The organism is Alkalicoccus chagannorensis DSM 18086 (assembly GCF_000429725.1).
Lineage (GTDB): Bacteria > Bacillota > Bacilli > Bacillales > Salisediminibacteriaceae > Alkalicoccus > Alkalicoccus chagannorensis.
This window is the reverse complement of record NZ_AUCK01000008.1, coordinates 1-57,671: the sequence shown is the minus strand read 5'-3', so window position 1 is coordinate 57,671 and position 57,671 is coordinate 1. Positions and strand designations below refer to the sequence as shown.

Below are 57,671 nucleotides of genomic sequence, written 5' to 3'. Positions count from 1 at the left end.
GCTGAACGATCCCGTTTTCGTCGTAGGCACTCGACCCGACAGCGTCTTTGGAGGCAGGCACGCCGAACAGAATCAGCGACTCGATCCCTTTATCCACAGCATCCTGTACTTCTTCGTCCACACGGTCCAGCGACCACTGATAGACTCCCGGCATGGAGGCGACCGGATTTTGAATATCGGTACCATCCATGACGAAAATCGGGTAGATAAAATCTTCCTTGTGCAGTTTTGTTTCCCGCACCATCCTTCTCATCGATGGCGTCGTCCGAAGACGGCGGTGCCGATCAAACGATAAAGACACATCATCACCTGCTTTGTACATATTGGTCAATCATTGCTTCCATGGTATACGTTGAAGGAACAAATGGTGTTCGCCCTGTATAGCGGGCCAGTGCTTCTGCGGTGACAGGCCCGATACAGAGAAAATCAAGCTGTGCCGGCGGCGACGGCATCATTTCAAAACAAGCGAGGACAGCGGATGGACTCATGAGACAAATGCCTGCAGCTGTCTGTGCATACGCAGTCAGTGCCCTCCGGCTGCTCGTTTCAGCAACGGTGTCGTACAGCTCGGCACTATCCACCTGAAAGCCGGCGCGGGCGAGCTCGTTTTCGAGCACCGGACCGGCGATGCGGCTTTTCGGATAAAAAAGCCGTCGACGACGTGGGACTGCAGCCGACACGGCCGATGCAAACGGCCCTGCACGGTACTCTTCCGGTGTGAACAGCACACGGAAGCCAGCGGTAGAAGCCGCGGCGGCTGTTTTGGCCCCGACACAGGCAGTATCCCAATGCCTGCTCTCTGTCATCGAGGAGAACGCCTTTACCGCGTTGACGCTTGTAAAAAGAATCAGTGCGTCCGCATCCGGTAACGGTTTCTCCGGCTTGAAGAAGACCGTCCTCGTCACAGGAACATCCACGCTTTCAAATCCAGCTGCTTCAATACAGCGGCGGAGGCTCTCCTGCTGATGGACTGCCCGGGTATTGATTAGAGATTCCATGGCTCCTGCTTCTCCAGGTCCTCTTTCACCTGATCCAGTACTTCTTTCGCACCCTGCTGCAGCATTTTTTCAGCTGCTTCACGCCCGATCTTTTCCGGATCGTGGCCGGTCCGCGTTTCTTTAAATACCTGCTTGCCGTCCGGCGATGCTACAAGCGCGGTCAGCGTCACCTGATCATCTTCTTCCAGAACCGCATGCCCTGCTATCGGCACGGAACAACCGCCTTCTACCGCGTGCAGAAAGGCCCGTTCCGCTTTCGTCGTACGGGATGTAGTCCGATCTTCGATCTCTGCGAGAAGCTCCAGCAGTTCCGTATCATCCTCTCTGCACTCGATTCCGAGAGCGCCCTGGCCGACAGCCGGCAGGCAGGAAACCGGATCAAGAAACTCCGACACAATCGAAGGATCCCATCCGACACGTTTCAAGCCGGACGCCGCGAGAATGATGGCATCATATCCTTCTTCCCGGCATTTCCGCAGTCGCGTTTCAATGTTTCCGCGGATCCACTGAATCTTCAGATCCGGACGCTGAATGAGTACCTGTGCGGCTCGGCGCAGACTGCTCGTTCCAACGACGGCTCCTGCAGGCAGCTCATCAAGTTTTTCCCCCGTATTGGAGATAAACGCATCCCGTGGATCTTCCCGCTCGGGAACCGCGCCGACCGTCAGTCCGTCTGCTATTTCCGAGGGCAGGTCTTTCAAGCTGTGTACAGCCATATCGATTTCTTTATCGAACATCGCCTGCTCAATCTCTTTGACGAAGAGACCTTTCCCTCCGACTTTGGACAGCGTCACATCGAGGATTTTATCTCCTTTTGTTACAATTTCTTTGATTTCAAACGTAAACGGCAGATCCAGCGCTTCCAGCTGTTCAATGACCCATCGTGTCTGGGTCATAGCCAGGTTGCTGCGCCGGCTGCCGATGACAATATTCCGCATAGTAACCTCCTTGATAGTTCCTCTTGCTTCCGCCCACTATTGTAACATGACACGCCTGCTGGTGCCCCTTACCAGATGTGGAAATCGGAGAATTCGCTGGAAAGGAAATAGTTGATCAGCAGCAGCAGGAAGGCAGCCGTATTTAAAAGCGATACGCTGTAACCTCTCATGCCGGCCACCCGGTACTGGACGAGATAGGCACCGTAAACGAGCAGAACAAGAAAGGAGCTGAGCACCTTCAAATCAAACCACGGAACGCCGCCCGTCGTCATCGCAGCCCAGACCATCCCGAGAATCAGGCCGGTGAACAGCAGCGGTGTGCCCATCAGGACCGCATAGTAGGAATAGCGTTCGAGGCTCGAGAGGGAGCCGAATTTCTCCATCCAGCGCCCCCACACTTTTTTCTTCAACAGCTTATGGTGAATCACGTAGAGGAGAGCGAAGACGAAAGAGATCGTAAACGCCCCATAAGACAGCATCAGCAGTCCTACGTGAACGACGAGAAATTCCGTAATCAGCACGTCGGCCAGTCGGCTGGACACTTCTTCGGCAGGCATCATCAGGCTGATCGAGAGCAGGATAAAGCCGATTGTGTTGACCAGAAGCATGAATATGTTCATGCGTACGCGCGCGTTCAGGATCAGCGAGATGGATACTAAAATCCACACATAGACAAACATACCTTCGAACGCTGTCATGATAGGCAGACGCTCCAAGGTTACAAATCGATAAATAAAGAGAAAGAGCTGCACAATCCAGACAATAGAAAGCAACCAGAAGGCCATACGATTGACCTTCTGGTTCGGCTGCATAAAATCAACGAAGTACCCGAGGACACTCAGGGAGTAGCTGACGAGGAGAAAAAAGTACAGGACACTCATGAGAGGAAGGTCCGGACGAGGGCTTCTTTCTTTTCAGCCAGTCTGGTTCTGCGCTCCTGAATGCTCCATTCTCTCTCCTGCTTGTTGATACGGATATCATGTGTGAGCGGGGATTCCCCCTCTTCAATATGATCTTCCAGAGCGAATACTTTCGTCATATACTGCAGCAGTTCGTCTGCATTATCTTCCTGCGGCACTTCTTTGAGTGCTGTTATTGGATCACGCAGCATTTGATTGATGATGCTCTTCATATGCTTGCGGATCACTTTCTTCTCCCGTTCGGACAGGCTGGAAAGCTTTCTCTCGAGGCTCTCCATCGTCTGCTCCTGCACCGTCGAAGCTTTAGAGCGAAGCGCTGTAATCACCGGCACAACTCCGAGCGTATCGAGCCAGTGACTGAACGCAACAAGCTCTTCTTCGATCATCAGCTCGATTTTCTCCGCTTCTTCTTTTCGTTCCTCCAGATTTGCGTTCACGATGCCCTGCAGATCGTCAATGTCATAGAGATAGACGTTATCGAGTTCTGCAAGCTCTGGATCGAGATCACGGGGAACCGCGATATCAACAAGGAACAGCGGACGTCCGCGCCGTTTTTTCAGCAGGTCCTTCACTTCGTTCTTCCGGATCACATAATCGTTTGAGCCGGTGGAGCTGATCAGAATATCTGTCGACTGAAGGGATTCGTTCATGCGGTCCATCCCCTCTGCTCTCCCGGTGAAGCGCTGGGCCAGCTCTTGTGCTTTTTCTTTCGTCCGGTTCATGACCGTAATGTCGGTAACCCCGCTGGAGGAAAGGTGCTTCGCCGTCAGTTCGCTCATTTTGCCGGCGCCCATCACGAGGACTTTTTTATCATCAAAGCCGTCGAAAATACGGCGTCCGAGTTCCACAGCCGCGTAGCTGACAGAGACGGCATTTTCGCCGATTTTCGTCTCCGAGTGCGCTCGTTTCGCCGTTGTTACCGCCTGCTTGAATAAATGATTGAATACGGTACCGGTCGTTCCGGCCTCTCTTGCTGTATCAAAGCTCTGGCGGATCTGCCCAAGAATCTGTGTTTCACCGAGAATCATGGAATCAAGTCCGCTGGCTACCCGGAAAAGATGTTCGATCGCGTGTTCATCTTCTCTGATTTGAAGATGATGACTGAAGTTCTCTTTCGGTTCTTCAAACCATTCCTGCAGGAAAAGCTTCGTATAGTAACGGCCGGTATGCACCTGATCCGCGACAACGTAGAGTTCTGTTCTATTGCATGTGGATACAATGACACACTCCAGAATGCTTTTCGACTGCCGCAGCTGCTCCAGCGCTGGTGTCAGATCATCCTGAAATGTGAATTTTTCTCGTATTTCTACAGGCGTTGATTTATAATTCAAACTGGTTACTAGTACATGCATGCTGCGGTTCCACCCCCCTGAATCGACATCCATTTATTTTGTCTACTCTGTTATACTCATAGAAGTACTGCTTTCTTAACCATCTTTATAGATTATAACACTTTTAAATAAGGTCGTCACATGATCTGCCGACGCTTTTTTGAAAGAATTGTGACCGATACGGAAAGGAATGATATGTATGAAATCCGGATATGCGCTTCCGGGCGCGGTGCTTTTTGTCATCGGTGTCTACTTTATCACAGAACAGTATAACATCCTTATACCCTATGCAGATATCATTGTAACATGGCCGTCCATCTTTGCGGGCATCGGGTTCATTTTTATGTGGCAGGGCTTTTCCAACAAAGATGACCAGAAAATGTTTACCGGCACGCTGCTGACCGGCCTCGGTATATTGTTTCACGGGGTACATACCCTCGGACTCTGGTCCTACCAGTGGCCTTACTTTACTCTTGTGATCGGCGCTGCCTTTCTGACCAAATACCGGGTGCAGCGCCGTGATGGACTGCTCGCAGGCATCGTGCTGATGGCTGTGAGCGGAGCTGCTTTATTCCAGTCGGAACTTGCCCCGGCATTCCGCATCATACCAGATCCGGTGATGGCCTACTGGCCGGTGCTCTTCGTGCTTGTCGGGATGTACCTGCTGTTCATCAGCAGAAAATAAAGGTTCTCATTCACATGTTAGGCTGATTAGGCTCAGGAATGCTCAAACGATCTTCAAATGGCGGACCTATGATTCTCTTTGAAAAGAAAAAACAAAAACGAACCCTTTTCAGGAGGGAAGGGCGGCGACGTCAGAGGGATCAAGCGCAGTCCGAACATCCTCCTCGCAACGCGAGGAGAGTGGAGGGCAAGCCCCTTGGCAAGCGTCCGCCTGAAACGGAAGAAAAGATGCTACGGAAATGAACCTCTACCCCAACATTTATTTTAGAACCAAAACAAACCTTAAGAAGGCCCTCACCATGTTTTGGTGAGGGCCTTCAGCATCAGGCAGGTTGATTGGTCCACTGACGTTTTCTACACTCGTGCGACGTCACAAAACCGGAGGCATCCTCCTGCCGCAGCGGCAGCAGGGGGGAAGATCCGGGATTAGTCGAACAGAGCCTCTTTCACCGCTCCCCAGGCCTTATCACGGCCGAGGGATGTTTCCGATGAAAAGAGAATGAGGGTATCTTCTTCTCCAGGTTCAAGCGTCTCCCGGATTCGTTTCGCATACGATTGATGCTTCCCTTTTGGGACCTTGTCCATCTTCGTGGCGATCAGAATAACGGGAATTTCAAAGTGCTTCAGCCAGTTGTACATCATCACGTCATCTTCGGTCGGCTGATGCCTGCCGTCGACAAGCTGTATAACGGATTTCAGCTGTTCCCGTTCCTGAAAATACGCTTCCATCACTCTTCCCCATGCTTCACGTTCCTTTTTCGACACTTTGGCATATCCGTAGCCTGGAACGTCTACGAAATGAAACCGGTCATTGATCCAGTAGTAGTTCAGAGTCTGGGTTTTTCCGGGCGAGCCGGAAGTACGGGCGAGCCCTTTTCGTCCCAGCATGTTATTGATAAAAGAAGACTTCCCTACGTTGGATCGTCCGGACAAAGCGACTTCCGGAAAGGGGCCTTTCGGAAACTGCTCCGGCTGTGCTGCACTGATTGTCAGTTCAGCTGCTGTAATTTTCATATTTTTTCCTCCACTGCAAGCGCATGCTCCAGCACTTCATCCAGATGAGAGACCGGGATGAAAGTCAGTTCCCTGCGGACGCTGTCCGGTACATCTTCCAGATCCTTCTCATTATCTTTAGGAATAATAATGTGCGTTAAGCCGGCGCGGTGTGCGCTCATTGATTTTTCTTTCAGGCCGCCGATCGGCAGCACTCGTCCCCGGAGCGTAATTTCGCCGGTCATGCCGACTTCTTTCCGCACCGGCTGGTTCGTCAGTGCCGATATAAGAGCCGTTGCCATCGTAATCCCTGCGGAAGGGCCGTCTTTCGGCGTCGCTCCTTCAGGAACATGAATGTGAATATCATATTTGGAAGTGAAATCGGCATCCACGTTCAATTCGTCCGCTTTCGTCCGGATATAGCTGAAGGCCGCCTGGGCAGATTCTTTCATGACATCACCGAGCTTCCCGGTGAGCGTCAGCTTCCCTTCTCCGGGGGCAAGCGCCACTTCGATATTCAACGTGTCGCCGCCTGCTGCGGTATAGGCAAGTCCAGTTGCAGCACCGATCTGGTTTTCCAGTTCCGCTTTGCCGTGTCTGAATCGTTTGCTGCCGAGCATGTCTTCCAGCGTTTTTGCGGTGACGACAACCCGCTTCTTCTCTCCGGATACGATCGATTTCGCTGCTTTCCGGCAGACAGATGCCAGCTCGCGTTCCAGGTTACGGACCCCGGCTTCCCTCGTGTAATGGCGGATGAGGTGAATTAACGCTTCATCTCTTACCTGCAGCGAGTTTTTGGACAGTCCATGGTCTTCCACCTGCTTCGGAAGAAGGTACCCTTTGGCGATTTCCACCTTTTCCACCTCGGTATATCCCGGGATGTGGATGACCTCCATGCGGTCTTTCAACGCCGGCGGGATCGCTCCGATATTATTTGCTGTAGTGACAAACATAACCTGGGACAGATCATACGGTTCCTCGATGAAGTGATCACTGAACGTATGGTTCTGCTCGGGATCCAGCACCTCCAGCAGGGCAGCGGATGGATCGCCGCGGAAATCGTTTGCCATTTTATCGATTTCATCCAGCAGGAAGACCGGATTCGTGGATTCTGCTTTTTTCATACCCTGAATGATTCTTCCCGGCATGGCGCCGACATACGTTCGGCGGTGTCCGCGGATTTCCGCCTCGTCACGGACACCCCCGAGGGAGATCCTGACGAAATGGCGTCCAAGGGAGCGGGAAATGGACTTTGCGAGTGACGTCTTCCCGACTCCGGGCGGTCCGGATAAACAGAGTATAGGGCCTTTCAGTTTTTCTGTCAGCTGCTGGACCGCGAGATATTCCAGCACCCGCTCTTTCACTTTTTCCAGCCCGTAATGATCTTCATCCAGAATTTTCTCGGACCGTTTGATATCGAGAACGTCTTCTGTGCTTGTTGTCCATGGAATCTGCGTCAACCACTCGATGTAGTTTCGAATGACAGAGCTTTCTGCAGCGTTCGCCGGCATACGCTCATAGCGCTTCAGTTCCTTCAGTGCTTTCTCTTCGACCGAATCAGGCATCGCGGAATCCTCAATTTTTTCGCGGAGCTCTTCGGATTCACTCTCTTTGCCTTCCCGTTCGCCCAGTTCTTTTTGGATCGCCTTCATTTGTTCACGAAGATAGTATTCCTTCTGGGTTTTCTCCATCGATTTTTTCACGCGCTGCCCAATCTTTTTCTCCAGTCCGAGCACTTCCCGTTCGTTCGAGAGAATGCGGAGCATCAGCTTGAGACGTTCTTCCAGATCGAGCGTCTCCAGCACTTCCTGCTTCTGCACGATTTTAAGCGGCAGGTGCGAAGCAATAATGTCTGCCAGACGGCCGGGTTCGACGATGTCCGACACGGACGCGAACGTTTCCTGTGTGATTTTTTTGGAAATTTGAGTGTACTGCTCAAACTGCTCGAGCACGTTTCGCATAAGCGCCTGTTCCTGCACGGATGCTTCCTGCCGTTCGTCGATCGTTTTGATATGAACAGCAGTATACTCATCTTTCTCTTCCAGCGACTGCACCCGTCCTCGATCCAGTCCTTCTACGAGGACTCGAATCGTTCCGTTCGGCAGTTTCAGCATCTGTTTTACTTTCGCTGTCGTTCCAACCGTATATAAATCCTGTGTATCCGGCTCTTCTGTGCCCACTTCTTTCTGTGTCAGCAGAAAAATGAGATTGTCTTCGACCATGGCCTGTTCCAGACCACTGACCGACTTCTTTCGGCCGACATCCAGATGAAGCACCATAGTCGGATAGACCAGGAGCCCCCGCAGCGGCAGAAGCGGCATGGTCTGCTCTTTACTCTTTGTCATCACCGGCACCTCCGTTATCTCGTTACGTTCCTTACCGTTCTATACCCTGACAGCCGCCGGAGGAAAAGTTTCTTTTCCCTCCGGCGTTTTCTGGTCAGGACAAAAAAAGTGCACCGTTCGGCGCGGCGCTCCTGGAAGGAACGATATCCGCGCCGGTGGTGCACTCTGATCTGCATTTGGTTTATGCGCTTTCTTTCGGCTCCTGAGGAATCTCCGCGCCATCTTCATCGATGAGTGTCGGTGCTTTGCTGTCACGAACGGTTGCGTCCGTGATGACACATTTCACGATATCATCTCTCGACGGAAGATCGTACATCACATCGAGCATGAGTGATTCGATGATGGATCGGAGTCCACGTGCTCCCGTTTTTCGTTCGATCGCCAGCCGTGCGACTTCCCGGAGCGCTTCGTCTGTAAATTCCAGCTCCACATCATCGAGCTCCAGAAGCTTCTTGTACTGCTTGACGAGTGCGTTTTTCGGTGCAGTCAGAATTTCCACAAGCGCTTCTTCATCCAGGTACTCCAGGGAAGCGATGACCGGCATACGCCCGATAAACTCAGGGATCAGGCCGTATCGGAGAAGGTCTTCCGGTAGAATTTTAGACAGGTACTGGTCTTCTTCCAGACCTGCATTCTCCTGTTCTGAACCGAAACCGATGACTTTCTTACCTAGACGGCGCTTGATGATCTGATCGATTCCGTCAAACGCACCACCAATAACAAACAGCACGTTGGTTGTATCAATCTGGATGAATTCCTGATGAGGATGCTTACGTCCACCCTGCGGCGGTACACTTGCCGTTGTTCCTTCGAGAATTTTCAGCAGTGCCTGCTGTACCCCTTCACCGGATACGTCCCGGGTGATCGATGGGTTCTCTGACTTACGTGCAACCTTATCAATCTCATCGATGTAAATGATGCCGCGTTCCGCTTTTTCTACGTCGTAATCTGCTGCCTGAATCAGCTTGAGCAGAATGTTTTCCACGTCTTCACCGACATAGCCGGCTTCCGTCAGCGACGTAGCATCGGCGATCGCGAATGGGACGTTCAGAATTCTTGCCAGCGTCTGAGCAAGCAGGGTTTTCCCGCTTCCGGTAGGACCGATCAGGCAGATGTTACTCTTCGCGAGCTCGACCTCATCGTTTTTGCCGGAAGAGGCATTAATACGCTTATAATGGTTATAAACGGCTACAGACAGCGTTTTCTTCGCTTTATCCTGACCGATAACATATTCATTGAGAATGTCACGGATTTCCTGCGGCTTCGGAATATCTTCCAGTTCTACTTCTTCTTCCGAGCCCAGTTCCTCTTCGACAATTTCGGTGCAGAGTTCGATGCATTCGTCACAGATATAGACACCGGGACCTGCCACCAGCTTACGTACCTGATCCTGTGTTTTTCCGCAGAACGAACACTTCAGCTGGCCTTTTTCTTCATTGAACTTGAACATAATTGTTCACCCCTCTTAATAAGTATTGAAACATACGACAGAGATTACGCCAACTCTTCCGCATCTATTCAGGAAGGCTTCGTTACAAGCAGCCTCCTCTCAACAGGAGTGAAGCAACGATCGGGCCTTTATCAGCTGTTCAATACGTTGATTGTACCATAGTTTTGAATTTCGTCCTATTTATACGATATGGACGGCACTTGAACCATTCCAAGCGTAGCGGAGAAACCTGCTGCCTGTCAAACAATTGCGTTTCCCCGATTCTGCCCGGCGCAGATGGATTATGTATGCAGAAACAAGGCACGTAGTTACGCGCCTTGCTTCATCAAAATTATTCGGATGCCTGGACAGCTTTGCTGTTGTCCACGAGGAAGTCGATCGCTTTACGAACTTGAAGATCGCCTTTGAGCATGTCCGTTCCGCCCTGCATGGCAAGGAGCTGACGAATTTCATCAACGGGGCGCTGGTACATTTCCGCCATGTTCTCCAGCTCTTTCTCCACGTCTTCTTCCGATGCTTCGAGGTTCTCCGCTGTAGCAATCGCTTCGAGCGTCATGTTCATGCGCACGCGCTTTTCAGCGTCTTCGCGGAACTGCTCTTTCATGCCTTCTTCGTCTGTCTGTGCAAACTGATAGTACATGTCAAGAGACATTCCCTGAGACTGCAGGCGCTGATCGAATTCCTGAAGCATGCGGTCCACTTCGCTGTCGATCATTGCTTGAGGAAGATCGATGGACGTGTTCTCTGTTGCTTTTTCAACGAGAGCGTCTTTCGTTTCCATCTCAGCCTGCTGCTTTTTATCGTTTTCAAGCTTTTCTCTCACGCCTTTTTTCAGGTCGTCAAACGATTCGTAGGACTCATCCACATCTTTTGCAAACTCATCGTCAAGTTCCGGAAGTTCCTTCCGCTTGATTTCGTGGATGGTTACTTTGAACGTAGCAGCTTTTCCTGCGAGGTCTTCCGAGTGGTACTCTTCCGGGAAGGTTACTTCCACTTCGGTTTCCTGACCGGCTTTTTTGCCTGTCAGCTGCTCTTCAAATCCTGGGATGAACTGTCCAGAGCCGATTTCCAGGGAGTAGTTCTCTGCCTGGCCGCCTTCGAATGCTTCCCCGTCCACGAAACCTTCAAAGTCCATAACGACCGTGTCGCCTTCGGCTGCTTCGCCGTCTTCCACTGCCGTCAGCTCCGCGTGCTCTTCCTGCAGACGCTTCACATCTTCATCTACTTCCTCTTCCGTCACTTCCGTTTCCTTCTTCTCCACTTCCAGGCCTTTGTACTCGCCCAGTTCCACTTCCGGCTTGACTGTGACAGTCGCCTTGAATGTCAGTGGTTCGTTTTTCGCCATGTCATCAATGTCGATATCCGGACGGTCGACCGGATCGATCCCGGCTTCGTCGACTGCTTCGGAGTATGCTTCCGGAAGAAGAATGTCCAGTGCATCCTGGTATAGTGCTTCTACACCAAAACGCTGTTCAAAAATGGGACGAGGTACCTTCCCTTTACGGAATCCTGGTACGTTCACGTCTTTCACCACTTTTTGGAATGCCTGATCCAGCGCGGCATTGACTCTTTTTGCATCTACTTCTACGGTAAGGACGCCTGTGTTTCCGTCCTGCTTTTCCCAATTTACTGCCATAGGATTTATTCCCTCCAACATCAAGTTCATCGTTTTCTGTTCTCTAAACAACCATTATATTATAACATAGGTTGTGCGCTTTTCAATGTTTTCTCTTTGATTCTTCCTCTATCTTTCTCTAGTTATGTATTACTCCATCATCGGTGCTTCCTGCTCGATTTTTTCGAGCATCGCTTCCGCCTCTTCTACTTCCTGCTCGTCTGCGGCTGCCCCTTCACGATCCTCTTCGAGTGTGCTGTACATCAGCCTTCTTCCAGTCCGGTAAAGAGCTTCGGCCCATACGTCCGGCTTCAGCGGCTTGGGCTCTTTCGGGTAGAGCGCAAAGAGGAAGTGCCACCATACGTCTTCAATCAGCTGCTGCAGGGAGGGATCGCTGTATGTAAAGTCCTTTTTCAGCAGTTCGAGCACCTCATAGCCGAACTCTTTATGGCCGAGGTCCATGTTCTCCGACACTGTTACCGGCCAGCATTCCTGGAACTTGCACACTTCAAATTGTTCGAAGCATTCCAGTTCGCGTAAAATCTCCAGCATGTAACTTTTCAGTACCGGATGCTGTTCATTATCTTTCAGAAAGCTGCGGTACACTTTCTTTACTTCTTTCTGATCATACTGCTTCAGCTGCTGCATGGCTCCGAGCTGCTGCGGCGGTCTGCCTTGTTCGAGGCGCTCCTCCAGTTCTTTCGGTGGAAAGGCACTCGTCATCTTCTGCCCCGGGTGGGTCGTGGTCATTTCACGGGCAAAATGAAGCAGTTCATAGAAATGTTCCGCTTTGTCTGCCGGCAGCCGGTCTTCTTCCATCACACCTTCCAGCATCGTCGTGACTTCTTCGTAATCTCCGAGCTGGACGAGAATGGATATGTACACCTGCATCACTTCATAATAATCGCCGATGCCTTCCTCCAGCATCGATCGGCAGTGCTTTTTCGCTTCCTCCAGATTTTCCAGCTCCACGTGGGCGAGCACAATTCCGTAGCGTGCCTGGGCGTGTTCGGGTTCTATGGAGATAATCTGCTCGAAATACGTGACTGCCTGCTCCGGCTCTTTTTCTTTGAGAGCACGCATCCCTTTGTCCGCCAGCCGGTGCGTAAGGCCGGGAAAATGGACAATATTATCTTGATCTTCTTTTCTAGTCATTTCTTCCCTCCTCTCCTGCCTAAGTCCTACGTTCAGTGTATCAATGTAAGGCCGAAAAAACAATCAATCGAGATGCGGCCTCTTCTCCCTTTTCCGTACAAGGATCACAGCGGGAACATCCTCCGCTGCGCGCTTCTCTAGTTTATGCAGCCATCCACGAGTGGTTGGACCGCTTTTTGTATTATACCCTTTTTCAGCCCAGGACGAACCTGGGGTATCTGCATCAGCTTGAAACGATGAGTGATTCAATGAAAAAACCTCCTGCAGGGCAGGAGGTGGAATGTAAATGGATGGCGTCCCAGGCAGGACTCGAACCTGCGACCCACAGCTTAGAAGGCTGTTGCTCTATCCAGCTGAGCTACTGGGACGTGCACGGATCAGCAGGCTGTTCTGCTGTCAGCGACAATATCCAATATAAACAATTGCGGGGCCGCTGTCAACCTTCGAGCTGAAAAGTTTTTGACAGTTCTTCCGCTTCTCTTCCATCCATCTTGTAAAATCTCACGTGCAGACTGCTTCCGTTCTTTTCCGCAAGGACGTACGTTCCTTCCGGATACTGACGGGGGAGACGCATGCTGCCAGGGTTGATGAGCACCGTGCCGTCACTCTGGACAGCTGTCGGCGTGTGCGTGTGACCGAAGCAGACGAGATCGGCCTGTTCTTCGTCGGCTTTATACAGCAGGTTCATCGAGGTTGTTTTTACACTGAGCAGATGTCCGTGTGCTGCAAACACACGGAGTCCTTCTACGGTCTCTGAAATTTCATTCGGGAGATGATGGTCCATGTCGCAGTTGCCGCGGACAGTCTGTACATCCTGCAGCGCAGCGGAGGCAGCAGACAGCTCGGAATCGCCACAGTGGAAGATGCCGTCTACTTCTGACCGGTGGCGTTCCACCACCTCTTTCACTTCCTGATCCCAGCCGTGGCTGTCACTCATAATCAACAGTTTCATTCGTCCGCCTCCTTCCAGTTGGTCCAGACGTTGGATAATTTCTTCAATGCATCCGCCCGGTGGCTGATGTCGTTTTTTTCATCCCGTTCCAATTCCGCCATCACCTTGTTCCGATCCGGTAAATAGAAGAGGGGGTCATAGCCGAATCCTTCTGTCCCCCGCAGGCTTTGAGCAATTTCTCCTTCCACCGTACCTCGGACAAGAATGGTGTCCTCTCCGGGGAAGGACAGGGCGAGGACGCAGACGAACCTAGCGCGCCGGTCTTCTATCCCGCTCATTTTTTCCAGAAGCAGGGCATTGTTGGCGCTGTCCTCTTTTTGTTCTCCGGCAAAACGTGCAGAGTAAACGCCAGGAGCGCCGTCCAGCGCGTCGACTTCCAGGCCGGAATCGTCGGCCAGAACAGGGATGTCGAACTTCCGCCCGATTTCCTCCGCCTTTTTCGCTGCATTTTCTTCAAACGTCGTGCCGTCTTCAACGACATCCACCTCTTCCGGCAGGTCAGACAGAGATTTTACCGTAAACCCTTTCGGTTCAAAGAATGCTTTAAACTCTTTCATTTTTCCGGCATTGTTCGAAGCAATGAAGAGATCACGTGGCATGTGTCTCCTCCTTTTCCGCTGGAATGGTTGAGCCGAAGTCACCGAGAAGTTCCTTCTGCAGCTCAAACAGTTCGTCGATGCCGGACTCCGCTGCATCAAGCATGTCGTTCATCTGGTGGCGGTTGAAGGTCGCTTCTTCCCCGGTACCCTGTACTTCCACAAGGCGGCCGCCGCTTTTCATGACGACGTTCATGTCGACATCCGCCTGCGAGTCTTCCTTGTAATCGAGGTCCAGCAGCGTTTCGCCGCTGCTGTTCATACCGACGGAAATCGCAGCCAGATAGCCAGTGAGCGGGTTCTCTTTTAATGCTCCGTTTTTCATGAGTTTTTCGACCGCCAGACCAACAGCAAGAAAGGCGCCGGTGACCGCAGCCGTCCTGGTTCCTCCATCGGCTTGAATGACATCACAGTCCACCCAGATCGTTCGTTCTCCAAGCGTATCGAGCTGGACAACGGAGCGGAGGGCCCGGCCAATCAGCCGCTGGATCTCCATTGTTCTTCCGGCTACTTTCCCTTTCGAGGATTCCCGGATGTTCCGCTGTTCGGTTGCTCTCGGGAGCATCGCGTATTCCGCTGTGATCCAGCCTGTACCTTTGCCGCGCAGGAAAGGAGGTACTTTGTTTTCTACACTCGCAGAACAAATGACTTTCGTATCGCCGAAGGAAATAAGCACAGATCCTTCCGGATGTTTAATATAATGAGGAATGACTTCTACATTCCGTTTCTTTAATGCTGGACGATCGTTGGTCCGCATGCTGACACGCTCCTTTTATCTATCGATCCTTCTCACGTTCTATTACCTCTACTATCATACGTGCTGCGCTCGTTTTTTTCAACGGGCCTGCAGCGGGAATTCCGCAATGCAGCATCCAGGTAACAGCGCACCGCTGCTTTTCCTGCTTTTGGTCGGAACGGCGTGCGGAAGCGCTGCAAGCTTTTTGAGGGAAGAAAACGTGCTTTGTTTCTTCCCGAGCAGCGCATGGAGCCGCCGTCACACTGTATGAGAACTTTTACATTCCTATATTCTAAACAAACCTCCTCCTTCCCGGTAAGGGGAAAGAGGAGGTTCCGTCGCGAAAAACGCGAATGGTATGTGCTGATAAGGATAGCAGCGGATTACAAGTATCCTGCTGCGATGGGGGTTTCAAGTGTCACGTGTTCTACAGGGGATTCTTTCTCCAGCCATTCATCCGCTGTAAGGCTGAAAGCTTCGGCGCTTCCCGTGGTGAAGAAGCGGTGCTTCGGTCTGCGGTCTCCGCTGTACAGCATTTCCTGAAAGTACAGCAGTGAACTGACTTCCCGGGCCGTTTCCTCGCCGGAAGAAATAACCTTGACGCTGTCGCCCATCGTTTTCCGGATGACTGGTGCGAGGATCGGATAATGCGTACAGCCGAGAATCAGGCAGTCGATATCATACGCCATCATCGGAGCCAGGACCTCTTCAACGACGTCCGCTGCTTCGGCGAAGTCGGTCCTGCCGGATTCCACGAGCGGAACGAAAGGTGGACAGGCAAGGCTTACCACCCTTACGTCGCTGTTGATATCCGTAAGCTCCCGATGGTAGGCGCCGCTGTAGATGGTTCCTTCCGTCCCGATCACCCCGATATGTTCATTCCTCGTCGCCTTCAGCGCTGCCACAGCACCTGGATGGATAACTCCGATGATAGGAATTGGAAGCATCATCTTCGCTTCCTCCAGCACCACCGCGGTAGCTGTATTGCAGGCGATGACAAGCATTTTAATGTCTTTTTTCATTAAGTAATGGATCATTTCCCATGTATACTGACGCACTTCCGATTCGGGACGGGGCCCGTACGGACAACGTTTCGTGTCCCCTACGTATAAAATTTCTTCTTTCGGCAGCTGCCGGATCAGCTCGGAAGCAACGGTCAGTCCGCCCACCCCGGAATCAATGACGCCAATCGGTCTTCTTGCTTTGTCTTCGCCCTGCATATGCATCCTCTTTCTCTTTGGTGATCAGTCTCTGCTGTCGGTCGATGTCCCTGCCGGAATCGGCCCCGGCAGCGGAGACCGCCGCGGGCATCTGCGCTCGATGGCCCGCGGCAGGAAGGGAACGTCCCACGTCCCGGTATGAAGCTTCTCTTAAAACGATTTCCACGTCTCCGCATCCCGTTTCATTTCATCGAACAGCTGGCTCAGGCTCTGCTCCAGGAAATCGACGTTCTCACCGGAGAAATCATCCAGGACATGCTGCAGGTACACCTGACGCTGCTGAATCACTTCCTGGATGATCGTCCTGCCTTTGTCCAGCAGCTGAATCCTTACGACACGCCGGTCATTCGTGTCTTTTACCCGTTCCACAAGTTCGTTCTTTTCCATGCGGTCGATAAGGTCTGTCGTCGTACTGCAGGCGAGGTACATTTTGTTCGACAGCTCCCCGATTGTCATATCCCCGTACTCATGGAGCCATTGAAGGGCGACAAACTGCGGCGGCGTAATCGGAAATTCGTTTAAGATCTCACGGCCTTTCTGCTTGATGATGTCGGCAATCATCCGCAGCGATTTTTCAATAGCTGCCACCTGCTCCGGATTCGTTGTTACAACTTCAGACTTTTCAGCCATGATAGACTCCCCTTTCGATTCTTCAGCAATTACTACTATTGTCATCTTTTTTTATGTGAATATCAAGGCTGTACTGACAAAAAGTGCGCGAATTTTCAATCATATCCCTATCCATTGTCCTGCAGCATGATAGACGACAGCATCATAAAAAAGTTACAAAACAGCTCCACATCAGCGGCCGGGGCTCATTATAGGAAAATCCGGAGACAGCATGGGAACCGCCTCCGGATGGTGGAGAAAATAGATTATTTTTTTATGAAACGTTCCTGGACCAGCTCCTGTACTTCTGTGCTCGTTCGCAGCTGGAGCGCTTCTTCAGCTGCAGAAGCTGCCTCTTCTTTCGAGAGGCCGAGCAGCTGTGTACGCGCCGGCAGGATGGATGTCGCACTCATACTGAACTCGTCCAGTCCCAGGCCGAGCAGCAGTGGAATCGCCGTTTCATCGCCTGCCATTTCCCCGCACATGCCGGCCCATTTGCCTTTCGCATGTGCTGCATCAATCACCATCTTCACGAGATTCAGGATTGCAGGACTGTACGGCTGATACAGGTACGAGACCCGTTCGTTCATCCGGTCCGCTGCCATCGTGTACTGAATCAGGTCGTTGGTGCCGATGCTGAAGAAATCGACTTCTTCCGCAAACTGCGGTGCCATGACGGCTGTGGATGGGATCTCCACCATGATGCCGACTTCGAGCTCTTCTGCAGCAGCTGTACCTTCTTGTTTCAGCTTCTCCCGCTCGTCATCAAGAAGCGCCTTCGCCTGTCGGAATTCTTCCAGTGTCGCGATCATCGGAAACATGATTTTCAAGTTGCCAAAGGCGCCGGCACGAAGAAGGGCACGCAGCTGCGTCCGGAACATGTCTTCCATCTCCAGACAGAGGCGGATGGCACGGAAGCCGAGAAAAGGATTCATCTCATTCGGAAGGTCGAGGTAAGGAAGTTCCTTATCTCCCCCGATATCCAGCGTGCGAATCACGACCGGACGGCCGTTCATGCCTTCAGCAACCGCCTTATATGCTTTGAACTGTTCTTCTTCGGTAGGAAGCTCGTTTCGTCCCATGTAGAGAAACTCGGTGCGGTACAGACCAACACCTTCGGCTCCGTTTTCTTTCACCCCGTCGAGATCCTCAGGAGTCCCGATATTCGCAGCAAGCTCCACATGATGACCATCGGCAGAGACAGAGGGCTCGTCTTTCAGCTTCGCCCATTCTGCTTTCTTTTCTTCAAACTCTTCCTGCTTACGCCGGTAGGTCTGAAGTTCTTCCTCCGTCGGGTTAATGATAACGGTGCCGTCGATGCCATCAACAATCACCATCCCGTGCTGCTTGGTGCTGCTGGTTACTTCTTTCGTCCCGACGACGGCAGGGATCTCCAGCGAACGTGCCATAATAGCGGAATGGGAAGTTCTGCCGCCGATGTTCGTCACAAAGCCTTTCACGTACGTCTTATTCAGCTGCGCGGTATCTGATGGGGTCAGGTCCTCCCCGACGATGATAACTTCCTCATCCAGCTCTGCCAGTGAAACAATCGGCTTCCCAAGCAGATGGGAGAGGACACGTTTGGATACATCCCGGATATCCGCCGCGCGTTCTTTCATGTAGGCATTATCCATGCTCTCAAAGATCATGATGAATTCATCTGCTTTTTCATTCAGAGCGAAAGAGGCATTGATCTCATCGTCCTGTACTTTCTGTTTCACCGCATCGACGAATTCAGGATCACTCAGCACGAGCAGATGCGCGGAAAAGATCTCTGCATGCTCTTCTCCGAGGTCGTTCATCGTCTTCTCTTTGATCTGCTCCAGCTCCGCGCGCGACTTTTCCAGCGCTGCATCAAGAGACTGCAGCTCCTTTTTCACGTCGACGCCGGTCTTTTTCTCCACGGTTAAATCGGGTTCTTCGTAGCGGAAAGCCTTCGCAATAGCAATCCCGGCCGAAGCCCCGATGCCTGTGAGCTTTCTGCTCATTACTCAGACAGCCCCTGCTTCATGACTTCGTCGAGCGCAGAGATCGCTTCCTGTTCGTCCGGACCTTCCGCCTTGATGGTTACTTCCGCTCCCTGGCTGACACCGAGGGACATGACGCCCATGATGGACTTCAGGTTGACGGACTTCCCGTTATATTCAAGCGTTACTTCTGATTCAAACTGCCCCGCTTTGTTGACCAGCTGCGTAGCCGGACGTGCGTGGATTCCTGTCTCTGCGGTAATTTTGTACTGTTGTTCTGCCATGATCAAACACTCCTTTAATGGATTTGCTTCTTTTTTCATCATTCGAATTCACAATCAGAGAAACACGTTCATATGTTTTTCATCATACAAGTGAACGCTTCCAGGCGCAAGTTATACACAAAAAAAAGCATGAGCAGTACAGAGGGTAGACGACTCCGGTCCAACCTGCTGCATTACTCATGCCTGATCGTGTCAGTTACACGTAATGTGTATATTCAGTTCGTTCCTGCGGCAGATAAAAGGTGAAGCACAAGCTGGTTGTAACTTCTAGCTTCCGCTTTGGAACCGCCTGCCTTTTCGAGCATACGAATGATGTTACGTGAAATAGTATAGCATGAAGGATGAGATTCTTTCAACAACGAATCGATCTGCCGGTCCACCTCTTCCGTTCGATGCGCAACCGGCGTTTCAGCGAGCATCCGGATGTACTGGACGAGCTGCTGGAAAGCAGGATGCTGCCGGTCAAACGTGACGCCGAGCTTCTCTTCGGCATAGTGAACACACCGGGTAGTCAAATCCGGTTCGTGGCGGTCGGGGTGACGGACCGCACTCTGAATATGGAGGGTGATAAACCCGATTTCGGCATCCGGCAGGCGCAGGCCCGTCCGGCGATAAATAAAATCCACCACTTCTTCTGCAACGGCATACGTATCATAGTAGAGCCATTTCGTCTCTGTGAGAAACGGATTCTGAATCTCGGTTTCGTCCCGCGTGCGCTGCAATGCCAGAACGAGATGCTGGGTCAAAGCGAAATGGACCCGTTCATTGAGCTGTCTTCCAATCGCTTCATGAATCGTCGTCAGCGCTTCATGAATCATGAGCATCGTCTCTTCCGGTTCCTGCTGGGTCAAGCGGTAATACTGCTCCCGTTCCTGCTCATTGACGAGCGCATACACTTTATCGTAGCTGCTTGAATCGAATACTTGTCCCTGCCTGCGTCCGAACCCGATTCCTTTGCCGATAAAGACTGCTTCGCCCCCATCTTCCTTTTTACAGATGACAACGTTGTTATTCACTGCTTTCATCACCGTGTATGTGTCGTTCATAATACGCTCCTCCCGTTCTTCCCTATCATAAAGTGAGTCCCGGGAGGATGCAAGGAGATGACAGCGGCTTAAGCCTGCAGCTTCGCGCTGACAGCATCGGACCAGGGATGCGATTGTCCTGTCTGTTTATGAATCTGGACAATCCGCCCTCTGCCCGTCATGCAGAGCTCCTGCTTTTCATTCGTGACCATATAGTGAACGTCGATGGAGGTCCGGCCGACAGAGGCTGTCTTGACTCCGATGGTCAGTGCTTCTCCAAACGTCACCTGCCTGTGATAGTCACACTGCAGGTCTCCGGTCACGATAATCGACTCCCCTTCCATCCAGTCCTGCATCAGGCCGAGGGATTGAAAGTAGTTGATTCTCGCCTGCTCAAAATAAACAAAGGCAACCGTATTATTCACGTGACCGAACGCATCCGTTTCTGAAAAGCGCACGCGTGCATGATCAAAAAACGTGAATCCTTCCTGCCACTCGGCAGGGTTCTGTATGTAGGCCGGCATTCCCATTGTATCGACTCCTCCTCTAAAATGAATGACTATTCATTACTTGATGATAGAGAAGCCTGTCCTCCCGGAGGAGAACAGGCTCACTCGCTTACGCAGTGTTATCGGAACCAAAGAAGTTCTTGAACGACTGCAGTGTTGTCGCACGGTTGAGTGCTGCGATTGAGGTTGTCAGCGGAATTTCCTTCGGGCACGCCTCAACACAGTTCTGAGAGTTCCCGCAGTTTGCAATACCGCCGTCGCCTTCCATCAGCGTTTCAAGACGTTCCGCTTTGTGCATCGCCCCTGTCGGATGGGCGTTAAAGAGACGCACCTGGGACAGAGCTGCCGGCCCGATGAAATCGGACTTGTCGTTTACGTTCGGGCAGGCCTGCAGGCAGACACCGCAGGACATGCACTTGGAGAGCTCGTACGCCCACTGGCGCTTCGCTTCCGGCATTCTCGGTCCTGGTCCAAGGTCGTGCGTGCCGTCGATCGGCACCCAGGCCTTGACCCGCTTCAGCGAGTCGAACATGCGGCTGCGATCGACAGTCAGATCACGCATAACCGGGAACGTATTCATCGGCTCGAGGCGGATCGGCTGTTCCAGCTTATCAATCAGCGCCGTACAGGACTGTCTCGGTTTACCGTTGATGACCATAGAACAGGCACCGCAGACTTCTTCCAGACAGCTTGCATCCCAAGCGACCGGCGTCGTGTTGTTCCCTTCGGCATCCACCGGGTTACGGCGGATTTCCATCAGTGCGGAAATGACGTTCATGTTGCTTCGATAAGGAATCGAAAACTTCTGCTCGTAGGAAGAACTATCCGGATCTTCCTGACGTACGATGATCATTTCGATTGTCTGGTCGCTCATGCCTTTTCACCAGCTTTCTTGGTAGAGGTATAGTCGCGTTTCCGTGGAGGAATCAGCGAAACGTCTACATCTTCGTATTCAAATTCGGGATCTTTCGATACCGGATTGTATTTTGCTTTCGTTGTTTTCAGGAAGTCTTCGTCGTTACGTTCCGGAAACTCCGGCTTGTAATGAGCGCCGCGGCTCTCATTTCGGTTGTAGGCGCCGAGCGTTAGAACCCGCGCCAGGTTGAGCATCGACTTCAACTGACGGACAAACATCGCACTCTGGTTTGTCCATTTCGCCGTGTCAGCCAGATTGATCTTCTCATAGCGCTCCAGCAGTTCCTTGATCTTATCATCCGTCTCCCGAAGTTTCTTGTTGTCCCGGACAACCGTCACGTTCTCTGTCATCCACTGACCAAGCTCCTGGTGAATCTGGAAGGCATTCTCTTCCCCGTTCATGCTGAGAATGTTCTCAAAGGACTCCTGATCCTCCTGTACCTGCTTATCAAAAATATCACTGGGCATATCTTCCGCAGACTTTTCCAGTCCGAGCACGTAGTCCACCGCGTTCGGTCCGGCAACCATGCCGCCATAGATAGAAGAGAGCAGCGAGTTTGCTCCGAGGCGGTTCGCACCATGGATGGAGTAATCTACTTCTCCGGCTGCGAACAGTCCAGGAATGTTGGTCATCTGATCGTAGTCGACCCAGAGACCGCCCATGGAATAGTGCACGGCAGGGAAGATTTTCATTGGTACTTTACGCGGATCATCGCCCATGAACTTCTCATAGATCTCCATGATGCCGCCGAGTTTGATGTCGAGTTCTTTTGGATCCTTATGGGAGAGGTCCAGATACACCATGTTCTCCCCGTTGATGCCGCGCTTCAGGTCGACACAGACGTGGAAAATTTCACGTGTGGCGATATCCCGTGGGACGAGGTTGCCGTATGCAGGATACTTCTCTTCCAGGAAGTACCACGGCTTGCCGTTCTCATCATACGTCCATACTCGACCGCCTTCTCCGCGGGCCGACTCACTCATCAGTCGCAGCTTGTCATCTCCCGGGATAGCCGTTGGGTGAATCTGAATGAATTCCCCGTTCGCGTAGTAAACACCCTGCTCATAGACGGCCGCTGCAGCATAGCCGGTATTGATCATGGAGTTCGTCGACTTCCCGAAGACGATACCAGGTCCTCCCGTCGCCATGATGACGGCATCCGAGCGGAAAGATTCAATTTCCGAGGAATTCAGGTTTTGCGCGGTAATCCCGCGGCAGGCGTTGTCTTCATCCAGAACAGCATGCAGAAACTCCCAGCCTTCGTATTTCGTTACGAGACCGTTCGTCTCATGACGCCGAACCTGCTCATCCAGTGCGTAAAGCAGCTGCTGGCCGGTCGTTGCTCCGGCATAGGCAGTACGGTGGTGCTGTGTTCCACCGAAACGCCGCAGAGACAGAAGTCCTTCCGGCGTCCGGTTGAACATCACGCCCATACGGTCGAGCAGATGGATAATGCCTGGTGCGGCATCCGCCATGGCCTTTACGGGCGGCTGGTTGGCAAGAAAGTCTCCGCCATAGACAGAGTCGTCAAAATGCTCCCAGGTAGAGTCCCCTTCCCCCATTGTGTTCAGGGCACCATTGATGCCGCCCTGGGCACAGACAGAGTGGGAACGTTTAACGGGTACAATGGAGAAAAGTTTTACGTGCTTCCCTTTTTCTGCTGCTTTGATTGTTGCCATCAGGCCGGCCAGGCCGCCTCCGACAACAATAATATCTCCTTTACTCATGCGATCGACACTCCTTCGTATGCTACACGCCGACAAATGCGAGGATTGAGCGGATACCGACGAATGTCAGTGCAGCGAAAACCCCGATTGAAACGTACGTGGCAATTTGTTGGGAACGCGGCGTTACAGTAATACCCCATGTGACAGCAAAAGACCAGAGACCGTTTGCGAAATGGAAGGTTGTTGCCGTAATACCGATAATATAAGCGATTAAAGCGGCCGGGTTGGCGACAATATCTTCCATCATGCTGAAGTTGACTTCGGCGCCAAAGGCAGCGGCGAGTCTCGTCTCCCACACATGCCAAGTGATAAATATTAATACGATGACACCGGAAATCCGCTGGAAGCGGAACATCCAATTTCGGAAATAGCCGAACTGGGATGTGTTGTTGCGGGCCTGAAAGGCGATATACAGGCCATAGACTGCGTGGAAAATGATCGGTAGGAAAATGAGGCCAATTTCCATGGCGTAACGGAACGGCAGTGCTTCCATGAAAGCGGCAGCCGCGTTATACTCTTCACGCCCGCGTACTGCAAACCAGTTCACGGTTAGGTGAACGATGAGAAATGCCCCGATCGGAATGACACCGAGCAGGGAGTGGAGCCTTCGGTACAAAAACTCGCGGTTAGATGACATCTGACTTTCCCCCTAGACACGTTGGTTTGTTACGATAAATGTCATTGTGTTCAATCCCCTCCCTTTCTTGATCCATGCTGTCCTGCCGTGATGTCAGAAGGTTTTTGACAAGTAATATTTTACGCCCACGGTCAGGCATAGTCAAGAAAGCGGATTCAGAGAACACTGCTCACAGGAGCGCTTATGTAAGACAATTCATCGCGTCACGATTTAAATTGTATCATATTTACTCAGAAAAAGAAGGGGATCATGTGAAATCTCTGACAATAGAGTCCGGTGCGATCTTTCCCTCTCTACTGAAACCATGCAGAGAGCCAAGAACGTTATGTTCACGAAAACTCGGCGGACAAAAACAGATCACGCTGCAGTCGGACTGCAGCGTGATGGAAGGGTGACATGGGAAAAAGTGAACGAATGCTCAACGGCAGGACTACCCGATGATAATACGCTCGGTTGGATACTTGTACGGCGTTTTCTTTTCTTCCCCACGAATCGAGAAGAGGAAAGCAACAAGTCCTACCCGCCCGATCAGCATCAAGACCATCAGGACTACCTGGCTCGGGAAGGTAAGATCCGGCGTGATGCCCATGGATAGTCCGCACGTTCCGAACGCGGAACTTGCCTCAAATAAGATAGCCATTAAAGCAAATTCCCCGCTGCCCTCGAAGGCGGATATGAGAATGACGGCCGTGAACAAGCCGACGGCGAACACCGACAGGACGATGAATGCCTTTTGTTTATCTTCCGGATGAATCTCTCTTCCAAAGACTTTCACGTCCTCCCGCCCCATCGCAAACGAGCGGATGGTCAGAAACATGACGGCCAGCGTCGTCGTCCGGATGCCTCCGCCCACACTGGAAGGACTCGCTCCGATAATCATGAGCCCGGAGATTAACAGCAGACTTGCAAGCGTCAAGTCATTCATATCCATCGTCGAAAGTCCACCGCTTCTTGCGGTTGCGGAGTTAAACATGGAAAAAAACAGCTGTGAATGCCAGCTCATGCCTTCGTAATGTTCGCCTATTTCCAGCAGCCAGAGACTGCCGGTGCCGATCACAAAAACAATGAAGTAGGTGGATACGGCAATTTTCGTGAAAAGGCTGAAGCGGAAATTCGGATTAGCAGGTGAAAAATACGCTTTCAGCTCCATGAGAACCGGAAAACCGATCGCTCCGGAAAAAATCAGCAGAATGTGGACGAGCTGGACGAAGTAATCATCCACAAAGGGAATGAGTGATTCCCCCGTAATATCGAATCCGGCATTCGTGAAGGCAGAAAGCGCACTGAACGCACCTTGATAATAGGCTTCCCACGTGCTGTCAAAATAGTTCAGGTAGTATGTTCCGAGAATGAGCGCCCCGGCGGCTTCGATCACGATCGCCACGCCGAGTATCCCGCGCATTAATTTGACCAGCCCGGAAAAAGAGATCTGGTTCTGGTCCACCATGATCAGCATCCGCTGAGACAGAGGGATTTTCCGCCCGAGCACCATCCAGACAAAGGTACCGAGCGTCATCACTCCGATCCCGCCCAGCTGTATCGCCAGCGCTAAAAAAAGGACACCTATCCAGTTATACGTTTCTGCTACGTTGACAACGGTCAGCCCCGTTACACTCACAGCACTTACTGCCGTGAACAATGCTTCGGTATAAGAAACCTGTACACCATCGTATGATGTGAAAGGGCTGAACAATAAGAGGCTGAACACAAACATAGCTCCAAGATAGGAGATAACAATTATCCGGAACGGGCTGAGAAACCGTGTCATTCCCAAGCGCATCGCAATCACCAGGCTTTCGTTTATATCAAGATATGTAATACGATCTAAGACCTGCAGCTGTCCATGCAGTTCCTGCAGTAGTACGCGCTTCAGTATATCAGACCCCTGCAGTTTCTTCCATTCCCTGCAGTAATTCTTTTTCCTGTGATAGACTATGATTATTCTGCCTACTGCAGCACATCTGTGTCTGACAGTAAATTTAAACAATAAGTAAGGATGAAGCACATGTCAACCACACCTGAATCCACGATTTCTTCCAAAAGCTATCACCGGCTCCGCCACGAACTGCTGCCGCTGCTCCTCGGAGAAGATGAAGAAATTATTTTATACTGGGGCGGCCGCGCGCTTGCAAGAGAACAAGGAGCCCTCGGTTCTGAGGAGCTCGTTACGTTTTTTGCGGAGTCGAACTGGGGATGGCTGGAGGAGAAAAAAACAGCCAAGAACGAAAAAGTCTTTACGATCGAGACCGATAGTGATGCAGCCGACCGCCCGTATTCCCTGGAAGCCGGTTTTCTTGCTCAGATGATCGAGATGGAAACGGAATGCCTTACAGAGGCCGTCTATGAAGTGAAGAAAAAGAAGCCGGTCAAAATTGAAGTCAAGGTGAAATGGGATCGAAAAGACGCGGTGACATAACGACAGCTGCTGGTGCCTGCTGATTGCGCCGAAATAGTTTACGGGGTAAACTATAATGACTACGACGATTCAGGAGGCATCTCAAGATGGACGATCAGAAGCTGAAGCAATTTATCGATCAGTATGCAACCGTATACCTGGCCGCGGTCAAAAAGCTGGAAAGAAAGCTCGTCGATGAAGCGCTCCCGGTATCCCTGGAACAATTCGGCATTCTCCGGGTGCTTTATAACAAGGAAAAGGCCGCAGCGAAAGACATCGCTGAAGAAGTGGATGTACATAAAAGCGCGGTGTCGACAAAATTGAACCGCCTGGAAAAGGAAGGGCTGATCCGACGGAGCCTGGACGAAAAGGACCGCCGCTCCCGTGCTGTGGTGCTGACAGAGAAAGGGAAAGATGTCTTTCATCAGTGTGAACAGGCTACCGCCTCGTTTATCGAACCAATTATTCAGGATTTAACAGAAGAAGAATGGCACACGTTTCTACGGGTCTATGAGAAACTGAGCCGGCGGCTGTCCGAGGGGGATGAGGAATGAAAAAGTGGATCTGGATTTTCCCATTTCTCTGGATCATCGTTGGTACAGTGTTGTTTTTGACCAGTCCGGATATGGATCAGCTGGTCCGGGAAGAAGGACAGTTCGACATTCCGGAAGGGTATCCCACGGCGGTGACAGATGAACTGCTCGCCTCCCATGGTGCATCGGGCGGGGAAGATATTCTGTATGTGTATTACGACGAAGACGGATTGTCGTCCCCGCAGCTTTCCGAGCTGGAGAACCACCTGCAGCAGTTCCCAGAGGAGATCAGCGGCTTTGGCGTCGAGGATACCGCCCATCCGTTCATGGAGGAGGGCGGCAGCGCGCTCATCAGCGAGGATGAAACGACGGCGATGGCCATCATCACCATGGACATGTCGCTGAATGACGTTCCGTTAATCAGAGAAGAACTCGAACTGGCCGCGGAGGTGGATCAGACCTCCGTGTTTGTCAGCGGCTCGCCGATCATTGAAGACGATGTCATCATCAGTTCGGAAGAAGGCCTTGCAACAACGGAAGTCATTACAGTCATCTTCGTCATTGCTGTGCTGCTGCTCGTGTTCCGTTCGGTAACAGCGCCGTTTGTTCCACTGATCACGGTAGGAGCTGCCTACCTTGTCACGGTCCCGATCGTTTCCTTTCTCATTGATCAGGCCGGATTTCCGGTGTCAAACTTCACCCAGATATTCATTGTCGCTATCCTTTTCGGGATCGGGACGGACTACTGCATTCTCGTTCTGAACCGATTTAAGGAAGAACTGGCCGTTTCCAGCACGAGAGAAGAGGCTGTGACGAGAACGATGAAGGCGGTAGGACCGACTGTACTCTCCTCTGCTGTCACAGGCTTTATCGGATTTGCAGCTATCGGCTTGGCGGATTTTGACCTTTACCAGTCCGCCTCCGGTGTCGCTGTCGGTATCGCTGTTCTCGTTCTCGCGATCACCGTCTGGGTTCCGCCGGCACTGCTGCTGTTTGGCAGCCGGATCTTCTGGCCGTCGAAACGAACACTCGAGGACACGGACAGCCGCATATGGAAAGGCCTCGGCACGTTCGCGCTGCTGCGTCCAGGCTGGACAAGCCTGATTCTCATTGCACTGGTTGTCCCTTCTTTTCTCTTTTATGAACAGCGCTTGTCGTTTGAATCCCTCGATGAAATCGACCGAGATACTCCTTCTGTCCAGGCGGTAGACCTCGTTGCCGAGAAATTCGGACCTGGGGATGCGTTTCCCGGCCAGGTTGTCGTCAGCAGTCCGGACTCGTTCCGGAACAGCGAAAAGCTCTCCCTCGTCGAACAGCTTTCCGGGCAGCTCTCCCAGCTGGACGGCGTCGGCGAGGTGCGCAGTCTGACAAGGCCGGATGGCAGCACCATCGACGACTTCCGCATGAGCCGCTTGATGGACGAATCAGCGGACGGTCTGGATGAGTTAATCGATGGCACCGCCTCTTTATATGAAGGATTAGAAGAGCTGCAGGACGGGTTGTACGAAGCCGCAGCAGATCTCCAGGCCGACACCGGGGAGCTCAGCGGAGGACAGAGCGAGACGGCTGCCGGGACAGAGCAAGCGGCAGCTGCTGTCCAGGAAGCCGCCGGCGCTTCCGCACAAACGGCTTCGGAGCAGAGGTCCATTGCCGGAGGGCTTGAGGAGACAGCTGCAGGACTGGAACAGACTGCTTCCCAGCTCCCTCCGGAACAACAGCAGCAGCTTCTTGCATCCGCTGGCGGACTGAACGAAAGTGCCTCCGGCCTGAGGGCTGCCGCTGACGGCCTCGAGGAGCTGGCGGACGGACAGGAGGAGACGGCCGCGGGACTCGAAGATCTGGCCGCTTCGCAGGAAGACCTGGCCGACGGGACCGCCGAATTAAGTGAAGCCCTCGCCGGGGCGGCATCCGGGTATGAAGAAACGGCTGATGAATTGGATGACGTGCTCGAAGGCACCGCAGAGATCGAAGAAGGCCTCGAAGAATTATATGATCTCCAGCGGGAGATCGCTTCAGCAGAAGGCTACGCTTCGGAAGGCTTTTTTGTACCGGAAGAGGCTCTGGAGGAACTCGATGACGTCTTCGATGTGTACGCCGCCCCAGATGAAGAGGCAGCATTGTTTGATATCATTCTGGATGTCGACCCGTACTCCAACGAAGCGATGGAGGTCATGGGAGCGGTCCAGTCCCAGACAGGAACCGCGCTCGGCTCCTCCGATGACGAGATGACCTACTCCATTGGCGGACTGCCGGCTGTCAATGCCGACCTGTCCGATATATCCGACGCTGATTTTGTGCGGACAGCCGTCATCATGCTCGGAGGGATCTTTCTAGTATTGACGCTCATGCTCCGTTCTTTGATCATGCCGGCTTATATTCTGGCATCGCTGAGCGGCACGTACATCATTGCGATGGCAGTGACGGAGGCCATCTTCGTCGTCGGCTTCGGCTATCCGGGTATCAGCTGGGCTGTTCCTTTCTTTGGATTTGTCATGCTCATGGCGCTCGGGGTCGATTACTCCATTTTTCTGATGGCCCGGTTCAATGAGAATGCCGGCTCCCTGCCGGTCCGGGAAGCCATGCAGGCTGCTATGACAAAGATTGGAACCGTGATCCTGTCTGCCGCTGTCATTCTCGCAGGGACGTTTGGTGCGATGATGCCTTCCGGCGTTCTGTCCCTGGTACAGATCGGCACGCTTGTCCTTACCGGTCTGCTGCTGTACGCCTTTGTCATGCTGCCGCTGTTCGTTCCACTTATGGCCAAATGGTTCCAGCGGGCAAACTGGCTGCCTTTTGCTCCACCGGCTCCAAGACAGAACAAGGACCGCGGCGGCAAGGAATAACCCGCAGCGGCAGCGTCTTCCTTGATCAGAACGTTCACATTTCGATCAAGGAAAAAAGGATATTCATGTGAAGCAGAGGCTGCCTTTTCCCTGCAGTGATCGAGAAAACGTTCCCTGCAGGGAGGCAGATTCATGATTGTGATTTACAAACAAAACGCTTTCGACGATCCAAATCGGATCATCGAAAGCGTTTTTTACGTGCTGGAGAACGATGTTGTCCCAGCTTCTTTTGTGTTGTTTATTCCGTTTCGGCTCGATGATGGTGTTCAGGCATTTTTGGCGAGCTCAATTTTCTCCTGCTCTTTCGCATCGAGTCCAAAGTGTGTGTGAAGTGCTTCAGATGCCCGAATCATATCCTGTTCCGGTACAACGGCAGATACGGCAATTTCAGAAGTGCTGACCATCTTTATCGCGACTTCCTCGTCTGCCATCACCTTGAACATGTCCGCTGCTACACCCGGATTCGAAATCATGCCGGAACCGACAATCGACACTTTGGAGAGGGAGCTCTCATGCCTTACCTCCGAATAAATAAGGGTTTCTTTCGCATCATGAATCAGATCAAGCGTTTTACCGAGATGGGACGAGTCAATCGAGAACGAGACGTTCACGCCGTGATCGGCAGTCATCTGCTGGATGATGATATCCACATTGATGCCTTCGTCTGCCAGCAGTTTAAACAAGTTGGACATCGTCTCGTAATGGTTCGGGAGGCGTTCTACTGTTACTTTCGTGATATTCTTCTCAAAAGCAAGACCGCGGACGGTCAGATTCTGTTCCATGGATGCTTCCTCCTCCACGATTGTTCCGTCGACATTTTCCATGCTCGAGCGGACAATCAGCTTCACGTTAAAGTTTTTCGCAAATTCAACGGCGCGCGGATGCAGCACTCCTGCTCCGAGGTGGGCCAGCTCGAGCATTTCATCGTAGGAGATGCTGCCGAGCTGACGTGCCTTTTTGACAAAACGCGGATCGGATGTATACACACCGGTCACATCCGTGAAAATCGAGCAGCTTTCTGCGTCCAGCGCGGCTGCAAGGGCTACTGCGGTTGTATCTGAACCGCCGCGCCCTAGTGTCGTAATATTCCCTTCTTCACTGACACCCTGAAAACCTGCAACGAGCACAGCTTTGCCTTCGTCCAGGTGCTGTTGCAGCGTCTCTGTCTGTATATCGGTAATACGCGCATCCTGATGCACTTCTTCTGTGACAATGCCGGCCTGCCAGCCGGTAAGGGATACGGCTTCAACGCCGAGTTCTTTCAGCGCCATGACGACAAGCGATATCGTTACTTGCTCCCCGGTTGTCAGCAGCATATCCATCTCCCGTGGATCGGGATGATCTGTGATTTCATCAGCGAGCTCTACCAGTTTGTCCGTTGATTTTCCCATCGCAGACACGACGGTGACAACGTTGTGTCCTTCATCCATGCCAGCTTTGATCCGCTGGGCGACTCTTTTGATTTTATCGGTATCTCCGACGGAAGTACCACCGAACTTCTGCACGATCGTAGCCACTATTGAAAGCCTCCTTTGGTTGTCTGCCGCACCGTTTACACAAACGGGACGGGTTGCTGAGCTCCCGGTTCCTCCCCCGGGAGCGGCACCTTTTAAATCGTAACAAAGCGCTTTCTCTTTGACAAACCGCGTGAACGCCTATTTCCCGGATTCTTCCTGTATGGCTTCCAATAAGGACTCAGCAACTGCCGGAGGTATGCCCGCTCTCTCGATTTCTTCCTTAGACGCTTCTTTTAACCGTTTCAACGAACCGAATTCCTTCAAAAGCTTCCGTTTTCGTTTTTCTCCGATGCCATCCACCTCATCAAGTACGGAAGTGAACATCGTCTGTTTCCGGACGTTCCGGTGAAAACTGATAGCAAAGCGGTGCACTTCATCCTGAATTCGCTGCAGCAGATAAAATTCCTCGCTTGTTTTCACGAGTTCCACCGGGCGGGGCGGATCCCCCATCATCAGCTGGGACGTTTTGTGCCGGTCATCTTTGGCGAGGCCGCAGACGGGAACTGCCAGTCCGAGCTCGTGCTCCATGACTTCCTGAGCCGCTGTGATCTGCCCGATGCCTCCGTCGATGACGATCAGATCCGGCAGCGCACGCTCTTCTTTTAACAAGCGGGCATACCGGCGGCGCACGACTTCCCGCATCGATTCATAATCATCCGGTCCCTGCACTGTTTTGACCTTATACTTACGATAGTTTTTCTTATCGGGTTTTCCATCCAAAAAGGAAACCATCGCAGAAACCGGGTCCACCCCTTGGATGTTGGAATTGTCAAAAGCCTCAATGCGGTGCGGTGTATCTATCTGCATCGCATGGCCGAGCCGCTCCACGGCATCAATCGTCCGTTTCTCATCGCGCTCGATCAGCTGAAACTTTTCTTCCAGTGCCATTCTTGCATTTTTCACAGCCAGATCGACCAGTTCTTTTTTCTGCCCCCGCTTCGGCTGGACGGCGTTCACCTTCAAAAATTCTTCGACCATTTCCCTGTCTGTCTCGCCGGGAATGAAGATTTCTTTCGGCTTCGGGTGTTTTTCATCCATATAAAATTGACCGAGAAACGTGTAGAAATCATCAATGGGATCCTGGTAGGTCGGGAAAGTGGAGGCGTCGCGTTCAATCAGTTTTCCCTGCCTGACGAAAAACACTTGAATACACATCCAGCCACGGTCTACGTAATAGCCGAAAACATCCCGGTCTTTCTGTTCCGTCATCGTAATTTTCTGCTTTTCCATGACCGATTCGATGTGCTGGACCTGATCCCGGAGTTCTTTTGCCTTCTCAAAATCCATCGCCTCCGATGCTTCGTACATCCTGGACGTGAGCGATGCTTTGATCTCGTCATGACCTCCGCTGAGAAACGAGGTGATCTCTTTGATCATCTGCTGATTCTGTTCCTGCGTGACTTCGAATTCGCACGGCGCCAGACACTGACCAATGTGATAATACAGGCATACCCGGTCCGGCATCGTTCGGCACTTCCGGAGAGGATAAAGCCGGTCGAGCAGTTTTTTCGTCTCGTTGGCTGCCTGGGCGTTTGGATAAGGACCAAAATACTTCGCTCCGTCTTTTTTCACCTTCCGCGTCGTGATCAAACGAGGGTGCTCTTCTTTCGTGATTTTCAAAAACGGATAGGACTTATCATCCTTCAACAGGATATTATAGCGCGGCTCGTATTTCTTAATCAGATTCTGTTCCAGCACGAGCGCCTCCAGATCGGAGGACGTGACAATGTATTCCAGATCCTGGATCTCCATAACGAGCCGCTGTGTTTTCTTGTCGTGGGAACCGGTGAAGTAGGAACGCACCCGGTTCCGCAGTACTTTCGCTTTGCCGACATAAATAATGGTTCCCTGCTTATCTTTCATTAGATAGCAGCCTGGCTGAGCCGGGATCAATTCCAGCTTCTGCTGCAGCTGTTCCACCATATACTTCCTCCTTGCTTTGTAGATGGAAAGAGGCCGCCTCAAAAGGTTTGAGACGGCCCGATGACAACGTGTAATTCGGACTGGCGGCAGCGGGGTGAACCTGGACGAGAAGGGGGAAGAGCCGCCGCAGGGCATCCAGAAAAGAAAACGAGCGTCGTTCTTTACTGGATGCGGAAGAAGCAGCTCCTTCCCTCCATGAAACGTATCCTTCCTGATCCAGAGACAACACGACCGTCCGCCTGCCTTCAAAGGTTCTCCTTCGAATCACTTGAAAAATCACGCCAGAAGCAGCGTTCTTCTGGCGTGAAATGGTTCGTCCAGGAAGAGGCCTGCTGTATCAGCTGCTCTTCTCTGTTTTATTATAGGTGCTTGTTCAGCGTGTTTTCCAGCTCTTCCTTCGGCTTGAATCCGACGATCTGGTCTACCACTTCTCCGTCTTTCATGACCAGCAGTGTCGGGATGCTCATCACCCCGTACTGACTTGCCGTCTGCTGGTTTTCATCCACATCCAGCTTGACGATTTTCACCTGCTCGCCCATGTCGCCGTCCAGTTCTTCAAGAACGGGTGCGATCATCTTACAAGGTCCGCACCAAGGTGCCCAGAAGTCTGCCAGTACAACGCCTTCGTTTGTTTCGGAGCCGAAATTCTGATCGGTAACGTGTGTAATTGCCATAATGATATTCCTCCTTTAATCAGTAATCAACTGCTTTATTCAGTATAACGAATCCTGATGCCAGTTGAAAATACCCTGCTCACTGGGTACTACCGTTATTTTATCCGATGCTTACCAGTCGTGCAAATGCCCTGCTCAAAACGACAGCAGCCGCGGTCAGCCGGAGGGAAAGCCGCCCTTCTTTCATCCGGCATGGATGGGCGGATGCCGGCGGTGCCGTTCACCCAGCAGAAAGCGCTCTCGACCATCCGTGACGATAGTCGAAAGCGCTCCTCTTCGTTTAAAGCTGTTCATCTCCCCCTGTTTCAGAGGGCGCTTCATGTCCGGTCCCGTTGCAGGGTGCCGACCATCCGCTTCAAACACATGCCATCCTGTCGTTAAACGATCAGGAGACGACGGCTTTTTTGAATTCTTCCGTCAGCTTCGGAACGATATCAAAGAGGTCGCCGACGATGCCGTAATCTGCAATCTGAAAGATTTCGGCCTCTGGATCTTTGTTGATGGCCACAATAACTTTGGAATTGGACATTCCTGCGACGTGCTGGATTGCACCGGAAATACCGACCGCAATATAAAGGTCAGGAGTCACGACCTTGCCCGTCTGTCCAATCTGCAGTGCATAATCACAATACTCTGCATCGCAGGCACCGCGCGAAGCACCGACGGCACCATTCAGCACTCCAGCAAGTTCATCGAGAATTTTGAAGTTTTCTTCTCCTTTAAGTCCTCGACCGCCGGCCACAATGATCGAGGCTTCCGACAGATCCACACCGGACGTCGTGTTTTTCACAACATCTTTAATGACGGTCTGCAGGTCCTTGATGTCCACCTGAAGTTCTTCCACCGAACCAGAGCGACCTGTATCCTTCTCCAGGGTCGGGATGTTGTTCGGACGAATCGTAAAGAACGTCTTCCCTTCGTTCACCTTCACTTTTTCAAACGCTTTACCGGAATAGATCGGCCGGATGAAAACAGCGTCTTCTTCGATATCGACAACATCGGATACGAGACCGGACCCGAGACGGCTGGCAATCTTCGGTGTAATGTCACGTCCGATGGCCGTGTGACCCATGACGATACCGTCCGGATCTTCCTGCTCGATGGCAGCCATCAGCACTTGGGTCCATGCTTCCGGCGTGTAGTCCCGCAGTTTGTCGTTTGTCACCGTGAGCACTTTATCCGCCCCGTGATGAAGCAGCGCGTCGGCTCCTTCGGTGGAATCTCCGACAGCCAGTGCTGTTACCTCTGCTCCGCTGTCCACTTTTTTGGCGGCTGCCACTGCTTCATAGGAAACGTTACGGAACGCACCATCTTTCATTTCTGCTACCACAAGATATCTGCTCATAGGAATCACCCTTCTGATTGAATTATAGTCAGACTACTTTCGCTTCGGTTTTCAGGAGATGAACGAGTTCCTGTACTTGATCATCTGTACCGCCTTCGATGATTTTGCCTGCCTGTTTTTCAGGTGGTAGAAAGCGGTCAACCGTTTTCGTCTTCGGTTCTGCATCGTCTTCATCCAGATCCAGGTCATCCAGGTCCAGCGTTTCCAGCGGTTTTTTCTTCGCTTTCATAATACCGGGAAGGGAAGGATAGCGCGGTTCATTCAGTCCCTGCTGGGCAGTAACCAGCACCGGCAGCTGTACTTCCAGCATCATTTGATCCCCTTCAACATCTTTTTCAATCGAAGCGGTGCCATTTTCAATTTTAATCGAAGTGATCGAGGTCACGTGGTTGATTCCGAGCTGATCTGCAAGGCGCGGTCCGACCTGGCCGGAACCGCCGTCTACTGCCACGTTTCCGCCGAGAATCACGTCCACTTCTTTGTCCTTGAAATAGGCAGCCAGCAGAGCCTGAGTCGTAAATGTATCGCCGTCTTCAATCTCCTCGTTTTCAAGAAGGACAGCTTTGTCAGCTCCCATGGCGAGTGCCGTGCGAAGCTCTTTCTCTGCTTCCTCGTCGCCTGCAGTGACAACCGTCACTTCTCCTCCGTGCTCGTCACGTAGAACGATTGCCTCTTCCACTGCATACTCATCATACGGATTGATGATGAATTCCGCGCCGTCCTCTACGACTTCTCCATTGTCGATCTGAATTTTTTCCTCCGTGTCAAACGTACGTTTCATGATGACATAAATGTTCATTAGGAAACCCTCCTGTGAATGATAGTATTAAAGCGTTTGCAAAATTGCGTGTTATTCCCGGAAAGATGGACTGCGCTTTTCCAGGAAAGCCTGAATCCCTTCCTGTGCATCAGGATGCTCAAATGCATCTCCAAACTGTACAGCTTCTTTATCCTGCCCACGTTCGATCGGGTCCGTTTCTGCGTGCTGCATCAGCATCATAATGGACTGGACGACGGACGCTCCTTTATAGCGGATCGCTTCTGCCAGCTTTTCTGCTTCTGCCAGACACGTTCCTTCGGGCACGGCCCGATTAATCAGACCAATGCTCTCCGCTTCTGCCGCAGTAATCGGCTCGGCCGTGAAAAGCATCTCCATGGCCTTCGCTCTGCCAGCCAGTTTCGGCAGCCGCTGCGTCCCGGCAAACCCCGGTATGAGCCCGAGGGATAGTTCCGGCAGGCCGAGTTTGGTCTTCTCATCGGCTAAGCGGAGATGGCATGCCATCGCCAGTTCCAGCCCTCCGCCGAGTGCTGCACCGTGCATCGCTGCTATGACCGGCTTGCCTGACGTTTCGATCTGCCGGAACACCCGCTGTCCATCTCTAGCCAGATCAGAGAATTCACTGCCGTTTTTCACTTCCGTAAATTCTTTAATGTCTGCGCCGGCAGCAAAGAATCTCCCTTCCCCGTGAATGACCATCACCCGTACGTCATCGTCCTCGTTCATCGCTTCAACAATCCGGCCGATGTCCTGTATCATGCTGTGGGAAAGTGCATTGGCCGGAGGGGTATCGAGGGTGATCCAGCCGATTCTGTTTTTCGTCTCGTGCCTTACACTCATGTCATCCCCTCCTGTTGATAATTCGGTGCATACAAACCTTTAATGAGAAAAGCGTGGAGCGGTTCAGCGAGCGGCATCAGCTCGTACCGATGATCTTTCATCACCCAGTTCGTCACCACTTCGTCGATGGCGCCGAAGATCACCTGACGCATCATCCTCGTGTCAATACGCTGATCAAAAGCACCGGCACGTTTGCCTTCCTCAATAATAGAGTCAATCAATCCAAGGTATCCTTTCAGCACCTCATTCACCTTGAAGCGGATCGAGATATTGGACTGACGAAGCTCCAGCTGTGTGACCAGTGCAAGATCATGGTCTTTTTCCAGCTGCGTTAAATGCATTTTAATCATCATGAGCAGCTTATCCTCGACCGAATCCGCCTCCTGCATCCGGCTTTGGATATAATCGACAAACGCTCCCATTTTTTCTTCAAACATCGAGATCAATATATCTTCTTTGTTGTCAAAATATAAGTAAATCGTACCGTCGGCCACGCCGGCTTCTTTCGCTATTTTTGATACCTGCGAATGGTGGTAGCCGTTCTCGGCAATCACCTTGACTGCAGCATCAATGATCTTCTCAAATTTCTGGCCGCGCTTTTTCGCCATAAGTCACCTTCTCTCTCGACAATGAACGCAGAGCGCCTCGCTGCCGGAACGGCGTGCGGCATTGCCGCAGGCTTTCCGGGGAAAGTACAGGGTGCTCGTCCGTTCCTTCCTGCTCTCAGTGCCGCCGTCTTGTTTCTATGCTGCGTCACTACGGTTGGAGCACTAAAAATGAATGACCATTCATTCATATTATCATCATAGCGGAACTGCCTTCCCTTGTCAACGCCGGAAAGGCAATTCCGCTCATTTTTTCTCCGCTTAGTTCGAGGCTTTCTCTTCTTCCTGAAGCGCTCTCCGCAGGACTTTGCCTACCATGGTTTTCGGTAGCTCCCCTCGGAATTCCCAGTGTTTCGGCACTTTGTAGGCTGCCAGTCTCGTCCGGCAGAAGGCATCGAGTTCTTTTTCGGTCAACCCGCCTTCCTCATGCGGGACAACAAAAGCTTTGACCGTCTCTCCACGGTAAGGGTCTGGAATGCCGACCGCGACAGCTTCTTTAATTCCTTCGTGTTCAAACAGGACCTCCTCGATTTCACGAGGATAGATATTGAACCCGCCTGCTATGATCATGTCTTTTTTCCGGTCGACGATATAGAAGAATCCTTCTTCATCCATGTACCCCATATCCCCTGTATACAGCCAGCCATTCTGAATGGTCTGCGCTGTGTCCTCGGGGCGGTTCCAGTACCCCTGCATGACCTGCGGCCCGCGGATCAAGAGCTCGCCGACTTCTCCGGGAACTGCTTCCTCGTCCGTTTCAGCGGACAGGATCATCACGTCGGTGTCAGGCCAGGGAAGACCGATGCTCCCGGATGGCCGTCTGCCCCACATCAAATTGAAATGGGTGACAGGCGAAGCTTCCGTCAGTCCGAACCCTTCCGACAGCTTTCCTCCGGTCACTTTTTCAAACTGCTGCTGTACTTCCAGAGGCAGAGGCGCAGAGCCGCTGATACACACATCGATGGAAGACAGGTCGTATTTGTGAATATCCGGGTCATGAAGCAGACCGATATACATCGTCGGTGCACCAGGGAAAATAGACACCTTTTCCTGCTGGATTGCTTTCAATACCTGCTTCGTATCGAACTTCGGCAGGATCACCATTTTGGAACGGTCCATGACCGAGAAATTCATGCCGACAGTCATTCCATACACATGGAAAAATGGAAGCGCACATAATAAAACTTCCTGGCCATGATCCATGTTGTACATCCAGCGGATACACTGCGTCGTGTTTGCGACCAGATTTTTGTGTGTCAGCATAACCCCTTTGGCAGCACCGGTCGTTCCCCCGGTGTACTGCAGCAGGGCGAGGTCCTTTTCCGGATCGACGTCCGCTTCCTCCAGCTGCCGGGTCGTTTTGATGAAATCGAGAAAAGCATGCGTACTGGCATCATACTCGATTTTCACATGTTTCCCTGTATTTTTCAGCTGAATAAAAGGATACACCATATTCTTCGGGAACGGGAGGTAATCTTTGATTTTTGTCACGATCACATGACGCAGGTTCGTCTTCTGCCGAACCGCCTGTACGCGCGGATAAACGAGATCCAGGCAGATCATCACTTCTGCTCCGGCGTCCACCATCTGATGTTCCAGTTCCCGCTCCACATACAGCGGGTTCGTCTGCACAACAACGGCACCTGCCATCATGGATCCATAATAGCTGATGACCGACTGCGGCGTGTTGGCCAGTATGATCGCTACCCGGTCGCCTTTTTTTACACCGAGCTCCTGCAGGCCGGCTGCGAAGGCGGCGGCCGCCTCGTACACTTCCTTGAACGTCATTTTCTTTCCCATAAATGTCAGCAGTACTTTATCAGGTTCTTCCGCTGCACCTTCAGCAAGGTACGTATGAAGCGTTTTGTTATCATAGTCGAGTGTTTTCGGTATTTCCGGTGGATACTGATCGATCCACGGCCGCTGCTTAACTGCGGTTGTCATATACATTCCTCCTGAAAAGCCTGCTGTCCACAGCGAACCAATCTCTTTTTCTCTTTGTTTTATCGAGTGCTTCTATCTCCCTCGAAGGCAGCCGGGCTGCTGTTCCAGCCCGACTGCATTGAGTTTCGTTTTCCAGCAGGATCAGTTCTGCTTTTCCCGCTCTTCTTCCACCAGCACCCGGCGCAGAATCTTGCCTACCATCGTCTTCGGCAGCTCTTCACGGAATTCATAGTATTGAGGTACTTTAAACGAAGCCAGGTGCTCCCGGCAGTGGTCATCCAGCTCTTTTTCCCCTGTGGATGAGCCATCTTTGAGCACGACGAACGCCTTCACCGTCTCCCCACGGTAAGCATCCGGCACTCCGATGACACATACTTCCTGTACGGCTTCATGTTCATAGAGAACTTCTTCGATTTCACGCGGATAAATATTAAAACCGCCGGCGATAATCATGTCTTTTTTCCGGTCGACAATGTAGAAGAAGCCTTCTTCGTCCATATAGCCCATGTCCCCGGAAAGGAACCATTCTCCGCGGAAACTGGCCTGCGTTGCCTCCGGCTGGTTCCAGTATCCTTTCATCACCTGCGGCCCTTTAATCATGATTTCTCCGACCTCATTCGGTGCCGCTTCTTCGCCGGTTTCAGCACTGAGGACTTTTACTTCCGTATCTGGCCACGGCAGACCGATCGATCCCTGCTTCCGCTCTCCCCAGATCAGGTTGGCTACAGCTACCGGCGACGTTTCTGTCAGCCCGTACCCTTCTACCAGACGCCCGCCGGAAACTGCTTCAAACCGGTTCTGAACTTCGATTGGAAGCGGCGCAGATCCGCTGATGCAGGCCTTGATCGAAGACAGGTCATGCTTCTCGATATCCGGGTGGTTCAGCAGACCGATGTACATGGTCGGCGCCCCGGGATACAACGTAGCCTTATGCTTTTCAATGGCTTTGAGAATCTGCTTTGGATCGAACTTCGGCATAATGATCATCTTAAACGCCATGCGGACGGATAAGTTCATCACTGTCGTCATCCCGTAGACATGGAAGAAAGGCAGAGCCGCCATGACGACTTCTTCACCCGGCTTCAGCTCGTACATCCACTCCTCACACTGCTGTGTGTTTACAACGAGGTTATAGTGTGTCAGCATAACCCCTTTGGCAGGGCCGGTTGTTCCTCCCGTATACTGCAGCAGCGCAAGATCCTTCTGTGGATCAATGGTTAATGGAATCTCTTCTTCCTTTCCCTGCTCGACCATTTTCGTGAAAGCATGGAGCGTATCAGAATAGTCGATATCCACTTTGATTCCCGTATTCTTCTTCTGAATAAATGGATAAATCATGTTTTTCGGGAAAGGGAGATAGTCCTTGATCCCGGTGACAATCACATGCTTGAGCGACGTCCGCTCGCGCACTTTAGCTACCCGTGGATAAACGAGATCAAGACAGATCATCACCTTTGCATCCGAATCGATCATCTGATGTTCAATCTCACGTTCGACGTACAGTGGGTTCGTCTGCACCACTACAGCTCCCGACAATAGAGCGCCGTAGTAACTGATGACGGCCTGCGGCGTATTCGCCAGCATAACAGCCACCCGGTCACCCTGTTCCACGCCGAGGTCCCTTAAGCTGTTGGCGAGCTTCAGTGCCTCGGAGTAAACTTCCCGGTAGTTCATTTCTTTCCCCATGAAATGAAATGCCGGTTTTTCCGGAAATTGTTCTGCGGCCCGCTTCAAGTAATACTGCAGGGTTTTTGCTTCGTACTGAATAGTCGCCGGGATCTCTTCCGGATAGGAAGAGAGCCACGGCTGTTGCGTCATCGTCGTCATTCCAGTACCCTCCCTCTTTTCCACCTGATTCTTGCAGTAAACCATCTCTTACTAATATTGTAATGAAAACGCCTCCAAAAAGAAACATAATTCTGCAAATCCGGCGAAAAAATTGAATGAATGTTCATTCTTTTTATTGGATGCCCAGTGGACGAAGGCGCCTGCCCCGTTTCTCCGCTGGTCGAAAGAGCGGCCAAGCAAGCGGAGAACCGTTGCCGCGCGCCCTCCTCTGTTCCATAAACTGCATACGATTCCCATCCATCAGCGCCTTCGTTCTCCGCAGCTGCACACAAAGACGCTTCCGGATCCAGGCTGGATCCTCGGAAGCGTCTTTGCCTTCTATTGAATGGAAAGCCGCGGTGGCTGTCGGCTTCCGCTGTTCCGGAGCCGGGCTGCTAGAGCGCGACGACCCAATATATGACGCCGCCTATGACGAAAAGTGCACAGAACACCATCAGCACTTTAGCAAGTGTCTCCATCGTTCCACCTCTTTCTGAAGTTGCTGCCTCATAACCCCGCTGCGATCACAAAAGAGATCGCAGCAGGTAGGATAAAGGCGATGATCCCGACTGCGGTATTGCCCGATGCGAGCTCTTCGTCTACATGAAAGGCCGGTGTCATGAATTCAAACATAAAGTACACAGACAGCAGCAGCACAATGCCGAAGAATCCCCAGCCGAGAACTGCTGCAAAGGGGGCTCCCGACTGAAGCGCAGCCTGGAAAATGTTGGCCAGCCCGAAAATCTTGCCGGCAGTCGCGAGGGCGACCGCTTTGTTCCCGGCGGCAATTTCTTTTCTCGTGTCATACCCTGCTGCCAGCTCGAAAAGATAGAGAGAGATAAACACGAGCACGACCACCGCACTGAATGTGCCGAGCGTATACATGACCTCGGATTCAAAAAGAGATTTCATCCTGTCTCTCCTTACTTCAATTTAGCAACGGTGACACCCGAGCCGCCTTCTCCTTGAGAACCGGTCCGGCTTTCGGACACACTCGGATGACTGCGGAGCAGCTCCTCCACGCCTTTTTTCAGTGCCCCGGTACCTTTACCGTGAATAATCGATACCTGCGGATAGCCTGCGAGTACGGCAGCGTCCAGATATTTGTCCACTTCCGCCATCGCGTTCTCGTATCGCTCCCCGCGCAGGTCCAGCTCTGTTTTTACATGGGAGCTCCGGCCTCGGACGGTGGCCATCGGCTTCGTTTCTACAGGTTTCGGGCGGCTGATGTAGACGAGATCTTTTTTCGGGACCTTCATCTTCATCACGCCGAGCTGAACCGTAAATTCTTTGTCGTTCACAGCTTCGACGATCTGCCCTTTTTGATTCAGACTTTCGACTTTGACTTCGTCTCCAGCAAGCAGCTGATCCGAGTCCGCCTGTTTCTTTTTCGGCTTCTGCTTCTGTTTCGGAGCGAAATCAGGTTCTGCCTGGTCGAGATGTTTCTTCGCATCAATCAGCTCGTGCTCTTTGATCGATGGATTGTTTTTCTGCATTTCACGCAGGTAGGAAATGATATCTTCGGCCTCGGCCCGCGCTTTTTCCACCTGCTTTTTGGCTTTCTCCTCCGCTGACTGCAGCAGGCGCTGTTTCTCCTCCTGCCACGCTTCCAGATGACCGGTGAGCTCTGCATGCAGCTCTTCCGCCTCGGCCCGGAACGCTGCGGCTTCTTCCAGCTCTTTCTCAGCCTGTTTCCGGCTTTCTTCGAGAGAGGAAATCATGTTCTCTACCTGGTTCGTTTCTGTAGAAATCTGTTTCTTCGCATCGTCAATAATGGAGGATTTCAGTCCGAGCCTGCTGCTGATGGCGAAGGCGTTACTGCGCCCGGGAACGCCGATCAGCAGTCGATAGGTCGGCCGCAGGGTTTCCACATCGAATTCCACGCTGGCATTGACTACCCCGTCCCGGTTATATGCATAACCTTTCAGTTCACTGTAGTGGGTGGTCGCGATCACCTTAGCTCCTGCCTGGAAAGCGTGGTCGAGGATCGAAACAGCAAGCGCTGCCCCTTCCGTCGGGTCCGTTCCGGCACCGAGTTCATCGAACAGGACAAGCGACTGAAAGTCCAGCTTTTCCATAATCGTCACGATATTGGTCATATGGGAAGAAAACGTACTCAGGCTCTGTTCAATCGACTGTTCGTCTCCGATATCGGCAAAAATCTGCCGGAATACCGCTGCGGTTGATCCTTCCTGACACGGCAGGTGCAGTCCGGACTGGGCCATGAGTGTCAGCAGGCCTACGGTTTTTAACGTAACGGTCTTCCCGCCCGTATTCGGCCCAGTGATGATGAGCGAGGAGAACGCTCCACCAAGCTCTACATCAATAGGGACGATTTCGTCTTCTCCAATGAGCGGGTGGCGGGCCTGTTTCAGCTGTACATACTCATGTTCATTCAGCGACGGTTCGGACGCGCGCAGCTCCCGGCCGTAGAAGGCTTTCGCAAACATGAAATCGACTTCCGTCATCACCTCGGTGATGATGCTCAGGAGCTCTGTCTCTTCCGCCACCAGGCCGGAGAGCACCTGCAGAATCCGCTCAATCTCATACTTCTCTTTCGTTTTTGCTTCCCGGAGCTGATTGTTCGCCGTGACGACACTCTCCGGTTCAATGAACAGCGTCGCACCGGAGGCCGACTGATCGTGGACCATCCCGCCGAAGCTGCCCCGGTATTCGGCTTTCACCGGCACGACGTATCGATCGTTACGGATCGTGACGATCGCATCGGAGAGCATCTTTCTGCCGGATGTAGAACGGGTAATCGACTCCAGCCGGGAGCGGATGGTTGATTCATGACTGCGGATCTGCTGCCGGATCTGCCGGAGCTCGGATGACGCAGAATCAAGCAGGCTTCCGTCTTCATCAACGGCCTGTTGAATTTCTCTCTGCAGCGCTGTCGGCGGGTCGACTTCCGACATCATCTCCGGCAGTACCCGCAGGTCAATCTCGTCTTCCACCAACTGTTCCGTAAATTGTTTGAACGTCCTGCCGGCATAAATCGTCGAAGCGACTTCCAGCAGTTCGGATGCGCTCAGCTGTCCGCCGATGTCCGCCCGTTTAATCGAAGCACGAATGTCCTTCAGGCCTCCGAGGGGGACATTGCCTTTCAACCGGACGACTTTGGCTGCTTCCGATGTACGGGTCAGCGCTTCGGATGCTTCCGCAAAGTCAAAAGAAGGCTTCAGCTGTTTGACCCGCTGTTTTCCGAGCGTGGATCCGGCGTGCGGAAGCAGCTGGTCTTTCATTTTGTCATATTCCAGTACGCGCAAGACGCGTTCCAGCATGGAATCAGTCTCCTTTCACTAAGGGGCTTTTCGGCTGTTCGAGCCATGCTTTGATTCTATCTGCATCCCAGGTGTTGATGATCGTATCTTTGGATATGCCGGCACGTCTCGCTGCTTTAATGCCTACAGCCATGTCTTCGAGCATATCGTAATGGTGGGCGTCGGTGTTGACGGAGAGAAGGACGCCTTCTTTTTCTGCTTTGATCAGGATCGGCACAGCAAGATCCAGCCTGTTCGGATTGGCGTTCAATTCAAGCACCGTTCCCGTTTCTGCAGCTGTGCGGATCAGCTGCTCTTCATCGACAGCATAGCCTTCCCGGCGGCCGATCAGCCGGCCGGTCGGGTGAGCGATCATGCGTACGTAAGGATGACGGCAGGCAGACACCAGCCGGTGCATGATCTGCTCTTCTTCCTGCTGGAACGCAGAATGAATCGAGGCGATGACGTAATCGACTTCTGCCAGCAGCCCTTTATCGTAATCCATCGTCCCGTCCGGAAGAATATCCATCTCCACCCCGGTGAAGAGATGAATGTCTTTCTCCTCCCGTACTCTGCGGACTTCCTCATGCTGCCGCTGGAGTCGTTCGGGTGTTAACCCATTTGCTACTTTCAAGTACTGGGAGTGATCGGTGATTGCCATAAACGAGTATCCTTTGCGAAGGCACTGGTCCGCCATCTCTTCGATCGACTGAGCCCCGTCGCTCCAGGTGGTGTGCATGTGCATATCTCCCTGGATATCATCCAGTTTCACGAGGGAGCGCCAGTCCTGCTCCAGCTCGTTTCCGCCTTCCCGTACTTCTGGAGGGATCCATGGCAGATCGAAATGACGAAAAAATGCTTCCTCGGTCTGAAAATAGACCATGCTTCCGTCGTCGGCATCCTCTACTCCATACTCACTGATTTTTTGTCCTGCGGCTTTGGCTCTCTGCCGCATGAGGACATTGTGATCTTTCGACCCGGTGAAATGGTGCAGCGCTGCGGCAAACGAACGGTCTTCCACGATCCGGAAATCCACCGGAACAAGCAGATCTTCTACGGCAGCGTCGAGCGAAATTTTCGTCTCTCCGCTTCCCTGCACCTGATCGGTGAAGGGTGCCTGCAGTACTGCCTCCGCGACAGCTGCTGCATCGGAAGCAGCAACAATAAAGTCGAGGTCTTTGACGGTCTCCCTCCCTCTTCTGTAACTGCCGGCCGTTTCCCAGCGGAGGACGCCCGGTGCCGTATTTAAAAATGCACCGATCATCTCAACCGCCGGCTGGACCTGCGCGAGCGTCAGCCGTTCAGGACGCTGCCCCATTTCCTCCAGTGCCTGCAGGATTTTCTCTTCCGTTTTCTTTCCGAATCCGGACATTGCCTGCACACGCTTGTCTTCGCAGGCTTTTTTTAACTCGTCCGCGGAGGTGATCCCGAGCTCTTGATACAGCCTCCCGATTTTCTTTCCGCCGAGCCCCTGCAGTTTCAGTAAAGGGATCAAGCCGGACGGGACTTCTTCTTTTAATTCGTCAAAAAGTTCGGTGGTTCCGGTGTTATGCAGATCCAGGATAATCGCGGCTGTTCCTTTGCCGATTCCATTCAACTGCGCCGGATCACCGAGTTCTTCCAGACTGCGCTCATCTTTTTCGAGCGTCTGGGCTGCTTTACGGTAAGCGGAGACCCGAAAGGCATTTGCTCCCTGTATTTCGAGATACACCGCGATTTTCTCTAATGTCTGCAGCACTTCTTTTTTATTCAAGTTCATCTGCTCCTTTTTTTGTTCCGGACTCCAGCAGGCGGCAGGCCTGGGGGCTTTCCTTCTTCGTGAAAAAGAGCCTGCTTTTCTGTGCGGCTGCACAAGGAGAAAAACAGACTCTATTCCGTACTATTCGCGTATGCCTTCCACCCACAGATCACGCAGTTCTGCTGATACCATCGGCGTATAGTAATAAATCCACTGTGCCACCGATGATCCCTGCAGGATTTCCTGGACAACGTCGACTTGAATCAGGGCGGCAAGGTGGAGCAGCACAGCCAGAATAATCAGGCCTTCGACAAAACCGAGTACCGCTCCCAACAGCCCGTTGATGGTATGAAGAATAGGCAGGTTGGCAATAAAATCAAACATGGACCCGATGATCTGTGTCAGGATTTTCACCGTGATAAAAATAAGCACAAAAGCGACGCCATTATAAAACACAGTCGATGTCTGGAAACTCTCTGTCATCAGCTGAATGGTCGAATCGTCGTCAAAGAACGGGTAAGGGACCCATAATTCGATGATCGAGGCAAGCTCGTCGTAGTACAGCCATGCAACTGCAAAAGAAATCAACAGTCCTGCAATATGTACCGCCTGCAGCATGAATCCCCGGCGGAAACCAACCATGATATTGGAGAGAAGCCAAAGCACGAGAATAAAACTCAGCATATCCTATTCCTCTTCTTCCTTCGTATCGTTTATTTGATCCTGCAGCAGATGGTATTCGCTGCTGATATTCAACGCAGCCAGAACAGCAAGCTGAGTGGACGTTAAAAATGGGTTCTTTGCGCGCAGCTCTTTCATTTTTTCGTCTACGTAGGCTGCAGACTGCTGCACGTGGCCGGGAGACTCCCGCCCGGTCACCGTATAGGTGTGACTGCCGATGGTGACGATTGTCTTTTTCTTTTCTTCTTCTCTGGCCAACGCAGTCCCCCCCTAACGAACGATTGAATACTATCGTTTATCATAACACTTTCCCCGTATATTGAAAATAAATTCACTGCTTTCCCCGCAGATAAACCTCTTTTTGTTACAATCAGAGTCGAAGCTGCCGGAACGGCAATCTCCGGCAGCCATGATGACCGACGCATGCAGAAAGGACGTTCTTATGAGCCATCAGACAATAAAAGCAGACCAGCAGCTGCTGAAACAAGTAGAATCCTATTACCAGTCTTCCAGAAAGGCAAAAACCCCGCAGGGCGCGCTGTTCCAGGCTGCTGTACCGGGATGTACCATCACCGCCTACCGTTCCGGCAAAGTCCTGTTTCAGGGGGCTGCGGCAGAAAAAGAAAGCAGCAGATGGGGCACTTCCGCTGCAGCCGGAGGAACGGCATCGGTGTCGAATCACAAGTGGGCACCACCGGAATCCATCCGGTCGCTTGCTGTCATCGGCAGCGACGAGACCGGAACCGGCGACTATTTCGGCCCTATTACGGTGACAGCGGCACACTTGACGCAGGAGCAGCTCCGCGATACGGCAGCACTCGGGCTGAAAGATTCCAAATCGATCACGGACCCGGAGATCCGCCGTCTTGCGCCGAACCTTCTCCAGCAGTGCACCTATTCACTGAAAGTGCTCCGCAATCCGACATACAACAAGTGGAACGCTGCCGGCATGAACCAGGGCGAAATGAAAGCGCTCCTGCATCATGAAGCACTCAAAGGCGTCATCCGTTCTCTTCGTGAGCAGGAGATTCCTTTCGACGGTGTCTTTATCGATCAGTTCGTCAAACCGGAGGGCTACTTCCGCTATTTGAAAAAATACGATAAGCAGTGGCCCGCTCAGATTCCGATCTACTTTGCTACGAAAGCTGAAGACCAGCATCCAGCTGTTGCCGCCGGCTCGATTCTCGCCAGATACGCCTTTTTAAAAGAGATGGACGACCTTTCCGACAAAGCCGGCGTCCAGCTTCCAAAAGGCGCGGGCAGACACGTCGACGAGGCCGCAGGCAGGATTGCGGGCACTCAAGGAGAAGATGCCCTGAAGCAGATGGTAAAATGGCATTTCTCCAATACGAAACGGGCCCTTGCACATACGTAACGCACCGCCGGACATGCAGCACAGCCCGCTGCCTCGTCCTGTCCCAAACATCAAAGAGGCTGGGACAAAACCAGTATAGAAAGAAGCCATTCGCCTTTTGGTCGGAATGACGTGCGGAAGCGCTGCAAGCCTTTTGAGGGAAGAAAACGTTTTTGTTTCTTCCCGTGCAGTGCATGAAGCCGCCGTCATCCTCTTTGAGAACGGATACATTTCTATACTTAAAAAAGAATACCTTCAGGTTACGTTAGAACGACCAAGCCATAACCAAACCGGAGGTATCCTCATGTTAAAGACGTGAACATGAATGAACTGGTGCTGCCGATGAATGTATCTTTTCCGTAACAATATCATGAGAGCCGTTTGCGGTGACGACCACATTGAACCGATACCGGTGCTTTCGAAAGAGAATCTACGCTCGGTACAAAACCGACGTGTAAGCCGTTTGTGATTATCTGAAGGCGGATTTGCGTTTCAGCATCATGCCGGTCAGAGGCAAATCTAAGGTAAAGCAGGAACTAAGGTTTGCACTCCTGGCAGAGAACATGAGGAAGTCCCCTGCAAGGAGACAGATTCGCCGTCATTTCTTACAAACAAAACGCTTTCGACGACCCCGCAGTCATCGAAAGCGTTTTTTACGTGCTGGAAAACGATGTTGTCCCAGCCCTTTTTTTCATGAAAGGATATCAGCCGCGCAGCACGGCGCCTGTCTGTTTGTTGAGTGCCGCGAGAATGTTCTCGTGTACGGCGGTTACATCTTCTTCCGTCAGCGTTCTGCCGCGGTCGAGGTATTTCAACGTAAACGCGACGGACTTTTTGCCGGCCTCCACATGTTCTCCTTCGTACACATCAAACACGGAAGCGCTGTCGAGCAGATCTCCGCCGGCTTCTTCGATCACCTGCTTCATATCCGCAGCGGAAACATGGGTATCCACGACGAGTGCGATATCCCGGTCCACCGCAGGGTAGCGCGGAATCGGTACGTATTTCATGACCTCCGCCTGTTGTTCCAGCAGGTACTGGAGATCGAGTTCGAACACATACGTTTCCGGCAGGGACCATGCGGCTGCGGTATCCGGATGGAGCTGTCCGGCGGTTCCAATGATGCGTCCGCCGTTTTTGATGACCGCTGTCCGTCCCGGATGCAGTCCCGGCCGCTCCGCCGCTTCAAAGACTGCGTCTATCTGCAGTTCCGCAGCCAGACCTTCGAGCACACCTTTAAGAACGAAGAAGTCGACGGGCTTCTTTTCTCCCTGCCATGCATGCTCTTCCCAGAGCCCCATCATAGCACCAGCCGCGTACGTTCGCTCGTCCGGCTGTCTGGTGATCTCTTCTTCCTCCGTGAAAAAGACGGAGCCGATCTCAAACAAGGAGACATGCTGCCTGCTGCGGTTTTTGTTGTGACTGAGTGCATCAAGCAGATGCGGCACGAGCGTCGTCCGCAGGGAGCTCCGGTCTTCGCTCATGGGCAGCGCCACCGGCACGCGAAGGCGGTTCTCCGGTACGAGAGGGGCCTCTTTCTCTTCCGTCGTCAAGGAATAGCTGACCGCTTCATGCAGGCCGCACGATTCCAAAAAGCGGCGGACCTGTCTCTTTTTCTTTTGTTCCAGGGAGAGCCCTCCCTGTGTCGCCGGGGTGTTCGGCAGAGTAACGGGAATATTGTCGTATCCATAGAGCCGGGCTACTTCTTCCACGATATCAGGCTCGATGGCGATGTCCTGTCTTCTCGTCGGAACGGTCACAGCGAGGAGATCCTCATCCGTTTGTTCTGCAGGGAACTGCAGCCGCTTCAAGATCGCCGATACTTCTTCTATCGTCAGAGATGTGCCGAGCGCCCGGTTGATCCTCGCCAGACTGACATCCAGCTCCAGCGGCTGCCGGTGCAGCGTATCGTGTTCCGACGGCTCAGCCAGAATTTCGCCTCCGGCGAGCTGCTTCATCAGCGAAGCGGCTCTTCGGCCTGCCTCTGCTGTGCGGTTCGGATCCACTCCCTTTTCAAAACGGATACTCGAATCGCTGCGGATCCCAAGGTCCCTCTGGGCATACCGGACTACCCCCGGATCGAAATAAGCAGCTTCGAGCAGCACATTGGTCGTCGCATCCTCTACTTCTGCATCCGAGCCGCCCATGACTCCGGCAATGGCTGTCGGCTTCGTACCGTTTGTAATGACGAGGTGGTGAGCGTTCAGCGTCCGCTCTTCGCCGTCCAGGGTCGTCATCGTTTCTCCTTCCTGCGCCTGACGGACGACGACTTTCTCTGAGCCGAACTGATCGTAGTCGAAGGCGTGCAGCGGCTGACCGTACTCCAGCAGCACGTAGTTGGTAATATCGACAATGTTGTTCAGCGGCCGGACGCCAGCTGCCATGAGTGATGTCTGCAGCCAGAGCGGGGATTCGCCCACCTGCAGGTCCCGGAGCATGAGCGCCCCATAGTAAGGATTTGCGGCCGGCGACTGTACATCCACCCGGATGTAAGCAGCCGTCTCTTCTGCCGAAGGAACAATCTGCGGATCAGGCAGCTTCACTTCTCTGTCCAGGACCGCTGCCATCTCATACGCCGTCCCGAGCATGCTGAGACAGTCCGAGCGGTTCGGGGTGAGATCCAGCTCGAGAATCGTATCGTCGAGCCCAAGAAGGGGCTTGGCATCCATCCCCGGCACCACCGGCTCCGGAAAGACAAAGATTCCTTCGCTGTATTTTTTCGGCACGACCTTCCCTTCCCAGCCTAGCTCCTGCAGCGAACAGATCATGCCTTCGGACACCTGACCCCGCAGTTTCGCCCGCTTGATTTTCATTCCTCCAGGGAGACGCCCGCCGACTCTTGCAACCGCGACATCCTGTCCTTCCGCAACGTTCGGAGCTCCGCACACAATCTGCACGGGATCCGCTTCGCCAACATCAACCTGACAGAGAGAGAGCTTGTCTGCATCGGGATGCTGCGCACAGGAGACGACCCTCCCGGTAACCAGATTCGTGATGTCTTCGCCTTTATGATGAACAGCATCCACCTCCACACCGTGGAGCGTCAGTTTCTCAGCTGCTTCTTCCGGTGTCAGATCATCGAGCTGTATATATTCTTTCAGCCATTGGTAAGAAATAAGCACGTCCAAATCCTCCTTTACACTCGGGTGAATTGTTCAAGAAATCGTGTGTCGTTCGTATAGAAATGGCGGATATCATCAATGCCGTATTTCAGCATCGCAAACCGTTCCACACCCATGCCGAACGCAAAGCCGGAATACTTTTCCGGATCGAACCCGCCCATACGCAGGACGTTCGGATGCACCATGCCGGACCCAAGCACTTCGATCCAGCCCGTTCCTTTACACGTTCGGCACCCGGAACCTCCACACATCGCACAGGAGATATCCAGCTCCGCAGACGGCTCGGTAAACGGAAAGAAGCTCGGACGAAGACGGATCTCCCGGTCTTCCCCAAAATAGCTTTTAACAAAGGCTTCGAAAATTCCTTTCAGATCACTCATGCGGATGCCTTCATCCACCACCAGTCCTTCAATCTGCATGAATTGATGGGAGTGCGTCGCGTCATCTTCATCCCGGCGGTATACCTTGCCGGGACAGATGATTTTGACCGGTCCCTTCCCTTCATGCTGCTCCATCGTTCTCGTCTGAACAGGAGAGGTCTGCGTGCGCAGCAGCAGATCCGATGTCACGAAGAACGTATCCTGCATATCTCGTGCCGGATGATGTTTCGGCAGGTTCAATGATTCAAAGTTATAGTAATCCGTCTCGACTTCCGGGCCTTCTGCAACCTGAAACCCCATGCCCGTGAACACATCTTCAATCGTTTCCACCACGGACGTCAGAGGATGGCCTGCCCCTTTCGATACCGGCCGTCCCGGCAGCGTGACGTCGATCCGCTCTTCTTCAAGCTGTTTCGTTACTGCCGCTTCCCGGAGCGTCTGTTCTTTCTCTTCGATCAGCTCCTGGACTCTGCCGCGGACTTCATTGGCTTTCGCACCAACGGCCGGGCGCTCTTCTTTCGAGAGTCTGCCCATGCTTTTCATGACTTCGGTAATTGGTCCTTTTTTTCCGAGATATCGGACTCGGACTTCTTCCAGCTCCTGCAGCGTATCGGCATCAGCAACCTGCTTCACCGCTTCATCCTGCAGTTCCTGCAGTCTTTCCTGCATCGTTCATCGCCTCCTTCAATTAACAGCCGGGCTAGAAAGCGCACGGCCCTTTTTCGTCTGCTCAGCAGATTTCCTGCCTGGTCTGGAACAAAAGCGCACAGCGCCGTCGTCTCCCTCGATGAAAACTTCTACATTCTTATCATCCAAGGAAAGAGCAGGCTTTTCGTATTCCCGGCGGGCAGATGGATCCTGCCGATCTTCAGCATCGAGCCTGTCCCTTTTCCGACCAAGTAAAAAAAGCCTTCCTTCCCTGCGTAAGGGACGAAAGACATTCGCGGTACCACCCTGATTAACGGACTCGGTCCGTTCACTCATTCAAGCAGGATAACCGCCTGCAAGCGGGGTCCGGCACACCCTGATATCCCTGGTATGCGGACCGGCTCTGGAGTGAATTCAGCGGTGTGCTCTGTTCCGTGCTTCCAGTCTATGGCACAGATTCCCTGGCAGCGCATCGTTCCGCCTACTATGTTCCATCTCAGCCGATTGATTTACATGTTAATTATAGCCGCTATCGCCTATGGTTTCAATTGCTTTTTAATCCCCGCGCAGATGATACGTGAGGATTCCTGCTGCGACACTCACGTTGAGCGACTCACAGTTCCCATAGATCGGGATATAGAGGTTCTGGTCGGAACGCTCCAGGAGCGCTCTGCGCACGCCCGTACCTTCATTGCCGAGCAGCAGCGCAAAGTGCTCCTGTGGGGCAATGGCGGTGAACGTACTGCCATGCAGGCTTGTACCGAAAACCGGAATTTGATTATCCCGGCAGCGGTCAACTGCGTCGTGCAGCGGCATATGCTGGACATGCATATAAAAGACGGCTCCCTGCGTCGCCCGGACCACTTTCCCGTTATAAGGATCAGCACAGCCTTCACCGAAAATAACCCCGTCCAGACCGGCAGCCTCCGCAGTTCTGATGATTCCGCCGAGGTTGCCGGGATCCTGGATCTCATCCAGCAGCAGGTACTGTCCTCCTTCAAAGAGCAGGTTCTCCAAGTCCGGTTTTTCGCAGACAGCAATCATTCCCTGCGGCGTTTCTGTCTCCGCAAGCTCCTTCAGAACCGGCGGGGTGACCCGGATGAACTCCACCCCGGTGATAGACCATTCCTGCGGGACATCGACGTCTTCTGCAAGCACGATTTCTTTTACTGTCACCTCGGATTTTAAAGCTTCTTCCACAAGATGATACCCTTCCACAAGAAATAATCCTGATTTATCCCGTTCTTTTTTCTTCTGAAGCTTTTTCCATGCTTTGATTCTCGGATTCTGTGTTGATGAAATGAGTTCCATCCTGCGCTCCTTTCTAGTCGTCCTTCCGGAAATTACCTACGACCTGCACGCTCTGGCTGATGCTGACGAATGCTTCCGGATCGATATCCCGGAGCACCCAGCGGATCACTTCCAGTTCATATCTCGTGATGACCGTGAAAAGTACCTTTTTGTCTTCCCTCGTGTAGGCTCCCTGACCGTCGATGATCGTGATGCCGCGCACCAGGTTATCGATCAGCGCCTGGCGCAGTTCTTCTCCGCGGCTCGTGACGACCATCAGGTTCAGTTTAATGTGTCTCGTATGGATACGGTCGATGACAATGCCCGTAATGTAAATCGAGAGCATCGTGTACATCGCAAGTTCCCAGCCGAAGAAAAAACCGGAAACGACAACGACGAGGGAGTTTAATGCGAAAATGAGTCCGCCGAGCGGCATATCCCATTTTTTGATGAGCAGGATACCGACCACGTCAAAACCGCCTGTCGAGCTGTAGTACCGGATGATCAGTCCAATGCAGACACCGGTCAGCACCCCGCCGAAAACGGAAGAAAGCAGGGCATCATCGGTAATTTGGACGATCGGGATATACAACATGGAGACGGAGGTGACGGCGACGGAGATGATACTGTTTATAATAAACTCTTTTCCTAGTTTGAACCACCCCAGTATAATGATCGGCAGGTTCAGCAGCACGATCCAGTATCCCGTATTGAGCGGCGTGAGCAGCCCGAAGACCATCGCCACACCCGTGACGCCCCCGGTCAGTACTTCATGCGGCAGCAGGAAAATATTAAACGCAAAACCGAGTGCAATCGACGAGATAATGATAACGGTGAGTCTATACATATAGTTCAAGCGGATCCCTCTTTTCGTGCAGACAAGAATGAAAATACCAGTATCACTCAGGAACCAGCTTCCTTGTGACGTTTTCGTTGACTGTATGCATTATAGGTAAGTTCCCGCAGAACGTCAACTGCTTCCATTTTATTCAGAAAAATTGCAGATGCTTCCTCTCTGGAGCAGCAGGATGATACGAAAGCCGCTGCCTGAAGAGCGCCGCCCCCGCGGTGTCTTCTGCTGCTGACCCGTCCTGCTCCCTCTTTCTCTAGAACAAAAGCGCAAAGCGCCTTTTGGTCGGAACGGCGTGCGGAAGTGCTGCAGGTTTTCTAGGGAAGAAAACGTTCGTTGTTTCTTCCCGAGCAGCGCATGGAGCCGCCGTCACACTGTATGAAAACTTATACATTCCTATACTAGAACAAAAGCGCGGAGCGCCTTTTGGTCGGAACGGCGCGCGGAAGCGCTGCAAGCTTTTTGAGGGAAGAAAACGTTCGTTGTTTCTTCCCGAGCAGCCGGCTTCGCCGTCACCCGCTATGAAAACTTATCCATTCTTCTACTATTAAAAAAGCTTCCGGCCATCCATTTCGGATAACCGGAAGCGTCCTGTCTTTCACGTCACACGAAGTACAGGTAAAAGAGGGCCGCGGCCCCGGCTCCTTTGCCTGCTGCCGCTGTGCCGGAGAGTAACACAGGACCTGGATCCAAACGGTCCTGCGTCCTTAGTCGAACGTCAGCGTGTGCACCGTGTCACGGTCCAGCTTTTTGATTACTTCTACAATCAGCTGCACCGCGTTCTCAAAATCATCCCGGTGCAGGATCGCTGCATGCGTATGAATATAGCGGGTGGCAATCGTGATCGACAGCGCCGGCACTCCGTCGGCTGTCAGGTGAATCGAACCGGAATCTGTGCCGCCTCCTGGAACCGCATCGAACTGATACGGGATCTCCTTTTCGTCTGCCGTGCCGGTGACAAAGTCACGAAGCCCCTTATGAGAAATCATGGACGCGTCATACATGATGATCTGCGGGCCTTCTCCCATCTTGGAAAGAGCATCTTTTTCGGTTACGCCCGGTGTATCTCCGGCAATGCCGACGTCGACACCGAAGCCGATATCCGGTTTGATCGCGTGGGCGGATGTTTTTGCTCCTCGCAGACCGACTTCCTCCTGGACAGTACCGACACCGTAAACGGTATTCGGATGGCTTTCGTTTTCCAGACGTTTCAGCACTTCAACCGCAATGGCACAGCCGATCCGGTTGTCCCACGCTTTCGCCATCAGGTACTTTTCGTTTTTCATAACCGTAAAGTCGCACACGGGAACGACAGAATCGCCGGGACGCACACCGAAAGAAGCTGCCTCCTCTTTGTCTGCCGCCCCGATATCAATGAACATTTCCTTCTTATCCACGGACTTTTTACGTGCTTCCGGCGCCAGGATATGAGGGGGTTTCGAACCAATCACACCCGGAATGCTGCCGTCTTTTGTCATAACCGTCACGCGCTGGGCGAGCATGACCTGCTCCCACCAGCCGCCGACACACTGGAATTTCAGAAAGCCGCGGTCGTCGATGTTGGTGACCATAAACCCGATCTCATCCAGGTGCCCTGCTACCATGATTTTCGGGTCATCTTCTTTTCCGCCCTGTTTCCGTGCAATCAGGCTTCCGAGGTGATCCGTCTTTACCTCATCCGCGTAAGCACTGATGTGTTTCTTCATCACGTCGCGTGGTTCCCGCTCGTTACCCGGAATACCATTGGCATCTGTAAGCTCTTTGAGCATCTCAAGCATGTTATCCATTCTTCTGCCTCCTCATTATGTATCCGTCTCCACACCAGTATAGACGTTTTCCGCAGCAATCTCAATTACTTCGGAAAACGAATTAATACCCTCGCTGCTGACGGTCATAGTTTTCGGCATTCTTTTTGTTGTAAGCATCGAGCACATCCGCCCATTCATATCCGAGCATCCCGGCCAGATCGACGTAAGCTTCGAACAAGGTCTGATACGTTTCTGTTCCCGGCTCCATGCGGACGAGCGAGATATAGCCGCTGATTTCCAAAAAAGCCGAAGTCACTGCTTCCTTTGCGGCGGCTGCTTCTTCAATCACCGGAACTTCTTCGGCTGGTTCCTGCTCCAGCAGATTGCCGATCGACAAGAGAAAGTGCAGCCCGTCCACGTACTCTTCCAGAATCACCTCGTCCGATGATCGCTCTTTGTCGGACCAGAATTTAAACGATCGTACTTCGTTGGCGAGTTCTCCTGTTTCCACCAGCAGTGCCAGCAGCTTTTCTTCCAGGAGATCAGCGGCCTTCACGCCTTTTTCCTGTTCAATATACGTATCCAATTCGTACTGCTTGGCAAACAATGTTTTTAGATCCATTTTTCCCGCTCCTTTTCCTTCTAGTTAGTGAAACCTGCAGGCGTCTAATATCGTAACATATAAGAGCGTTTCCTTTACTCATGAATCCTATGCAGTGTACGATAATATCAGAGGGACTTCCTATGAAGGAGAGATGATTATGTTTACGGTTCTGCTGTTCCGGATTGTACTGCTGGCCGCAGTCGCTGTCCTTATCTACAGTGTAACGAAGTATTTTATCGATCCGAAACGACGTCTGGAACGTGCCCGGCGCCGGGAGGATTTCTATGTTCTTGATGACAGCAGCGAGGTCCGTCGTAATATATTGATTACCGTCAAAGGAGCACTATTTGAGGGAGAGAAATTTCTTGGTCCTGCCGATCACTCTGTGGAAGTAACCTCCATCAAACTGCAGACCGAAGACAGCCACGATCTTCAGGGGATGACTGCCCGTGATTTTGATCAGGTAGAACAGGAGCTGCTCGTCCGCTACCCGAAGGCGTCTATCGAGTGGCGCCAGCCGGCCGCTGACATTAAACGACAGCTGGAACGCCGTGCAGACAAAGAAAACGACGATTCCTCCGCTCAGAACTGAACACCCTCTGATCCTACAGCTTCCATCGTGCCGTTCTTTACCAACAAACCTGCGTTCGATGAAGCCTGAACGGGGCCGCCTCCCACTCCATGGGCAGCGGCCCGCAGCGCCTCAGCGAACAACATACATCCAAGCCGTCATCCTCGAGAATTGTTTCTCGATCGGTTTTCTTATCAAAAGCAGCATAAAAACGCTGGAAGCATACCCTGCTTCCGGCGTTTTTATGCTGCTGTAAAGAAAAAAGGATACGCTTTGTCGTGCCTGCCTCCTGACTTTAGCAGTTTCAAACGGCAAAAATCTCCTCAAACCCTTGGTAGACAAGCGATTGAGGAGATCATTTTATTTTTTCGGTTGTATATATGCATGCGATTTTTGGTTTACTCGACCGTAGGTCGGAAGTGTAGGAAGGCCAAGAACGTTACATGCTTGATGAAATAAGGGATCTGGCTCATGTTTAATATACATTTCGCTGTTGTTCATCGAGAGTTGGGAAAAGGTTGCACTTCGAACTGCTTCTTGAATGCTTGCGGTGGAATCCTCCACACCCGCTTGTTTCAATCGATGTTCCAG

General features: G+C 52.3%; 49 protein-coding genes, 1 tRNA gene and 1 pseudogene (1 of these 51 running past the window's edge). 6 read left to right on the top strand and 45 right to left on the bottom strand.

Annotated features, from left to right (window positions below; genetic code table 11):
* The 5 genes from hemB to hemA all read right to left on the bottom strand — a co-directional run.
* Positions 1 to 322: the beginning of a porphobilinogen synthase gene (gene hemB, locus G477_RS0106725; protein ID WP_026697291.1), read on the bottom strand. Its footprint begins 677 nt before the window's first position; 322 of the gene's 999 nt are visible here — the first part of the coding sequence; it begins with the start codon at positions 320 to 322; the stop codon falls past the left edge of the window.
* Positions 306 to 998, bottom strand: coding sequence for a uroporphyrinogen-III synthase (locus G477_RS0106720; RefSeq protein ID WP_026697290.1), 693 nt, complete (start codon positions 996 to 998; stop codon positions 306 to 308). Before G477_RS0106720 ends, hemB begins: the two co-directional genes overlap by 17 nt.
* Positions 986 to 1,936 carry a hydroxymethylbilane synthase gene (gene hemC, locus G477_RS0106715; protein WP_026697289.1) on the bottom strand — a complete coding sequence of 317 codons (951 nt, stop codon included), beginning with the start codon at positions 1,934 to 1,936 and terminating at the stop codon, positions 986 to 988. The genes G477_RS0106720 and hemC overlap by 13 nt, the downstream gene beginning before the upstream one ends.
* A gap of 68 nt (positions 1,937 to 2,004) precedes the next feature.
* Positions 2,005 to 2,817, bottom strand: a complete 813-nt coding sequence (locus tag G477_RS0106710; protein ID WP_026697288.1) for a cytochrome C assembly family protein — start codon at positions 2,815 to 2,817, stop codon at positions 2,005 to 2,007.
* Positions 2,814 to 4,208 carry a glutamyl-tRNA reductase gene (hemA, locus tag G477_RS0106705; RefSeq protein ID WP_026697287.1) on the bottom strand — a complete coding sequence of 465 codons (1,395 nt, stop codon included), beginning with the start codon at positions 4,206 to 4,208 and terminating at the stop codon, positions 2,814 to 2,816. Before hemA ends, G477_RS0106710 begins: the two co-directional genes overlap by 4 nt.
* 178 nt (positions 4,209 to 4,386) lie before the next feature.
* Here hemA and G477_RS0106700 point away from each other — a divergent pair, with 178 nt between their 5' ends.
* The gene (locus tag G477_RS0106700; RefSeq protein ID WP_026697286.1) at positions 4,387 to 4,872 is read left to right on the top strand and encodes a hypothetical protein; all 486 of its coding nucleotides are present in this window, start codon (positions 4,387 to 4,389) and stop codon (positions 4,870 to 4,872) included.
* A gap of 425 nt (positions 4,873 to 5,297) precedes the next feature.
* On the opposite strand, the gene yihA is transcribed toward G477_RS0106700, so the two are convergent.
* The 19 genes from yihA to G477_RS0106600 form a co-directional block, all read right to left on the bottom strand.
* Positions 5,298 to 5,885, bottom strand: a complete 588-nt coding sequence (gene yihA, locus G477_RS0106695; protein WP_026697285.1) for a ribosome biogenesis GTP-binding protein YihA/YsxC — start codon at positions 5,883 to 5,885, stop codon at positions 5,298 to 5,300.
* Positions 5,882 to 8,209, bottom strand: coding sequence for an endopeptidase La (gene lon / locus G477_RS0106690; RefSeq protein WP_026697284.1), 2,328 nt, complete (start codon positions 8,207 to 8,209; stop codon positions 5,882 to 5,884). The genes yihA and lon overlap by 4 nt, the downstream gene beginning before the upstream one ends.
* A gap of 181 nt (positions 8,210 to 8,390) precedes the next feature.
* Positions 8,391 to 9,659: an ATP-dependent protease ATP-binding subunit ClpX gene (gene clpX, locus G477_RS0106685; protein WP_026697283.1), complete on the bottom strand. Its 1,269-nt coding sequence runs from the start codon at positions 9,657 to 9,659 to the stop codon at positions 8,391 to 8,393.
* A 331-nt stretch (positions 9,660 to 9,990) separates the two neighbouring features.
* Positions 9,991 to 11,295, bottom strand: a complete 1,305-nt coding sequence (tig, locus tag G477_RS0106680) for a trigger factor (protein ID WP_026697282.1) — start codon at positions 11,293 to 11,295, stop codon at positions 9,991 to 9,993.
* Positions 11,296 to 11,424: 129 nt separating this feature from the next.
* Positions 11,425 to 12,429 carry a tetratricopeptide repeat protein gene (locus G477_RS18930; protein WP_051287758.1) on the bottom strand — a complete coding sequence of 335 codons (1,005 nt, stop codon included), beginning with the start codon at positions 12,427 to 12,429 and terminating at the stop codon, positions 11,425 to 11,427.
* Between the two features lie 291 nt (positions 12,430 to 12,720).
* Positions 12,721 to 12,797: transfer RNA gene (locus G477_RS0106665), tRNA-Arg, on the bottom strand.
* 68 nt (positions 12,798 to 12,865) lie between these two features.
* The gene (locus G477_RS0106660) at positions 12,866 to 13,381 is read right to left on the bottom strand and encodes a metallophosphoesterase family protein (RefSeq protein ID WP_026697280.1); all 516 of its coding nucleotides are present in this window, start codon (positions 13,379 to 13,381) and stop codon (positions 12,866 to 12,868) included.
* Positions 13,378 to 13,980: an XTP/dITP diphosphatase gene (locus tag G477_RS0106655; protein ID WP_026697279.1), complete on the bottom strand. Its 603-nt coding sequence runs from the start codon at positions 13,978 to 13,980 to the stop codon at positions 13,378 to 13,380. The genes G477_RS0106660 and G477_RS0106655 overlap by 4 nt, the downstream gene beginning before the upstream one ends.
* Complete coding sequence (rph, locus tag G477_RS0106650; RefSeq protein WP_026697278.1) at positions 13,970 to 14,734, bottom strand: ribonuclease PH; 765 nt, start codon at positions 14,732 to 14,734, stop codon at positions 13,970 to 13,972. The genes G477_RS0106655 and rph overlap by 11 nt, the downstream gene beginning before the upstream one ends.
* 362 nt (positions 14,735 to 15,096) lie before the next feature.
* A complete protein-coding gene (gene racE / locus G477_RS0106645) occupies positions 15,097 to 15,933 on the bottom strand; it encodes a glutamate racemase (RefSeq protein WP_035211449.1) in 837 nt (278 codons plus the stop codon).
* A 150-nt stretch (positions 15,934 to 16,083) separates the two neighbouring features.
* Positions 16,084 to 16,563, bottom strand: coding sequence for a MarR family winged helix-turn-helix transcriptional regulator (locus G477_RS0106640; RefSeq protein WP_026697276.1), 480 nt, complete (start codon positions 16,561 to 16,563; stop codon positions 16,084 to 16,086).
* Positions 16,564 to 16,808: 245 nt separating this feature from the next.
* Positions 16,809 to 18,530: a phosphoenolpyruvate--protein phosphotransferase gene (gene ptsP / locus G477_RS0106635; RefSeq protein ID WP_026697275.1), complete on the bottom strand. Its 1,722-nt coding sequence runs from the start codon at positions 18,528 to 18,530 to the stop codon at positions 16,809 to 16,811.
* Positions 18,530 to 18,793, bottom strand: a complete 264-nt coding sequence (locus G477_RS0106630) for a phosphocarrier protein HPr (protein WP_026697274.1) — start codon at positions 18,791 to 18,793, stop codon at positions 18,530 to 18,532. The genes ptsP and G477_RS0106630 overlap by 1 nt, the downstream gene beginning before the upstream one ends.
* A gap of 215 nt (positions 18,794 to 19,008) precedes the next feature.
* A complete protein-coding gene (locus tag G477_RS18925; protein ID WP_051287756.1) occupies positions 19,009 to 19,839 on the bottom strand; it encodes a PRD domain-containing protein in 831 nt (276 codons plus the stop codon).
* A 68-nt stretch (positions 19,840 to 19,907) separates the two neighbouring features.
* Positions 19,908 to 20,348: an acyl-CoA thioesterase gene (locus tag G477_RS0106620; protein ID WP_026697273.1), complete on the bottom strand. Its 441-nt coding sequence runs from the start codon at positions 20,346 to 20,348 to the stop codon at positions 19,908 to 19,910.
* An 88-nt stretch (positions 20,349 to 20,436) separates the two neighbouring features.
* Entirely contained in the window at positions 20,437 to 21,201 is a 765-nt protein-coding gene (gene sdhB, locus G477_RS0106615; protein ID WP_026697272.1) for a succinate dehydrogenase iron-sulfur subunit, read from the bottom strand.
* Positions 21,198 to 22,970, bottom strand: coding sequence for a succinate dehydrogenase flavoprotein subunit (gene sdhA / locus G477_RS0106610; RefSeq protein ID WP_026697271.1), 1,773 nt, complete (start codon positions 22,968 to 22,970; stop codon positions 21,198 to 21,200). Before sdhA ends, sdhB begins: the two co-directional genes overlap by 4 nt.
* A 22-nt stretch (positions 22,971 to 22,992) precedes the next feature.
* Positions 22,993 to 23,607 (bottom strand): succinate dehydrogenase cytochrome b558 subunit, encoded by a 615-nt coding sequence (locus G477_RS0106605; RefSeq protein ID WP_026697270.1) that lies wholly within the window; start codon positions 23,605 to 23,607, stop codon positions 22,993 to 22,995.
* Positions 23,608 to 24,037: 430 nt separating this feature from the next.
* On the bottom strand, positions 24,038 to 25,387 hold the full coding sequence (locus G477_RS0106600) for a TrkH family potassium uptake protein (RefSeq protein ID WP_026697269.1): 1,350 nt from the start codon (positions 25,385 to 25,387) through the stop codon (positions 24,038 to 24,040).
* 225 nt (positions 25,388 to 25,612) lie between these two features.
* Between G477_RS0106600 and G477_RS0106595 the strand changes: the two genes are divergently transcribed.
* The 3 genes from G477_RS0106595 (at position 25,613) to G477_RS0106585 (ending at position 29,378) form a co-directional block, all read left to right on the top strand.
* Positions 25,613 to 26,023: a DUF2507 domain-containing protein gene (locus tag G477_RS0106595; protein WP_051287754.1), complete on the top strand. Its 411-nt coding sequence runs from the start codon at positions 25,613 to 25,615 to the stop codon at positions 26,021 to 26,023.
* An 86-nt stretch (positions 26,024 to 26,109) separates the two neighbouring features.
* Entirely contained in the window at positions 26,110 to 26,556 is a 447-nt protein-coding gene (locus tag G477_RS0106590; protein ID WP_026697267.1) for a MarR family winged helix-turn-helix transcriptional regulator, read from the top strand.
* Positions 26,553 to 29,378 carry an MMPL/RND family transporter gene (locus tag G477_RS0106585; RefSeq protein WP_026697266.1) on the top strand — a complete coding sequence of 942 codons (2,826 nt, stop codon included), beginning with the start codon at positions 26,553 to 26,555 and terminating at the stop codon, positions 29,376 to 29,378. The genes G477_RS0106590 and G477_RS0106585 overlap by 4 nt, the downstream gene beginning before the upstream one ends.
* Positions 29,379 to 29,644: 266 nt before the next feature.
* Here the strand turns inward: G477_RS0106585 and G477_RS0106580 are convergent, their stop codons facing one another.
* From G477_RS0106580 to G477_RS0106505, 14 genes are all read right to left on the bottom strand, one after another.
* The gene (locus G477_RS0106580; RefSeq protein ID WP_026697265.1) at positions 29,645 to 30,895 is read right to left on the bottom strand and encodes an aspartate kinase; all 1,251 of its coding nucleotides are present in this window, start codon (positions 30,893 to 30,895) and stop codon (positions 29,645 to 29,647) included.
* 138 nt (positions 30,896 to 31,033) lie between these two features.
* Positions 31,034 to 32,818 (bottom strand): excinuclease ABC subunit UvrC, encoded by a 1,785-nt coding sequence (gene uvrC / locus G477_RS0106575; RefSeq protein ID WP_026697264.1) that lies wholly within the window; start codon positions 32,816 to 32,818, stop codon positions 31,034 to 31,036.
* A 359-nt stretch (positions 32,819 to 33,177) separates the two neighbouring features.
* Positions 33,178 to 33,492: a thioredoxin gene (trxA, locus tag G477_RS0106570; protein ID WP_026697263.1), complete on the bottom strand. Its 315-nt coding sequence runs from the start codon at positions 33,490 to 33,492 to the stop codon at positions 33,178 to 33,180.
* Positions 33,493 to 33,877: 385 nt separating this feature from the next.
* The gene (locus tag G477_RS0106560) at positions 33,878 to 34,837 is read right to left on the bottom strand and encodes an electron transfer flavoprotein subunit alpha/FixB family protein (RefSeq protein WP_026697261.1); all 960 of its coding nucleotides are present in this window, start codon (positions 34,835 to 34,837) and stop codon (positions 33,878 to 33,880) included.
* Positions 34,838 to 34,865: 28 nt separating this feature from the next.
* Positions 34,866 to 35,636 (bottom strand): electron transfer flavoprotein subunit beta/FixA family protein, encoded by a 771-nt coding sequence (locus tag G477_RS0106555; RefSeq protein ID WP_026697260.1) that lies wholly within the window; start codon positions 35,634 to 35,636, stop codon positions 34,866 to 34,868.
* Between the two features lie 51 nt (positions 35,637 to 35,687).
* On the bottom strand, positions 35,688 to 36,455 hold the full coding sequence (locus G477_RS0106550; RefSeq protein ID WP_026697259.1) for an enoyl-CoA hydratase: 768 nt from the start codon (positions 36,453 to 36,455) through the stop codon (positions 35,688 to 35,690).
* On the bottom strand, positions 36,452 to 37,063 hold the full coding sequence (locus G477_RS0106545; RefSeq protein WP_026697258.1) for a fatty acid metabolism transcriptional regulator FadR: 612 nt from the start codon (positions 37,061 to 37,063) through the stop codon (positions 36,452 to 36,454). The genes G477_RS0106550 and G477_RS0106545 overlap by 4 nt, the downstream gene beginning before the upstream one ends.
* A gap of 258 nt (positions 37,064 to 37,321) precedes the next feature.
* Positions 37,322 to 39,004, bottom strand: a complete 1,683-nt coding sequence (locus G477_RS0106540; RefSeq protein WP_035211444.1) for an AMP-binding protein — start codon at positions 39,002 to 39,004, stop codon at positions 37,322 to 37,324.
* A gap of 141 nt (positions 39,005 to 39,145) precedes the next feature.
* Positions 39,146 to 40,831: a long-chain-fatty-acid--CoA ligase gene (locus G477_RS0106535; protein WP_026697256.1), complete on the bottom strand. Its 1,686-nt coding sequence runs from the start codon at positions 40,829 to 40,831 to the stop codon at positions 39,146 to 39,148.
* Positions 40,832 to 41,338: 507 nt separating this feature from the next.
* Positions 41,339 to 41,743, bottom strand: a complete 405-nt coding sequence (locus tag G477_RS0106525) for a DUF350 domain-containing protein (protein WP_026697255.1) — start codon at positions 41,741 to 41,743, stop codon at positions 41,339 to 41,341.
* An 11-nt stretch (positions 41,744 to 41,754) separates the two neighbouring features.
* A complete protein-coding gene (locus G477_RS0106520; RefSeq protein ID WP_026697254.1) occupies positions 41,755 to 44,115 on the bottom strand; it encodes an endonuclease MutS2 in 2,361 nt (786 codons plus the stop codon).
* Between the two features lie 4 nt (positions 44,116 to 44,119).
* Positions 44,120 to 45,853, bottom strand: coding sequence for a DNA polymerase/3'-5' exonuclease PolX (gene polX / locus G477_RS0106515; protein WP_026697253.1), 1,734 nt, complete (start codon positions 45,851 to 45,853; stop codon positions 44,120 to 44,122).
* A 120-nt stretch (positions 45,854 to 45,973) separates the two neighbouring features.
* Positions 45,974 to 46,516, bottom strand: coding sequence for a CvpA family protein (locus G477_RS0106510; protein WP_026697252.1), 543 nt, complete (start codon positions 46,514 to 46,516; stop codon positions 45,974 to 45,976).
* Positions 46,517 to 46,519: 3 nt separating this feature from the next.
* The gene (locus G477_RS0106505; protein WP_026697251.1) at positions 46,520 to 46,771 is read right to left on the bottom strand and encodes a cell division protein ZapA; all 252 of its coding nucleotides are present in this window, start codon (positions 46,769 to 46,771) and stop codon (positions 46,520 to 46,522) included.
* A gap of 184 nt (positions 46,772 to 46,955) precedes the next feature.
* On the opposite strand from G477_RS0106505, the gene rnhC reads away from it, so the two are divergent.
* Positions 46,956 to 47,888, top strand: coding sequence for a ribonuclease HIII (gene rnhC / locus G477_RS0106500; protein ID WP_026697250.1), 933 nt, complete (start codon positions 46,956 to 46,958; stop codon positions 47,886 to 47,888).
* A 683-nt stretch (positions 47,889 to 48,571) separates the two neighbouring features.
* Here rnhC and pheT read toward each other — a convergent pair.
* The 6 genes from pheT to G477_RS0106460 form a co-directional block, all read right to left on the bottom strand.
* Positions 48,572 to 50,989: a phenylalanine--tRNA ligase subunit beta gene (gene pheT / locus G477_RS0106490; protein ID WP_026697248.1), complete on the bottom strand. Its 2,418-nt coding sequence runs from the start codon at positions 50,987 to 50,989 to the stop codon at positions 48,572 to 48,574.
* 14 nt (positions 50,990 to 51,003) lie between these two features.
* Positions 51,004 to 52,038: a phenylalanine--tRNA ligase subunit alpha gene (gene pheS / locus G477_RS0106485; RefSeq protein ID WP_026697247.1), complete on the bottom strand. Its 1,035-nt coding sequence runs from the start codon at positions 52,036 to 52,038 to the stop codon at positions 51,004 to 51,006.
* Positions 52,039 to 52,572: 534 nt separating this feature from the next.
* Entirely contained in the window at positions 52,573 to 53,328 is a 756-nt protein-coding gene (locus tag G477_RS0106475) for a TrmH family RNA methyltransferase (protein ID WP_026697246.1), read from the bottom strand.
* Positions 53,329 to 53,341: 13 nt separating this feature from the next.
* Positions 53,342 to 54,163 (bottom strand): YitT family protein, encoded by an 822-nt coding sequence (locus G477_RS0106470; RefSeq protein WP_026697245.1) that lies wholly within the window; start codon positions 54,161 to 54,163, stop codon positions 53,342 to 53,344.
* A gap of 701 nt (positions 54,164 to 54,864) precedes the next feature.
* Positions 54,865 to 55,944, bottom strand: a complete 1,080-nt coding sequence (locus G477_RS0106465; protein ID WP_026697244.1) for a M42 family metallopeptidase — start codon at positions 55,942 to 55,944, stop codon at positions 54,865 to 54,867.
* 82 nt (positions 55,945 to 56,026) lie between these two features.
* Positions 56,027 to 56,527 (bottom strand): dUTP diphosphatase, encoded by a 501-nt coding sequence (locus G477_RS0106460; RefSeq protein WP_026697243.1) that lies wholly within the window; start codon positions 56,525 to 56,527, stop codon positions 56,027 to 56,029.
* Between the two features lie 139 nt (positions 56,528 to 56,666).
* On the opposite strand from G477_RS0106460, the gene G477_RS0106455 reads away from it, so the two are divergent.
* The gene (locus tag G477_RS0106455) at positions 56,667 to 57,101 is read left to right on the top strand and encodes a hypothetical protein (protein WP_026697242.1); all 435 of its coding nucleotides are present in this window, start codon (positions 56,667 to 56,669) and stop codon (positions 57,099 to 57,101) included.
* A gap of 339 nt (positions 57,102 to 57,440) precedes the next feature.
* On the opposite strand, the pseudogene G477_RS21455 reads toward G477_RS0106455, so the two are convergent.
* Positions 57,441 to 57,671, bottom strand: a pseudogene (locus G477_RS21455) (IS1634 family transposase); the annotation flags it as partial.

Excerpts from the sequence above, each read along its gene's own strand:
- G477_RS0106720 (WP_026697290.1), bottom strand. The coding sequence starts at position 998 with ATGGAATCTCTAATCAATACCCGGGCAGTCCATCAGCAGGAGAGCCTC.
- hemC (WP_026697289.1), bottom strand. The coding sequence starts at position 1,936 with ATGCGGAATATTGTCATCGGCAGCCGGCGCAGCAACCTGGCTATGACC.
- G477_RS0106710 (WP_026697288.1), bottom strand. The coding sequence starts at position 2,817 with ATGAGTGTCCTGTACTTTTTTCTCCTCGTCAGCTACTCCCTGAGTGTC.
- hemA (WP_026697287.1), bottom strand. The coding sequence starts at position 4,208 with ATGCATGTACTAGTAACCAGTTTGAATTATAAATCAACGCCTGTAGAA.
- G477_RS0106700 (WP_026697286.1), top strand. The coding sequence starts at position 4,387 with ATGAAATCCGGATATGCGCTTCCGGGCGCGGTGCTTTTTGTCATCGGT.
- yihA (WP_026697285.1), bottom strand. The coding sequence starts at position 5,885 with ATGAAAATTACAGCAGCTGAACTGACAATCAGTGCAGCACAGCCGGAG.
- lon (WP_026697284.1), bottom strand. The coding sequence starts at position 8,209 with ATGACAAAGAGTAAAGAGCAGACCATGCCGCTTCTGCCGCTGCGGGGG.
- clpX (WP_026697283.1), bottom strand. The coding sequence starts at position 9,659 with ATGTTCAAGTTCAATGAAGAAAAAGGCCAGCTGAAGTGTTCGTTCTGC.
- tig (WP_026697282.1), bottom strand. The coding sequence starts at position 11,295 with ATGGCAGTAAATTGGGAAAAGCAGGACGGAAACACAGGCGTCCTTACC.
- G477_RS18930 (WP_051287758.1), bottom strand. The coding sequence starts at position 12,429 with ATGACTAGAAAAGAAGATCAAGATAATATTGTCCATTTTCCCGGCCTT.
- G477_RS0106660 (WP_026697280.1), bottom strand. The coding sequence starts at position 13,381 with ATGAAACTGTTGATTATGAGTGACAGCCACGGCTGGGATCAGGAAGTG.
- G477_RS0106655 (WP_026697279.1), bottom strand. The coding sequence starts at position 13,980 with ATGCCACGTGATCTCTTCATTGCTTCGAACAATGCCGGAAAAATGAAA.
- rph (WP_026697278.1), bottom strand. The coding sequence starts at position 14,734 with ATGCGGACCAACGATCGTCCAGCATTAAAGAAACGGAATGTAGAAGTC.
- racE (WP_035211449.1), bottom strand. The coding sequence starts at position 15,933 with ATGCAGGGCGAAGACAAAGCAAGAAGACCGATTGGCGTCATTGATTCC.
- G477_RS0106640 (WP_026697276.1), bottom strand. The coding sequence starts at position 16,563 with ATGGCTGAAAAGTCTGAAGTTGTAACAACGAATCCGGAGCAGGTGGCA.
- ptsP (WP_026697275.1), bottom strand. The coding sequence starts at position 18,530 with ATGAGCAGAAAGCTCACAGGCATCGGGGCTTCGGCCGGGATTGCTATT.
- G477_RS0106630 (WP_026697274.1), bottom strand. The coding sequence starts at position 18,793 with ATGGCAGAACAACAGTACAAAATTACCGCAGAGACAGGAATCCACGCA.
- G477_RS18925 (WP_051287756.1), bottom strand. The coding sequence starts at position 19,839 with ATGAACGACACATACACGGTGATGAAAGCAGTGAATAACAACGTTGTC.
- G477_RS0106620 (WP_026697273.1), bottom strand. The coding sequence starts at position 20,348 with ATGGGAATGCCGGCCTACATACAGAACCCTGCCGAGTGGCAGGAAGGA.
- sdhB (WP_026697272.1), bottom strand. The coding sequence starts at position 21,201 with ATGAGCGACCAGACAATCGAAATGATCATCGTACGTCAGGAAGATCCG.
- sdhA (WP_026697271.1), bottom strand. The coding sequence starts at position 22,970 with ATGAGTAAAGGAGATATTATTGTTGTCGGAGGCGGCCTGGCCGGCCTG.
- G477_RS0106605 (WP_026697270.1), bottom strand. The coding sequence starts at position 23,607 with ATGTCATCTAACCGCGAGTTTTTGTACCGAAGGCTCCACTCCCTGCTC.
- G477_RS0106600 (WP_026697269.1), bottom strand. The coding sequence starts at position 25,387 with ATGCGCTTGGGAATGACACGGTTTCTCAGCCCGTTCCGGATAATTGTT.
- G477_RS0106595 (WP_051287754.1), top strand. The coding sequence starts at position 25,613 with ATGTCAACCACACCTGAATCCACGATTTCTTCCAAAAGCTATCACCGG.
- G477_RS0106590 (WP_026697267.1), top strand. The coding sequence starts at position 26,110 with ATGGACGATCAGAAGCTGAAGCAATTTATCGATCAGTATGCAACCGTA.
- G477_RS0106585 (WP_026697266.1), top strand. The coding sequence starts at position 26,553 with ATGAAAAAGTGGATCTGGATTTTCCCATTTCTCTGGATCATCGTTGGT.
- uvrC (WP_026697264.1), bottom strand. The coding sequence starts at position 32,818 with ATGGTGGAACAGCTGCAGCAGAAGCTGGAATTGATCCCGGCTCAGCCA.
- trxA (WP_026697263.1), bottom strand. The coding sequence starts at position 33,492 with ATGGCAATTACACACGTTACCGATCAGAATTTCGGCTCCGAAACAAAC.
- G477_RS0106560 (WP_026697261.1), bottom strand. The coding sequence starts at position 34,837 with ATGAGCAGATATCTTGTGGTAGCAGAAATGAAAGATGGTGCGTTCCGT.
- G477_RS0106555 (WP_026697260.1), bottom strand. The coding sequence starts at position 35,636 with ATGAACATTTATGTCATCATGAAACGTACGTTTGACACGGAGGAAAAA.
- G477_RS0106550 (WP_026697259.1), bottom strand. The coding sequence starts at position 36,455 with ATGAGTGTAAGGCACGAGACGAAAAACAGAATCGGCTGGATCACCCTC.
- G477_RS0106545 (WP_026697258.1), bottom strand. The coding sequence starts at position 37,063 with ATGGCGAAAAAGCGCGGCCAGAAATTTGAGAAGATCATTGATGCTGCA.
- G477_RS0106540 (WP_035211444.1), bottom strand. The coding sequence starts at position 39,004 with ATGACAACCGCAGTTAAGCAGCGGCCGTGGATCGATCAGTATCCACCG.
- G477_RS0106535 (WP_026697256.1), bottom strand. The coding sequence starts at position 40,831 with ATGACGACGATGACGCAACAGCCGTGGCTCTCTTCCTATCCGGAAGAG.
- G477_RS0106525 (WP_026697255.1), bottom strand. The coding sequence starts at position 41,743 with ATGAAATCTCTTTTTGAATCCGAGGTCATGTATACGCTCGGCACATTC.
- G477_RS0106520 (WP_026697254.1), bottom strand. The coding sequence starts at position 44,115 with ATGCTGGAACGCGTCTTGCGCGTACTGGAATATGACAAAATGAAAGAC.
- polX (WP_026697253.1), bottom strand. The coding sequence starts at position 45,853 with ATGAACTTGAATAAAAAAGAAGTGCTGCAGACATTAGAGAAAATCGCG.
- G477_RS0106510 (WP_026697252.1), bottom strand. The coding sequence starts at position 46,516 with ATGCTGAGTTTTATTCTCGTGCTTTGGCTTCTCTCCAATATCATGGTT.
- rnhC (WP_026697250.1), top strand. The coding sequence starts at position 46,956 with ATGAGCCATCAGACAATAAAAGCAGACCAGCAGCTGCTGAAACAAGTA.
- pheS (WP_026697247.1), bottom strand. The coding sequence starts at position 52,038 with ATGCAGGAAAGACTGCAGGAACTGCAGGATGAAGCGGTGAAGCAGGTT.
- G477_RS0106475 (WP_026697246.1), bottom strand. The coding sequence starts at position 53,328 with ATGGAACTCATTTCATCAACACAGAATCCGAGAATCAAAGCATGGAAA.
- G477_RS0106465 (WP_026697244.1), bottom strand. The coding sequence starts at position 55,944 with ATGGATAACATGCTTGAGATGCTCAAAGAGCTTACAGATGCCAATGGT.
- G477_RS0106460 (WP_026697243.1), bottom strand. The coding sequence starts at position 56,527 with ATGGATCTAAAAACATTGTTTGCCAAGCAGTACGAATTGGATACGTAT.
- G477_RS0106455 (WP_026697242.1), top strand. The coding sequence starts at position 56,667 with ATGTTTACGGTTCTGCTGTTCCGGATTGTACTGCTGGCCGCAGTCGCT.